35 protein-coding genes (1 of these 35 running past the window's edge) are annotated in these 57,671 nt (G+C 74.9%); 23 read left to right on the top strand and 12 right to left on the bottom strand.

The genetic code is table 11. The annotated features are described in order from the left end of the window. Together ACYVK7_RS08105 and ACYVK7_RS08100 are read right to left on the bottom strand one after the other, a co-directional pair. On the bottom strand, window positions 1-334 hold the 5' portion of the coding sequence (locus tag ACYVK7_RS08105) for a DUF899 family protein (protein ID WP_460887185.1). 467 nt of this gene lie to the left of the window's left edge; the window shows 334 of its 801 coding nt (coding positions 1-334); the start codon lies at window positions 332-334; the stop codon falls past the left edge of the window. Window positions 335-508: 174 nt separating this feature from the next. Further along, window positions 509-859: a GntR family transcriptional regulator gene (locus tag ACYVK7_RS08100; RefSeq protein WP_460887184.1), complete on the bottom strand. Its 351-nt coding sequence runs from the start codon at window positions 857-859 to the stop codon at window positions 509-511. Between the two features lie 131 nt (window positions 860-990). Here ACYVK7_RS08100 and ACYVK7_RS08095 point away from each other — a divergent pair, with 131 nt between their 5' ends. Continuing rightward, a complete protein-coding gene (locus ACYVK7_RS08095; RefSeq protein ID WP_460887183.1) occupies window positions 991-2,004 on the top strand; it encodes a peptidoglycan recognition protein family protein in 1,014 nt (337 codons plus the stop codon). Window positions 2,005-2,078: 74 nt separating this feature from the next. Then, on the top strand, window positions 2,079-3,050 hold the full coding sequence (locus tag ACYVK7_RS08090; RefSeq protein ID WP_460887182.1) for a hypothetical protein: 972 nt from the start codon (window positions 2,079-2,081) through the stop codon (window positions 3,048-3,050). Between the two features lie 177 nt (window positions 3,051-3,227). Here ACYVK7_RS08090 and ACYVK7_RS08085 read toward each other — a convergent pair whose 3' ends face one another. Further along, on the bottom strand, window positions 3,228-4,241 hold the full coding sequence (locus tag ACYVK7_RS08085) for a hypothetical protein (protein ID WP_460887181.1): 1,014 nt from the start codon (window positions 4,239-4,241) through the stop codon (window positions 3,228-3,230). Between the two features lie 210 nt (window positions 4,242-4,451). On the opposite strand from ACYVK7_RS08085, the gene ACYVK7_RS08080 reads away from it, so the two are divergent. Then, window positions 4,452-5,702 (top strand): cytochrome P450 family protein, encoded by a 1,251-nt coding sequence (locus ACYVK7_RS08080; RefSeq protein ID WP_460887180.1) that lies wholly within the window; start codon window positions 4,452-4,454, stop codon window positions 5,700-5,702. On the opposite strand, the gene ACYVK7_RS08075 is transcribed toward ACYVK7_RS08080, so the two are convergent. Both ACYVK7_RS08075 and ACYVK7_RS08070 read right to left on the bottom strand, forming a co-directional pair. Continuing rightward, window positions 5,629-6,552, bottom strand: coding sequence for an alpha/beta fold hydrolase (locus ACYVK7_RS08075; protein ID WP_460887179.1), 924 nt, complete (start codon window positions 6,550-6,552; stop codon window positions 5,629-5,631). The genes ACYVK7_RS08080 and ACYVK7_RS08075 overlap by 74 nt on opposite strands. A gap of 45 nt (window positions 6,553-6,597) precedes the next feature. Next, window positions 6,598-7,278, bottom strand: a complete 681-nt coding sequence (locus tag ACYVK7_RS08070; RefSeq protein WP_460887178.1) for a hypothetical protein — start codon at window positions 7,276-7,278, stop codon at window positions 6,598-6,600. Between the two features lie 87 nt (window positions 7,279-7,365). Here ACYVK7_RS08070 and ACYVK7_RS08065 point away from each other — a divergent pair, with 87 nt between their 5' ends. After that, window positions 7,366-7,893 carry a DUF1990 family protein gene (locus tag ACYVK7_RS08065; protein WP_460887177.1) on the top strand — a complete coding sequence of 176 codons (528 nt, stop codon included), beginning with the start codon at window positions 7,366-7,368 and terminating at the stop codon, window positions 7,891-7,893. Between the two features lie 37 nt (window positions 7,894-7,930). Here the strand turns inward: ACYVK7_RS08065 and ACYVK7_RS08060 are convergent, their stop codons facing one another. Beyond that, window positions 7,931-8,677 carry an alpha/beta fold hydrolase gene (locus ACYVK7_RS08060; RefSeq protein ID WP_460887176.1) on the bottom strand — a complete coding sequence of 249 codons (747 nt, stop codon included), beginning with the start codon at window positions 8,675-8,677 and terminating at the stop codon, window positions 7,931-7,933. Window positions 8,678-8,774: 97 nt separating this feature from the next. Between ACYVK7_RS08060 and ACYVK7_RS08055 the strand changes: the two genes are divergently transcribed. Then, the gene (locus ACYVK7_RS08055; protein WP_460887175.1) at window positions 8,775-9,005 is read left to right on the top strand and encodes a hypothetical protein; all 231 of its coding nucleotides are present in this window, start codon (window positions 8,775-8,777) and stop codon (window positions 9,003-9,005) included. 22 nt (window positions 9,006-9,027) lie between these two features. On the opposite strand, the gene ACYVK7_RS08050 is transcribed toward ACYVK7_RS08055, so the two are convergent. Further along, window positions 9,028-9,885 carry a hypothetical protein gene (locus tag ACYVK7_RS08050; RefSeq protein ID WP_460887174.1) on the bottom strand — a complete coding sequence of 286 codons (858 nt, stop codon included), beginning with the start codon at window positions 9,883-9,885 and terminating at the stop codon, window positions 9,028-9,030. Between the two features lie 139 nt (window positions 9,886-10,024). Between ACYVK7_RS08050 and ACYVK7_RS08045 the strand changes: the two genes are divergently transcribed. From ACYVK7_RS08045 to ACYVK7_RS08025, 5 genes are all read left to right on the top strand, one after another. Beyond that, the gene (locus tag ACYVK7_RS08045) at window positions 10,025-10,657 is read left to right on the top strand and encodes a TetR/AcrR family transcriptional regulator (RefSeq protein ID WP_460887173.1); all 633 of its coding nucleotides are present in this window, start codon (window positions 10,025-10,027) and stop codon (window positions 10,655-10,657) included. Next, window positions 10,654-10,995 carry a DUF6204 family protein gene (locus tag ACYVK7_RS08040; protein WP_460887172.1) on the top strand — a complete coding sequence of 114 codons (342 nt, stop codon included), beginning with the start codon at window positions 10,654-10,656 and terminating at the stop codon, window positions 10,993-10,995. Before ACYVK7_RS08045 ends, ACYVK7_RS08040 begins: the two co-directional genes overlap by 4 nt. Next, window positions 10,992-11,375 carry a hypothetical protein gene (locus ACYVK7_RS08035; RefSeq protein WP_460887171.1) on the top strand — a complete coding sequence of 128 codons (384 nt, stop codon included), beginning with the start codon at window positions 10,992-10,994 and terminating at the stop codon, window positions 11,373-11,375. The genes ACYVK7_RS08040 and ACYVK7_RS08035 overlap by 4 nt, the downstream gene beginning before the upstream one ends. Window positions 11,376-11,382: 7 nt before the next feature. Next, window positions 11,383-12,888: an alkaline phosphatase D family protein gene (locus ACYVK7_RS08030; RefSeq protein ID WP_460887170.1), complete on the top strand. Its 1,506-nt coding sequence runs from the start codon at window positions 11,383-11,385 to the stop codon at window positions 12,886-12,888. 63 nt (window positions 12,889-12,951) lie between these two features. Beyond that, window positions 12,952-13,926: an MsnO8 family LLM class oxidoreductase gene (locus ACYVK7_RS08025; RefSeq protein WP_460887169.1), complete on the top strand. Its 975-nt coding sequence runs from the start codon at window positions 12,952-12,954 to the stop codon at window positions 13,924-13,926. Between the two features lie 44 nt (window positions 13,927-13,970). Here the strand turns inward: ACYVK7_RS08025 and ACYVK7_RS08020 are convergent, their stop codons facing one another. From ACYVK7_RS08020 to ACYVK7_RS08005, 4 genes are all read right to left on the bottom strand, one after another. After that, window positions 13,971-14,426, bottom strand: a complete 456-nt coding sequence (locus tag ACYVK7_RS08020) for a carboxymuconolactone decarboxylase family protein (protein WP_460887168.1) — start codon at window positions 14,424-14,426, stop codon at window positions 13,971-13,973. A gap of 105 nt (window positions 14,427-14,531) precedes the next feature. Next, window positions 14,532-15,407 (bottom strand): RNA polymerase sigma factor SigJ, encoded by an 876-nt coding sequence (gene sigJ / locus ACYVK7_RS08015; RefSeq protein ID WP_460887167.1) that lies wholly within the window; start codon window positions 15,405-15,407, stop codon window positions 14,532-14,534. Window positions 15,408-15,466: 59 nt separating this feature from the next. Then, on the bottom strand, window positions 15,467-16,675 hold the full coding sequence (locus ACYVK7_RS08010; RefSeq protein WP_460887166.1) for an MFS transporter: 1,209 nt from the start codon (window positions 16,673-16,675) through the stop codon (window positions 15,467-15,469). 1 nt (window position 16,676) lies between these two features. Continuing rightward, complete coding sequence (locus ACYVK7_RS08005; RefSeq protein WP_460887165.1) at window positions 16,677-16,850, bottom strand: hypothetical protein; 174 nt, start codon at window positions 16,848-16,850, stop codon at window positions 16,677-16,679. Between the two features lie 450 nt (window positions 16,851-17,300). On the opposite strand from ACYVK7_RS08005, the gene ACYVK7_RS08000 reads away from it, so the two are divergent. From ACYVK7_RS08000 to recD, 12 genes are read left to right on the top strand one after another with little or no spacing between them, the layout of a single operon-like run. Beyond that, the gene (locus tag ACYVK7_RS08000; protein WP_460887164.1) at window positions 17,301-21,503 is read left to right on the top strand and encodes an amino acid adenylation domain-containing protein; all 4,203 of its coding nucleotides are present in this window, start codon (window positions 17,301-17,303) and stop codon (window positions 21,501-21,503) included. Continuing rightward, the gene (locus tag ACYVK7_RS07995) at window positions 21,496-25,923 is read left to right on the top strand and encodes an amino acid adenylation domain-containing protein (protein WP_460887163.1); all 4,428 of its coding nucleotides are present in this window, start codon (window positions 21,496-21,498) and stop codon (window positions 25,921-25,923) included. The genes ACYVK7_RS08000 and ACYVK7_RS07995 overlap by 8 nt, the downstream gene beginning before the upstream one ends. Continuing rightward, window positions 25,920-33,329, top strand: a complete 7,410-nt coding sequence (locus ACYVK7_RS07990) for an amino acid adenylation domain-containing protein (protein WP_460887162.1) — start codon at window positions 25,920-25,922, stop codon at window positions 33,327-33,329. Before ACYVK7_RS07995 ends, ACYVK7_RS07990 begins: the two co-directional genes overlap by 4 nt. After that, a complete protein-coding gene (locus ACYVK7_RS07985; protein WP_460887161.1) occupies window positions 33,326-33,544 on the top strand; it encodes an MbtH family protein in 219 nt (72 codons plus the stop codon). The genes ACYVK7_RS07990 and ACYVK7_RS07985 overlap by 4 nt, the downstream gene beginning before the upstream one ends. Beyond that, on the top strand, window positions 33,541-38,886 hold the full coding sequence (locus tag ACYVK7_RS07980) for a type I polyketide synthase (protein ID WP_460887160.1): 5,346 nt from the start codon (window positions 33,541-33,543) through the stop codon (window positions 38,884-38,886). The genes ACYVK7_RS07985 and ACYVK7_RS07980 overlap by 4 nt, the downstream gene beginning before the upstream one ends. Then, entirely contained in the window at window positions 38,883-44,477 is a 5,595-nt protein-coding gene (locus ACYVK7_RS07975) for an amino acid adenylation domain-containing protein (protein WP_460887159.1), read from the top strand. The genes ACYVK7_RS07980 and ACYVK7_RS07975 overlap by 4 nt, the downstream gene beginning before the upstream one ends. 5 nt (window positions 44,478-44,482) lie before the next feature. Next, window positions 44,483-45,202, top strand: coding sequence for a thioesterase II family protein (locus ACYVK7_RS07970; RefSeq protein ID WP_460887903.1), 720 nt, complete (start codon window positions 44,483-44,485; stop codon window positions 45,200-45,202). Between the two features lie 14 nt (window positions 45,203-45,216). Continuing rightward, window positions 45,217-46,110, top strand: a complete 894-nt coding sequence (locus ACYVK7_RS07965; protein ID WP_460887158.1) for a CPBP family intramembrane glutamic endopeptidase — start codon at window positions 45,217-45,219, stop codon at window positions 46,108-46,110. A gap of 20 nt (window positions 46,111-46,130) precedes the next feature. Further along, window positions 46,131-46,850, top strand: coding sequence for a 4'-phosphopantetheinyl transferase family protein (locus ACYVK7_RS07960; RefSeq protein WP_460887157.1), 720 nt, complete (start codon window positions 46,131-46,133; stop codon window positions 46,848-46,850). 29 nt (window positions 46,851-46,879) lie between these two features. Continuing rightward, window positions 46,880-50,281, top strand: a complete 3,402-nt coding sequence (gene recC / locus ACYVK7_RS07955; protein ID WP_460887156.1) for an exodeoxyribonuclease V subunit gamma — start codon at window positions 46,880-46,882, stop codon at window positions 50,279-50,281. Continuing rightward, on the top strand, window positions 50,281-53,658 hold the full coding sequence (locus ACYVK7_RS07950; RefSeq protein ID WP_460887155.1) for a UvrD-helicase domain-containing protein: 3,378 nt from the start codon (window positions 50,281-50,283) through the stop codon (window positions 53,656-53,658). Before recC ends, ACYVK7_RS07950 begins: the two co-directional genes overlap by 1 nt. Further along, complete coding sequence (recD, locus tag ACYVK7_RS07945) at window positions 53,655-55,478, top strand: exodeoxyribonuclease V subunit alpha (RefSeq protein WP_460887154.1); 1,824 nt, start codon at window positions 53,655-53,657, stop codon at window positions 55,476-55,478. Before ACYVK7_RS07950 ends, recD begins: the two co-directional genes overlap by 4 nt. 60 nt (window positions 55,479-55,538) lie before the next feature. Here recD and ACYVK7_RS07940 read toward each other — a convergent pair whose 3' ends face one another. Continuing rightward, complete coding sequence (locus ACYVK7_RS07940; protein WP_460887153.1) at window positions 55,539-55,949, bottom strand: GNAT family N-acetyltransferase; 411 nt, start codon at window positions 55,947-55,949, stop codon at window positions 55,539-55,541. Between the two features lie 150 nt (window positions 55,950-56,099). On the opposite strand from ACYVK7_RS07940, the gene ACYVK7_RS07935 reads away from it, so the two are divergent. Beyond that, window positions 56,100-57,671: DUF222 domain-containing protein (locus ACYVK7_RS07935; RefSeq protein ID WP_460887152.1), on the top strand; the 1,572-nt coding region annotated here is incomplete at its 3' end.

The raw sequence follows: 57,671 nt of genomic DNA, 5'->3' as shown, positions 1-57,671 counted from the left end.
ACGTCAGGGTGCATCCAGCGCACTGGTTCTCGAACGGCTCACCCGGGTGCCACATGTGCTTGTAGACGACCAGCTCCTCCCGGCCCTCGAACAGGTCCAGCAGCGTGGTCGGCCCGTCCGGTCCGACCACGGTCGCCCCGGCGTCGACCTCCGTCATCGGCAGCCGGCGGCGGGCCGCCGCGATCGCGTCCCCCTCGCGGGTGTGCGCCTTCTCGCGCACCAGCAGCTCGTCGCGGGCGGCCTGCCACACCTCCCGGTCGACGACGGGCGGTACGGCGGCCGCCTCGGCCCGGCCGGTGTGGTCGCCGGTGTGGTTCTCGTGCGTCGCGGTCATGACGTTCTCCTCGTTCGGTCGCTGGCCTCGCAGGAAGGCAGGAGTGCCCTGGAGGGTTGACGACCGACCGGACGAAAGCTCATCGGCCGGGCGCCTGTCACTACGACGAACGAGCGCGGCGCTGATCGACAGCGATCCGCCGCGGACTACCGCATGAGCGCTACCGCACGAGCGCTACCGCAGCGCCGCCGAGACGATCTCCAGCGCCTCGGCCCGGCCGATGCCGAGCCCGCGGACCGTGTCCGCGTACACGGCCGCCGCGTCCTGGGCACGGGAGAGCCGCTGGTCGCCGGCGGCGCTCACGAAGGTGCCCGCCCGCCCGCGGGTCTCGACCAGGCCGGCCGCCTCCAGCTCCCGGTACGCGCGGGCCACGGTGTTGACCGCGATGCCCAGGTCGGCCGCCAGCGCCCGCACCGTCGGCAGCCGGGTGCCGACGGGAAGGGTCCGGTCCGCCATCTGCTGGGCGAGCGACGTACGCACCTGCTCGAACGGCGGGACGGGGGAGTCGGCGTCGATGCTGATCACGGCAGCAACACTACAAGCGAGGGCGGCGTGGGGGAGGAACGGGACGCACCCCGGCCGATGTGCGGCAGGGGTCGCCTTGGCCGCCGCCCAATGGTAGACATGTAGGACATTTCTGGAACATGGGGGGCACCATGGCTGAGCCGTACGAGATCAAGGACGACACGGGGATCGTGCTGGAAGTGCTGGCGGCGGACGACGAGGCGCAGGGCGAGACGGCGGTGGAGACGATGGCGGAGACCACGTCCGCTCCGGAGGTCGTGACCCAGGCGGCGCCCAGCATCGCGTCGCGGAGCTCGTGGGGCGCGCGCTACCCCGACGGCGACCTGACGCTGACCGGGCCGGCGGTCGAGGTGTTCGTGCACCACTCGGTCACCGCGCAGCTCTCGCCGGACGCGAGCATCGGAGCGGAGGCCGAGCAGATGCGGGCCCTGGAGAGCGTCGGCCAGTCGCGGTTCGGCACGGGCATCTCCTACAACGTGGTCATCTTCCCGTCGGGCAGGGCGTACCAGGGCGTGAGCTGGAACCGGCGGGGCACCCACACCGGCGGCCGCAACAGCACCTCGCGGTCCATCTGCTTCGCGGGCAACTACGAGACGAACACCCCGACCGCGGCCCAGATCTCGACGGCCGCCGCCATCTACCGCGAGGGCAAGGACCGCTGGTGGACGGCGAGCGCGCCCCTGCGGGGGCACCGCGACGTCTCGCAGACCGCGTGCCCCGGCCGGCACCTGTACGCGCGCATCGACGACATCCGCACCGGCTCGGGCTCCACCCCGCCGAGCCCGGGGGAGCCCGGTGGCCTGACGGTGGACGGCTTCTGGGGCTCCGCCACGACCACCAGGCTGCAGCAGGAGCTCGGCACGCCGGTGGACGGCGTCGTGTCGTCGCAGAGCGTGCACTGGCGGGACAGCAACCCCGGCCTGACGACCGGCTGGCAGTGGGTCTCCGACGCCCAGGGCTCCCGGATGATCGCCGCCCTGCAGGCTCGGATCGGGATGGACTCCGGGCAGCGGGACGGCAAGATCGGCCCGCAGACGATCCGCGCCCTCCAGGGGTACCTCGGGACGCCGGTCGACGGCGTCATCTCCCGCGAGTCCCAGGCGGTCATGGCGCTGCAGCGGCGCCTGAACGACGGGCGGGTCTGAACGACGGGCGAGTCTGAGCGAGGTACCGGTCTGAGCGGGCGGCGCGGCGTGGCCGGCGGGTTAGTCTCGCGTCCATGACCGACGCCGCCCAGCGCCCCGCACCTGACCGCCCGGCACCTGACCGCCCGGCACCCGGCCGCCCCGCACCCGGCCAACCGTCCGACGAGCCCCGCACACCCGACCCGATCCCGCTCGGGGCCGCGCCCTGGCCCGCCGACGGCGCCGAACTGGCCACCCGGATCCGTGCCGCGCTCTCGGACGAGGCCGGCGGGAGGGTCGAGGGGCTGGACCAGGCGTCGATCACCACGGTGCTCGACGGCGCGGACATCGCTTCGGCGGACGTCGACCTGTCCGGCGTCGTCGTCCGCACGGAGGACGCCGGAGGCTCGGCCGGTCAGGCCGGATCGGCCGGACCGGCCGAGCAATGGCAGCCCGACGTGGTCCGGCGCGAGCCGGGCACGCTGCGGCGGCTGCGCGTGGACGCGCACCGCATCGTGGCCGTCGACCTGCCGGTCGACGTCACCGCGGAGCTCGAGGGCCTGCGCTTCGACTGGGTCGAGGGTGCCGACGGCCGGGTCGGGATCCTGCCGGTGGAGCCCACCGAGGAGCACCCGGTCTCCGGCCACGCCCGCGTCGCCGTCGACAAGGCGGGCCTGGTCGCGACGGCCCGTGGGCTGCTGACCGTCGTGCTGCAGCAGCAGGGCATCACCCTGACCGCGCTCGACGTGGACCTGGTCTCGAAGGGTCCCCGCGCTGCCGCGCTCCGGGTCGATGCCGGCATCAAGAAGGGCATGTTCCTGTCGGCACGGGTGCAGGCGACGGCGTCGGTCAGCGTGGACGCGAGGATGGTGCTCGCCGTGCGCGACGTGCAGCTCGCGAGCGGCAACCCGCTGGTGGCCGCGCTGCTGGGGACCATCCGTGGCCGGGTGGACGCGGCGACGAGCCGGGACATCGACCTCGCCGAGAAGCTGCCGGCGGGCATCCGGCTGGCGGACGTGCGGCTCGACGTGGGCAGGGAGCTCGTGGTGAGCGCGCGCCTGGCCTGAGATGTGCACGCACACGCCCTAACCCTCAACGTGAACGTGAACCTTGGCCAACCCTCGACCTCAGGTTGAGGCTGATTCCAGGGCAGGAGCTCGAGTGGTCGGTAGAACGTCAGGTGATCGGCACCTCGAGGTGCCGATCACCTGACGTTCTACCGACCATCCTGGGCGGGCCCGGGCTCAGTACGGGTTGTTGACGTACGTGCGGTCCAGGGGTTCCGGGATGCTGAAGTAGTTCGCGGCCAGGCCTGCCGGGTCGGTCGCTAGGGCACCGCGGCCCGGGCCGTCGTCGCCGTCGTCCCATCCCCACGGCGCGTTCGCGGAGTTCTGCGAGCACGAGATCCCGCCGTCGCCGCAGCCGCCCGAGCGGTCGCCCGCGAACGTGCCGTGGCTCGCGAAGAGCTGGGGGTTCGCGCGCTGGTCCCACAGCCCGCCGGGCGCGTGGACGTCCACCAGGCGGTAGGAGACGTCGCGGTCGTCCGGGTGCTCGGGCACCTCGGCGCGCCCGGCCGGGTGGTAGACGACGCCGTCGCCCCGGATGTCGTAGCCCGGGCGGGCCTTGAGACCGTGGCCCTTGGCCTCCTGGGCGGTGACGGGACGAGCCAGGCCGTCGTGCGGGCTGGTCGCCATCTCCAGGGTGCCGTCGATGTTCTCGGCGCCGGGACCCCAGGTGCTGCCCGACGGCGTGTAGGAGAAGAAGTCGGTGTGCGCGACCGTGACCGCGCCGCGCAGCGTGCCGAACGCGGAGCCGTCCTTCTGCACGGCGACCATGACGCCCTCGGCGTCGTTCTCGTGCTCCGTGTCGAAGATCGAGTCGGACCAGTCCCGCGGGTGGAAGAACATGTAGGTGACGAACCAGTGGCTGCCCGTCTCCAGCACCGAGTAGTAGGCGGTGGCCGCCAGGGCGTGGCTGCCGGTGTTGTCCCAGTTGTTGCGCGCGTCCAGGTCGCCGTCGAAGTCGTACGCGGCGAGGTAGTCCGACCGTCCGCCGAGTGCGTTGGTGCCGGTCTGGTCCACGTCCTGGTAGTGGATGGGTGCCCAGCGCTGGGCCACCTCCGCGCTGCTCGCCGCCACCTGCTCGGGGGCGGCCGCCGTCGGGCCGGCGACGGCGGAACCCGCCGCCGCGACGCTCAGGGCGGCCGTGACCGCCGTCGTGCCTCCTGCCAGCTTGCAGGCTCGTGCGAGTCCAGGCATGTCTTCCTCGTTCCGTTCGGAGGGGCTGGAGTGATCGTCGGGCCAAGACTTCACCCACCGCGTGGCCGCCCGACGAAGGCCGAGTAGCAGGTGGGTAACCATTTGTCCGATTCTGGCGACCTTGATACATGACGGTGCATGGGACATGCGGTACATTCCGCCTAAACGACGTGGCGCGCGACCTGGTCGCGCCCAGGACCCCGGGGAGCCATGACAGTCACGACGAGCACCCGGTCGGAGCGCCTGGTCGACCTGGCCGACGACCTGACGCCGCTCACCGAGACCACCACCAGCGCCGATCCCGCGCGTGTGTACGAACGGCTGCGCGCCCGGTGGGGCAACGTCGCGCCGGTGCTGCTGGAGCCCGGCGTGCCCGCGTGGCTGGTGCTCGGGCACCGCGAGCTGGTCACCGTGCTGCGCAACGAGAGCCTGTTCGCGCGGGACTCGCGCAACTGGAACCTGCTCATCGACGCAACGGTCAGTCCGGACAGCGGTGTCGGCGGCGTCCTCGCCCCGCGCGACGGCATCTACTACGTGGACGGGCTGCGGCACCGGCACCTGCGCCGCCTCATCGACGACGCGTTCGAGAGCATCGACGAGCACCGGCTCGCCACGATCACCGAGCAGTGGTGCGGGCTCGCGCTGGACCGGATGCTGGCCCAGGGCGAGGCCGACCTCGTGAACGACTACGCGCGCGCCGTGCCGCTCCTGGTCATGTCCACGCTGTTCGGGCTCGAGCCCGAACAGTCACGCGCGATGCTGAGCCACGCGCAGCGCGTGTTCCAGGCCAAGGGTGCCGCGGGCGGCCAGGCGCTCAACGCGCAGCGCAGCCTCATCGCCGACCTGATCGCCAGTCGCCGCGCCGCGCCGTCGGACGACCTGACCTCCGCCATGCTCAACCACCCCAGCCGGCCCACCGACCTGGACGCGCAGAGCGCCGTCTCGGCCACCCTCATCCTGGGCGGCGAGTTCGAGGTCGCCTGGATCACCCAGGCGCTCCGCCTCCGGCTCACCGACCCCCGGTTCGACGGACGCACCGGCGGCAGGCTTTCGGCGTCGGACACCCTGGAGGCCGCCCTCGGCTCGGCGCCCCCCGCGACCAACACCGGGCCGCGCTTCGCGCTCGCGGACACGACGCTCGGCGGCCGCAAGATCTGGGCGGGCGACGCCGTCGTGCCGGGCATCCTCGGGGCGAGCGCCGAGTCGCGCGGGTCCGGTGACGACATCTGGCTCGAGTCCGGCCACCTCTCCTACCTCACGTGGGGCGCAGGCCCGCACTCGTGCCCTGCTCGCCGACCGGCCACCGTGATCGCGCAGATCGCGGTCGGGGCCGCGCTGCGCCGCCTCGGCGGCGTCGCGCTCACCGTCCCGCCGGACTCGCTGCGCGCTACGGGGACGCTGTGGTCGTCGGTGCCGCAGCAGCTCCCGGTGCGGTTCGAGGAGCACCGGCCCGCGCGGTGAGGGTCAGGATCTCCGGTACCACCACACCCCACGCGATACGCGGCGGGTACTGGTGGCCCACCCCGGACAGCAGCACCAGCCGCGCGTCCTGGAGCGCCTCGGCCAGCGCGACACCGTGCTCCGGCGGGAACAGCGGGTCGGCCTCACCGTGGAGCACCAGCGCGGGCGCGGCGACGTCGGCGAGCGTGCCGCGCACCGGACCGCTCTCCACGAGGAAGTGGTTGGCCGCGGCCGCCGGGTCGATCGACCGCTCGACGACGCGGCGAGCCGCCGCGAGCGTGTCCGCCGCGTCGTAGCCGGGGCCCGCGAACGCCCGGTCGCCCTCGACGAGGTGCTGTACGACGGCGTCCGGGTCGTCCCAGTCAGGATCCGGCGGCGGGTCGTCGAACAAGGCCTGCACCTCTGGCGTGGGACCGGGCAGCCCGGCGGTGTCGCCGCCCGTCAGCGGACTCGTCGACATCAGCGTCAGCGACGCCACCCGGTCCGGGTGCTCGATCGCGGCCTGCTGCGCGATCCCACCGCCCATCGACACGCCGACCAGGTGTGCGCGGCGCACGCCCAGTGCGTCCAGCAGCCGCACCGGGTCCTGCGCCAGGTCGTCCCCGGTGTACGACGGCGCCCCGGGCGGGTCGGTCCGGGACCGTCCGGTGTCGCGGTGGTCGTACCGGACCACGAAGCGCCCGGGACCGCCGGGGGCGTCACCACGGGCCAGCGCCTGGCACAGGTCGTCGTGCCACCAGTCCATGGCGCTCGCGATACCTCCGATCAGCAGGATCGCCGGGTCGGCGGGGTCGCCGAAGGTCTCGGCGCACAGCCGCGCGCCCGCTACGTCGAGCAGGGTCTCCGTCATGGCTGTCCGACGACGCGGACGCCGCGAACTCATCGGTAGGGCGCGTCAGAGCCCGAGGACGAGGGCGACCCCAGCGAGCACCGCGGCGGCGCCCGCACCGATCCAGGCGATCAGCACGTGCCGCCGGGTGCGCTCGCGCGCCGCGTCGATCTCGGCGCGCAGGGCCTCGAACTCCTGGTGCGCTGCCGCGATCTCGGCCCGGACGGCCTGGAGGTGGGCGTCGGCCCTGCCTGCCGTTGCCTGGGCGGTCACGGCGTCGGCGCGGGCGGCGTCCGCCTCGGTGCGGGCCGCGTCGGCGTCGGTGCGGGCCGCGGCGGCCTCCGTCCGCGCGGCGTCGGCTGACGCTCCCGCGTGGTCGGCGGCCGCCAGGGCGGCCGAGGCCAGAGCGGCGGCGTGGTCGGCGGCCTGGCCGGCGGCCTGGCCGATGGCGTGGTCGGCGTGGTCGGTGGCGAGCGGGGCCGGTGTCTGCGGGCCCGCCGTGAGCCCCGGTGTCCGCCCGCCAGGTCGGAGCACCTCGGTGGGCTGGTCCTGTGCCTGCTCGTCCTGAGCGGCGCGGGATCGTGCCGGGGCGTCCGCGCGGGAGAGCTGGTTCTGCACCTCGGCCTTGAGGTCGGACAGGAAGGGGCCGAGGCCCTTGCTCCTGCGTCCCTGGGCGGACGCGTGCCGGGGGACGCCGCCCGGTTGGATCGGGGCGTCGAGTGCGCGCGGGTCGTGTTCGGTCGCCATGGGTGAGAAAGGTACAGGTACCCCGGTCGCGCGAGCCGTACCAGGCCGCGCCGACCGCTGCGCGGCCCGGGCCGATAGGGTTCCGGGGTGCAGCTGACCCGGCCCGACCTCGCGCGGATCCTCGAACGCTACGCCGACGAGCGGCCGACCGCGGAGCCGGGGTGGCTGGACGCGCCGCCCGCGCGGGCACGGGTGTTGCGCGAGCGGGTGGTGCTCGGCCCGGACGCCTCGGTCTCCGCCACTGCCGCGGCGCTGTTCGGCTGGCGGATCCACCGTGGCGCGGGGCTCGTCGTCGCGCCGACCGGTCCGGCCGACGTGGGCGTGACGGTGGTGCAGGCGGTGCGCGTGGGGGCGCTCTGGTTCGCCGCCCCGTGCCGGGTGGTCGACACGGTCCGGACGCCCGACGAGTCGGGCTTCACCTACGCGACGCTGCCGCACCACCCGGAGACGGGCGTCGAGTCGTTCCGGGTGCTGCGGGAGGGAGACCGGGTGGTCTTCGAGATCCACGCCGTGGCCCGCCACGACTTCTGGGGCTCCCGGATCCTGCCGCGGATCGCCCATCGCGTACAGGACCGGGTGACCCGCGGCTATCTGAGCGCGGCCCGGGCCGGCTAGCTCGGTACGGCTAGCTCGGTACGGCTGGGCCGGTGGCTCAGTCGGTCAGGAAGTCCGTGAGCAGCGTCGTGATCTCGTCCGGGCGCTCGAGGTTGGGCAGGTGGCCGGCCCAGCCGAGCTGGACGTGCTTGGCCCCGGGGACATGCCCGGCGAGGTGGTTCGCGACGGCGCGGAAGTGGTCGAGGTCCTGGCCACCGGAGACGATCAGGGTGCGGGCGGTGACGGCCTCCAGGTCGACATCCGGACCGTCCTGCTCGTGGTCGTCCTCCGCGGCGGCGAGCTGGACGTCGAACGCGTGGCGCTGCATGGTGCGCACCAGGTCGCGGGCGTCGTCGTCGGCGTCGGGCCCGAGCCACGTGGCGACGTTGAGCTCGGTGGCCCCGTCGATGTCCCCCGCCTCGAGCAGCGCGTCCTCGCGCCGGGCGAACCGCTGCAGGGAACGCGTGGCAGGCAGGTCGAAGGCGGCGTTCAGCAGGACCAGGTGGGACACGAGGTCCGGCCACTCGGACGCGACCTGGAGAGCCACGTGCCCGCCGGCGGACGCCCCGACGATCGCGACCGGCCGCTCGCCCAGCGAGCTGAGCAGTGCGCGCACGTCGCCGGCGTTGTCGAACGGCTCGCTCGTCAGGGGCGTGTCGCCGTAGCCGCGCAGGTCGCACCGGATCACGCGGTGCGTCCGGGCCAGTGCCGCCTGCTGTGCGCCCCACATCCGGGAGTCGGCGACGCCGGCGTGCAGGAACAGGACGGCAGGGCCGGAGCCCGTCGTGTCGTGGCTGAGGATCATCCGCGAACGGTAACCGCGGCGACGGAGCAGTGGCCAGCGCATTCGGGTGGACGTCATGCGGTGGACTCCAGGGCGGGCGAGGGGTAGTGTCGAACACATGTACGAATCAACGGAAGGTCAGGAGGCCGGGGGTGCCGGCGTGCAGGCGCTGGGATCACCGGTCGACGCCGCGTTCGCGGCGCTGCTCGACGAGCTGTTCACCGGCCCCCGTGTCACGTACGCGCCGGTCCGGGAGTCGCCCACCTACTACGGAGGCCACCGCCACGGCAGGCCGGGACACCGGCGCTTCGTGCTGCGCGCCGGTGTCGACCTCGACGATCCACGCTGAACCCGTCCCGCGGCGCGTGGGGCTACACCACCACGGCGACCACGGTGGCCACTAGGGCCAGGGCGATGCCGACCCAGGCGAACATGGTGGCGGTCGCCGCCTTCTTCGCGGCGGCGTCAGCGGCCTCGCGAGCTGCTGACGCCGCCGTCGCCGCCGAGTCCGCGGCGGCCTGGGCGGCCACCGCGACGGAGCGGGCGGCGTCGAGGTCCGTGCGCAGCGCCCCTGCGGTGGAGGTGAGCTCGTCGATCCGCCCCTGCAGGCGCTCCGCCTCCTGGCGTGCGGCGGCGGCAGTCCGCTCGACCGTCGCAGCGGTCTGCTCCACCGAGGTCGCGAGGTCGGAGGCGGTCTGCTCCCGCACTCGCTCGACGGCCTGCGTGAGGGCCTGCTCGTGCGCCTTCTGCTGTGCGGCGCCCTCCTTGGCGACGAGCTCGCGCAGCTCCGTACCCTGCTCCTTGAGCGTGACGGTGAGCTCCGCGCGCACCTCTTCCGGGGTCAGCGGCTTGTCCGGCTTGGCGAGATAGGCGTCGGCCCACGTGCGCCGTGACCGGCTGGGCCGCCCGGGCTGCCCCGTGCTCTCGACGACGGCCTCCTTCTCCTCGTCGCTCAGGCGGTCGAGCGCTTCGGCCGCCGCCTTGACCGCCGGCGGGGTCTCGACCGGGGCCTTGGCGCCCTTGGGCGTCGTTCCCTGAGGTGTCATCGGCGTCTTGGCCCCCTTGGGTGCCGCGGCGGCTGCCACGGGTGCGGCGTAGTCGGCGTCCTCGTTGTCGGTCGAGGCGGAGTCGGGAATCTTGATGGGCTTGGTCAACAGAGCCCGGAGGCGGTCCATCCGCTCGGTCTTCTCGCCGCCCTCGCTCGGAGGCGCGTCGCTGTCACTGCTCATGGGGGAAACGTACTGCTCTGCCCGTTCTAGGTCGACTACCTGGAGTGGAGTGGCGCTCTACTGATGCCGGTGCTTCAACCCTGCCGACGCATTGAGATACAGGTTGACATCTGAATACTGCACGGTATATCAGTGGGTCATGAACTCACGATCCGAGCCCGTGCCAGCGGCCAGGCCGACACGCAAGGAGGCTCAGCAGGAGACCCGCAGACGACTGGTCGCGTCCGCCATCGAGCTCTTCGCGCGAGCGGGCGTCCGCACCACCTCCCTGAACGCTGTCGCGGAGCACGCGGGTTTCAGCAGGGGTGCCGTGCACGGCAACTACTCCGGCAAGGACGAGCTCGCCGCGGCCGTCGCGGAGGCGGTCGCGGCGCAGCTCGCACCGAGCCTCCGGCGAGTTCTCGAGGCGTCCACGTCGAGCGGTGAGCGGCTGGCGGCGTACATCCGCACCTTCCTCGAGTTCTGCTCGGAGAACCCGGACGCGACGGCTGCCCTGATCGCGGTGGTCGAGCACTTCGGGCGTCAGGACCGGCAGTACTACGGCGGCCGCGCCGCCGACTCGCTCGGCGATCTGGTCGAGCTCTTCGAGGACGGGCAGCGATCCGGTGAGATGCGCGCCTTCGACGCCCCGACGATGGCCTTCGCCGTCCGGACCGTGCTGGACAACGCCGCCGCGCGGCTGCGTGCGGACCGGACGGGCGCCACCGGCCTGACGGCGGAGATCGTGGAGCTCTTCGGGGCCGCGACCCGCAGGAGCGAGGCACCGGCATGAACCGCACGTACCGCATCACGGTCCGCGGTCGTTTCGAGAACCTCGGGGCCACGCAGCGTGCGCGACTGCTCGACGAGCAGGAGGCGCACGACAGGTTCGCGTCGCGGTTCACGCGAGAAGGCACGTTCCTCTACACACCGGAGCTGGTCGGATACCAGTTCCGCTTTCTGCTCGGGGTTCACGAGGAGAGCCCGGAGGACGCCGACCTCGTCGCCGCCCTGGAGGCCGAGGAGCTGGCCGAGGCCGGTATGCGTGAGCGAGGGCTGCAGGGCCGGATCCTCGACGTCGGCCTGGTCTGCGTCGAGGACCTGAAGATGAGAGAGGGGACGCGGCGATGACCCTTGAAACAGCGTTGCTGCTGGCCGGTGCGGCCGACGTCACCCGAGCCGGCATCGACCGCGAGCTGTCGCGGATCGGCGTGAGCCTCGGCGACCTGCGGCGCCTGCGCGTGATCCGCGAGAGCGGAGGTGCCTCGCGGGACGTCCTCGCCGCGGCCCTGGTCGAGAGCCGGTCCCAGGCCGTTCGCAGCACTCTCCCGCTGGAGAAGCTTGGCTGGGTCGAGCGCACGGACGACGGCGTGTTCGTGCTCACCGCCAGCGGGAGAGCACTCCTTGCGGTGGCAGAGGAGATCGCGGACGCCGTCGCATCGCGGCGGTTCGCCGAATGTGGTGTCGACACGGCGGACCTCTCCGTCCGGCTCGGTCCGTTGACCCGGTGACGGCAGGTTGCCCGGACAACCTGCCGCAGTCGTCGGTGGCCTGCCGGGTCCCGCCTCGGGCCGCCTGCCGGCGCTGCTCGAGGGCGCGCACGGCCGCGGCCGGTTCCTGGTGTCGAGCCTCACGGTCGACAAGATCTGGAATGCGACGGGGGCGGCGGTCCAGCCGAGCGCCGCGATCGCCGACAGCGAGATGTTCTTCACGTCCTTGGCCGCGTACGTGCGTCAGGTCCTGGCCGGGACGGCGCCGCTGGTGACACCGACGCTCCAGCCGATCGCCGGACCGCTCGTCGGCGACACCGGGACCAACCACTCACGGGTCCTCGTCCGGCCGGGCAGCGACCTGCACGACCGCGAGAGGTGGACGCTGCGCTACCAGGCCGAGGACGGACCGCACCGGAAGGCCACCGCACGGATCTCCGCAGACAACGACGCGACGGTGCTCTTCGACCTCACCGGCCTGACGGCGGCGACCGCGTACTCGTACACCATCACCCCGGACGGCAGCCCCGTCCCCGGGCTCGACCTCTCCGGCTCGTTCACCACGGCCCCTGCCGACGACGCGGCCACGCGGATGGTGGTCGGCTTCGGCTCGTGCGTCTGGACGGAGCAGAACCACATCTGGGACACGATCCGCGCCGAGGGGTGCGAGGCGTTCGTGCTCATGGGCGACACCCCGTACATCGACTCCACGAACCTGCGGACCGCGCGTGACAAGCACCGTGCGTTCCTCCAGCAGCCGCAGGTCAGGGAGGTCACCCGGACGATGCCGGTCTGGGGGACGTGGGACGACCACGACTTCGGCGGCAACGACGTGCACGGCGACCTGCCCGGCAAGCGCAACAACCGCACGACGTTCGTCGACTACCGGGCCAACCGCACCTTCGGCCACACGGCGGCGGGGGAGCCGCTGCGCGCGCGGACGACCGACGGTGAGGGCATCTACACCTCGTTCCGCCGCGGCCCGCTCGAGGTGTTCCTGCTCGATCCGCGCTGGTTCAGCCGCACCGAGACCAGCTGGGCCGACGAGACGCAGCCCACCGCCCTCGGCCGGGTGCAGTGGGAGTGGCTGCAGGAGCGGCTCCTGGCGAGCACAGCGCCGTTCAAGGTCCTCGCCAACGGCATGATCTGGGACGACAAGGAGAACGGCGAGGCCGACGACTGGGGCACCTACTCCTACGAGCGCGAGGCGATCCTGGACCTCGTCCGGGAACACCGGATCCCCGGGGTGTTCCTGCTCGGCGGTGACATCCACGTCTCGCGGGCGCTGAACTACGGGCCGCGCGTCGGGTATGACCTGTGGCAGTTCATCGTCAGCCCCATGCACAGCTCGGTGATCCCGAGCCTCAACGTGCCCAACCCTGCGCTCGTGCACAGCGCCGTCGAACCGCACGTCTTTCTCCGCCTCGAGCTGGACACGACGGTCGAGCCGGCGAGCATGACCGCCACCTGGATCAACCGTGACGGGGAGCGGGTGTTCGAGGTGTCGACCGACGCCGCACGACTCACGCCATAGGGAAGGTGGTCCTGCGTGGGCGCCCCGGGAAGCCTCCGGGCGCCCACGCGGTTGAGGCACCGTGTGAGACTCTCCCTGCTGGACCGTTCCCGCACCCGGACGGGGTTCCCCGAGAGCGCCGCGCTGGCCCACACGATCGAGCGGGCGGTGTCGGCGGAACGTCTCGGCTTCCACCGTTTCTGGGTCGCCGAGCATCACGCCGTGCCGGGGATCGCCTCGGGCTCGCCACCGGTCCTGCTCGGTGCTCTCGGGGCCCGCACCTCCACCATCAGGATCGGGTCGGGCGGGGTGATGCTGCCGCACCACCAGCCGCTGGTCGTGGCCGAGCAGTTCCTCATGCTCGATGCCCTCTACCCGGACCGGGTGGACCTCGGGCTCGGGCGGTCCCTCGGCTTCACGGCCCCCGTACGCCGGGCGCTGAGGCACGGGTCGGACGCCCCGGACACCTTCGCCGAGGACGTCGCGGAGCTGCGCGATCATCTCGACGGCACGGCGGCGGTCACCGCCCGGCCGGTCGCCGCACGCACGATCCCGGTCTTCGTGCTCGCCACCGGGCGCGGCCTCGCCGTCGCCGCCAGGCTGGGCCTGCCCGTGGTCATCGGCGGGCCGGTGCTGGGCAGCGCCTCGCTGCCGGAACTCGTCGCGGCGTACCGCGCCGAGTTCCGGCCCTCACCGCGCGCGCCGGAACCCTCGGTGACGGTCTCGCTCGACGTCCTCGTGGCGGACACGGACGCGGAGGCGCGGGACCTGGCCCTGCCGGAGGCGTGGGCGATGGCCAGGTCCCGCCAGACCGGTGAGTTCGGCCCGCTCGAGCCGGTCGCGTCCATCCGTGCCCAGCACTGGACCAGCCAGCTGCGCGAGCGGGTCGAGGCGCACGTCGCGCACGGCGCCGTCGGCGCTCCCGCCACCGTGCGGCGCCGCCTCGACCGGCTGGTTCAGGCCACGAGGGCCGAGGAGCTCGTGGCGTTCAGCTCCACCTATGACCGAGACGCCCAGGCGGCCTCCGACGCCGCGCTCCGCGAGCTGGTGCGTGGCTAGCGTCTCTCGCGGGCGGGACGGGGACAGGCCGGCGCCCCCGCGCCTCACCCGACCGTGTACCGGCTGGTGATCGCGACGCGGTTGAAGGCGTTGATCACGGTGACGACCCAGGAGACCGCGGCGATCTGGTCGTCGGAGAGCACCTTCGCGGCTGCCGCGTAGTCGTCGTCGCTGACGTGCCCGTCGAAGACCTGGGTGATCGACTCGGCGAGGCCGAGGGCGGCGCGGTCGGTCTCGGAGAAGTAGCCCGTCTCGCGCCAGGCGGGCAGCACGGCGATCCGGTCGGGATTCTCACCCTTCTTCAGGGCGTCGCGGGTGTGCATTCGCAGACAGTACGCGCACCCGTTGATCTGAGACGCCCGGATCCGCAAGAGCTCGACGAGAAGCGGGTCCAGGCCGGCCGCCACGGCGTGGCTCGCCGCGTCCGCGGACAGTGCGATCAGCGCCTGGTAGGTGGTCGGCTGCTGCTGGCCGAGGTCGACACGTTCCGAGGTGGTCATGGGGGCTCCTTCGAGTCGTCGGACGGCCACCGCCGGTGCGCGACGATCGCGACGTACCCGTGGCCGCCAGGGAGACGACGCGGCCCGTCCGGACGTGACAGCGGGTCAGAGGTGCGTGAGCTTCTCGGGGTTGATGACCCTGCGGTAGTCGGTGATCAGCCCGTCCCTGATCTGCACCGTGTCCACGGAGTAGACGTGGCCCTCCCGGTGGAAGACCAGCGAGAGCTCGCCGCCCACCTCGACGAGGTCGATGCGGTCGGGGCGCAGCCGGCGCCCGAGACGCACCATGACCTCGGCCACCCGCTGCCCGCCGAAGATGGGCTTGCGTGCCGCGGAGATCTTGCCGCCACCGTCCGTCGTGTAGACGGCGTCCGGGTCCAGCAGCCTGACCAGCCCCGCCAGGTCCCCGGTCTCGTAGGCCCCGCGAAACGCCGTCAGCACCCGCTCGCGCTCCGCGCGCGAGGCGTGCGGCGACGAGCTCCGCCGGGCGGCGACCCGCCGTCGGGCCCGCGACGCGAGCTGCCGAGCCGTGGGCACCGGGACGTCCAGGATCTCGGCGATCCGGGCGAACTCCAGACCGAAGACGTCGTGCAGCACGAAGGCCACCCGTTCCGGCGGGCTGAGCTGCTCCATGACCAGGAGCATCGCCGTGGTGACGGAGTCGTCGACGAGCACCGGCTCCGCCGCGTCCGGCCCGGTCAGCAGCGGTTCGGGCAGCCACGGCCCGACATAGGTCTCCCTGCGGCGACGGGCACTCTTGAGGATGTCGTACGACCGGCGGGCGGACACCGTGATCAGCCACGCGCGAAGATTCTCCACGGCGTCGAGGTCCGCGGCGCTCGCGCGGAGCCAGACGTCCTGGACCACGTCCTCGGCGTCGGCGACGCTGCCCAGCAACCGGTAGGCCGCGCCGAAGACGGCGGGCCGGTGTGCCGGCCACTCGTCGCGGAGCCGGTCCTGCCCCGACATGTCTGCCGCCATCCGGATCGTTCCCCTCGGTCGGGGGTCAGCATAGATCGGATGCCCGGGACCGGTGCCGGTCACGAGCGTGCCGGGCCGCTCCGGATCAGCAGGCCCGCGATACCGCACACGAGGAGCGCGGCGACGTTGATCAGCACGATCACTCGCCAGTCCAGCACGACGAGCAGCGCCGCCCCGGCCGCCGTGAACAGCACGTGCGGAAAGCTGAGCAGCACCTGGCTCGCGGCGGCGGCGCGCCCCTGCAGCGCGGCGGGCGTCACCATGTGGCGTTCGGTGGTGTACGCGATGATCGCCGCCGTGGTGCCCAGGCCTACCGCGACCTGCGAGACGGCCACCAGGGGGATCAGTGCCAGGGGTACCGGCGCGAGGCCGAGGCCGGCCAGCAGCAGCCCCGCTGCCGCGAGTCGGGGGCGTCCCCAGCGGGCCATCAGGCGGGGTGCCAGCATTCCCGCCGCAAAACCACCCACTCCCTGCAGCACCAACAAGGGCGGGAGCCAGGCGCGCGGAATACCGACCGCGTCGAGGATGGCGAAAACGGCGCCGTCGATCAGGCCGGTAAATGCAAAAGCAACCAATAGTGTGACGGTCAGCGGCCGGAGCGGGTTGAGGGTGAAAAGCTGCCGAAATCCAGAGGAAAGCTCAGCCATTGTCAGTCGCTGCGTCGCGGGAATGACGGACTCGTCGATCCGGAGGGCCAGAAAGACTATCGCCGCCGCGGTAAACGCAATGATCGAGGCCGCGACCAGGAGGTGCGGTCCGAACGCCGCGTACACCCCGGCACCGACGAACGGCATCGCGATCCTGAACCCCTGGTCGATGGTGCTGAGCCGCGAGTTCGCGTGGCCGAGCGCCGCGTCCGGGAGCAGGTCCCTCAGCAGCCCGGACTGCCCGGCGCCGGTCACGTACCCGGTGGCGGCGTAGAGCACCGTGGCGGCGTAGATCAGCCAGACCTGCCCGCCGTGGTGCACCCAGAGGAGCGGTACGAGGCAGGCGGCGCCCACGAGGTACGACGTCGCGAGCAGCTTGCGGCGGGACACCCGGTCGGCCAGCGCTCCGAGGAACGGCGCGCCGAGCGACGGGAGGCCGATCATCGCGAACGTGAGGCCACCGGCCGTGATGCTGCCGGTCAGGTCAGCGACCCAGATCGCGAGGATGAGGGTGAGCGCGGAGTCGGCGAAGTTGCTGAGAACCCAGCCCGTCGTCAGCCAGCGGAAGGTCGGCGTGCGCAGGAGGTCACCCGGTGCGGCGACGGCGGTGGCGTGGCCCACGTCAGCGGTTGAGGCTGTGCGTCGAGTCGGAGAAGAGCTCCGGTTCGCGGATCCTCAGGAGCTGGTCGAGCCGTTCCCTGACGCGTTCCTGCTCGTCGTCGATGGGCTCGAACCGTTCCAGCAGCAGCAGACCTGCCGCGGTCACCTGGGTGACGCCCTCCTGGGTGTCGATCACCGTGGCGTCGCACGCCTTCGCGAGTGATTTGAGATGTCGCCGGACGACGCTTTCTGAATGGTGCTCGTTCCGGGCGATCTCACGGATGCTGTTGTGGCGGGCCAGTGCTCGCAGAAACCGCCAGCTCTGGAACGAAACCTCTGTTTCTGCCAAGGACCTTCCCTTCGCCTGGTGGGCTCGTCGTGACCGACCGGTCAACGTCGTGGCTTGCTTGAACATACCCATGTACAGGTGTCCGGTCAGATGAAGAGCAGGTTAATTTTCGGCATGCCTTCGGAGAGTGTCAAGAGGGCGTGGCGACACGTCGCCTGCGTTTGTTTGTCAACGAAAGTACGACACGTTCACCCACCCTTTTTAGGTGCGCCCGAAAGGTTGTGCGCCGTCCGGGGCCTCTGCAGCATTGCTGCCAGCCGCCACCCCGGATGGCGGCCGCGTGCCGAAGGAGCTGAGATGCAGGACGTGGTGCCGCTGCCGGACCTGGCCGATCGCGCGACACGTTCCCTGGGGGCACCTCTCGCGTCGACGGTGGTGCGGGTGCTCGACGCGTTCCTGCGCCCCGTCGCCCAGGGCGGTATCGGTGAGCTGTACGTGGCCGGTCCGCAGCTCGCCCGTGGCTACCTGGGCGAGCCGGCCGAGACCTCCGCCAGGTTCGTCGCCGACCCCGCCGGAGTGCCAGGGGCACGGATGTACCGCACGGGCGACATCGTGGAGTGGACCCACGACGGCGGCCTGGTCTTCCGGCGTCGCGCCGATCGTCAGCTCAAGGTGCGCGGCTTCCGCGTCGATCTCGCCGAGCTGGAGCATGACGCCCAGGGCGTCGCCGGCGTGACGGGTGCGGCGGGCCTCGTCGTCGACGGGGTGCCGCACGTGGTGCTTACCGTGGCGCCAGGAGGGCCCGACGGCGAGGCGGTCCGGGCGCACCTGCGCTCGACCGTGCCGCCCCACCGCGTACCCGGCTCGGTCACCGTGGTCGAACGCATCCCCCTGACGGTCCGCGGCAAGGTCGACCACCGGGCACTGCGCGGTCTGGTCGGCGAGCCTGCCGTCCCGGAGCCCCTGCTGGACGGCGACGCGACGGACCCGCGCCTGCGCACGCTCGTCGACGTGTTCGCGGAGGTGCTCGGCCGCGCCGACGTGGGCCCGGGCACGGACTTCTTCGCGGTGGGCGGTCATTCCCTCAGCGCGCTGCGCGTGGTCGCCCGCGCGAACGCCGAGCTCGGCGTACGCCTCACCGGACGCGACGTGTTCCGCGCCGGGACACCCAGGGACCTGCTCGCCCGGATCGACGAGACGGCCCGGCCCGCTGCGTCCGGCGGTGACGTCCTCGACGCCGTCGTGGTCCCGGTGCCGCGCGAGCTGACCCGCGCGCAGGCCGGCATGTGGTACCTCGAACGCACGCTCGGCGGCGGCTCGCTCTACACCGCGGCGATCACGCAGCGGCTCACCGGGACGGTCGACACGGACGCGCTGCAGGGTGCCGTGCACGACGTCGTGCTGCGCCACCCGGCGCTGCGGGTGACGTTCTCCGAGGAGTCCGGGCGGCCGGTGCGCCGCGAGCTGGCACCCGAGGATCCTCTGGTCCGGTCGGCGGCAGCGCTGGAGGTCCAGGACTGCGCTCCCGGTGACGTCGAGCGGCTCGCACGCGAGGCGGCACTGCGCGGTGGCGATCTCACCGCCGGACCACCGCTGGGCGTGGTCCTCGTGCGGTCGGGCGGCACCGCCGTGCTCGTGCTGCGCACCCACCACATCGTGTGCGACGGGTGGTCGGCCCGGGTGCTCGCCGGGGACCTCGCCGCCGCGTACACAGCGCGCCGCCGCGGTACGGCCCCGGCTCTGGCGGGACCGGTCCGGCGCCACGAGGGGGAGTCGGAGCGTCCGGACGACGTCGCTCGAGCGGAGCAGTACTGGCGGACGGCGCTGCACCAGGTGCCGGACGAGCTGCCGCTGCCGACGGACCGGCCCCGGCCGGCCGTGGCTACGTTCGCGGGGTTCTCCCGCCGCTTCCGTCTCGACGGCGGACGCGCCCACGCGCTCGCCGAGCTGGCCCGCAGGTACGGCACCACGCCGTTCACGGTGGTGCACGCGGCCTTCGCGACCGCGCTGCACCGGCTCGGCGCGGGTGAGGACATCGTCGTCGGCACCCCGGTCGCCGGGCGCGATACCGCCGACGCCGACGTGGTCGACATGTTCGTCAGCACGCTCGTGCTCCGGACGCCGGTCACCGCCACGTCGACCTTCGAGGAGGTCCTGGAGCGGTCGCGGGAGGTCGTCCGGGGTGCCCTGGCGCACCAGGGCGTGCCCTTCGAGCGTGTGGTCGAGCTGATCCGGCCCCGGCGCAGCGCCACCATCCACCCCATCTTCCAGGTGCTGCTCTCGCTGGACGACACCCCGCACCGCCCGGTGCGGATGGACGGGCTCGACGTGCGACCGGTCACCGGCGACGCGGAGCACGCTCGCTTCGACCTGTCGGTCTACCTCGAGGCCGACGCCGCCGACGGGGGAGCGCACGGTACGGACACGGCCTACGACGTCCGCGTCGAGTGCGCCTCCGACCTGTTCGACCCGCCGACGGCCGACCTGGTCTGGCACACCGTCGCCAGGGTGCTGGACGGGGCCGCCGCGGACCCGGTGTGTGCCGTCGGCGACCTCGACGTGCTCGGGGCCGACGGCGCCGCAGCGGTGGCCCGGACCGAGCGGGGGCCGGTGGTCGCCGGTGAGCCCGACGAGACGATCCACGGACGGGTCCGGGCCACCGCGGCCGGGCGGAGCAGCGCGACGGCGCTCGTCGACGAACGCGGCAAGGTGGCCTTCGGCGCCCTGGTGCGTTGGGCCGATGACATCGCACGCCGGCTGACCGACGCCGGCGTGCGCCCGGGGGACAGGGTCGCGATCGCGGTCCCCCGGTCGGGCGACATGGTCGCCGCGATGCTGGGTGCGATGGCCGCCGGCGCCGCCTACGTGCCGCTCGACCTCTCCTACCCCGCCGAACGGCTGGCGTTCCTGGTCCAGGACAGCGGTCCCGCGGCGGTGCTCGTCGCCCAGGGCGAGCCCACCGTGGACACGCTCGGTGAGCGGCTGCGGGACGCGGGCGTGCCCGCCGTCGTCGTGCCGGACCGTGACGGTGTCGTCGACGGCCCCACGCCTCCGCCCGTGCCGTCGGCCGCCTCCGCCTACGTGCTGTACACCTCCGGTTCGACCGGCCGGCCGAAGGGCGTCGTCGTGTCGCACGCGGCGGCGTTGAACCAGCTCCGGTGGATGCAGGAGGCGTTCCCCGTGGAGCCGGGGGAGGGCGTGCTGCAGAAGACCCCCACCGGCTTCGACGTGTCCGTCACCGAGATCTTCTGGCCGCTCGCCGTCGGAGCGACCCTGGTCCAGGCGGAGCCCGGCGGCCACCGCGACCCCCGCCATGTGCACGAGCTGCTGACCCAGCACGCGGCAGGCACGGCGTTCTTCGTCCCGTCGATGCTCACCGAGCACCTGGGGGCGGTCGCGGAGCGTCCGGCGGGCCTGCGTCAGGTGATCGTCACCGGCGAGCCCGTCCGTCAGGGCCTGGTCACCGACGTGCACGACGTCATGGATGCCGTGTTCCACAACGGGTACGGCCCCACGGAGGTCGCCGTCCACGCCACGGCGTGGAGCGCGGCCCCCGGTGACGTCGTGCCGGCACGCGTACCGATCGGCACGCCCCTGCGCAACGTGACGGCCTACGTGCTGGACGCGCGGTTGCGACGGGTCCCGTTCGGAGTGGCGGGCGAGCTGTACCTCGCCGGTGTCCAGCTCGCCGACGGCTACCACCGCCGCCCCGGCACCACCGCCGAACGGTTCGTCGCCGACCCGTACGGCGCACCCGGCGAGCGCATGTACCGGACGGGCGACCTCGTACGGCGGACGCACGAGGGGCTGCTGGAGTACGTCGGCCGGACGGACAGCCAGGTCAAGGTGCGCGGCGTCCGGGTGGAGCTCGGCGAGATCGAACGGGTCCTGCTGGAGCGGGACGGGGTGCGGGAGGCCGCGGTGGTGCTCCAGCCGGATCCCGGCGGGCCGTCCCGCCTCGTCGCGCACGTCGTGACGGATGGTGCCGACCGGCCCGGTGCCACGGGCGCGACGGGCAGCGATGCCGCGACGTGGCTCCGCGGTGAGGCCGTGCGCGTCCTGCCGCCCGCGATGGTGCCGGACCGCGTCGCGGTCCACCCCCGGCTGCCCCGGCTGCCGAACGGCAAGGTGGACCGGTCGGCACTGCCCGAGGTCGCGTTCGGCGGCGCGGCGGCGCGCCGCGAACCGTTCGGCGAGGCCGAGCGGGCCGTGCACGCGGCCGTCGCGCGCGCGGTCGGGCACGACGACTTCGGTGTCGACGACCGGTTCTTCGACATCGGCGGGGACAGCATCCGCTCCATCGCGGTCGCCGCGGCCGTGCGCGAGGCGGGCTACGAGCTCGATCTGCGGCTCTTCTTCGACCCGGGCACGGTCAGCTCCCTCGCGGCGGGGGCCGTTCCGGTCACGCCGGCGCCCAGCGGCGCCGCCGCGGCGGCACCGGGTACGCCGAGCCCGGCCGACGACGAGTGGGACCTCGGCGACCTCGTCGAGCTCACCGACGAGGAACGCTCAGCCGTGGCGGCCACGGCCGGTCGCCGCAGCGGGGGCAGGCATGGCTGAGCCACGCATCCTCCCGCTCACCGCGGCCCAGGCAGGCCTGCTCGCCGAGACACCGCTGGACGGCGACGACCCCTACATCGCTCAGGTGCACGTCGACGTCGCGGGCCCGGTCGCCCCTGACGCCCTGTCCGCGGCCTGCCGTACCGCGCTCGACAAGGTGCCGAACCTGCGCGCCGCACTGGACGCGACCAGTGCTCGCACGCCCGTGCTGGTGCTCGGTGCGGCCGGACCCGGTGAGTGGGCGGTGGCCGACCTGCGCGACGGCGCAGACCCCGACGAGGAGATGCGGCGGCTGCGCGCCGCCCGGTTCGACGTCGCCGAGGGAGACCTCGTCCGGTTCGCCCTGCTGCGCCTGCCCGGCGACGTGTCCCGCCTCGTGCTCACGTTCCACCACCTCCTGCTGGACGGCTGGTCGGCGGGCCTCCTGCTCCGGCTCGTGCTGCGGTGCCTGGTCGCTGGTCCGGCCACGCCCGCGCCGCCGCCCGTGACCCGGCTGCTCCGCTGGCAGGCGACTCACCGGCCCGACGAGGAGGCCTGGTCGGCCGTGCTGGACGGCGCCCGTCCTACCGCGGTGGCCACGGCGCTCGTCCCGCCACCGGTGGCGCTACCCGGCCGTTCGGCGCAGCTCGTCGACGTGCCGGACCACGTCGCCCGGGCCGTCACGACGGTCGCCCGCGGTGCGGGGACGACCGCCGCCACCGTGCTGCACGCCGCGTGGGGCGTGACGCTGGCCAGGACATTCGGCCGGTCCGACGTGCTGTTCGCCGTGGTCGACTCCGGCCGGTCCGCCCCGGTGGAGGGCGTCGACGAGATCGTCGGCATGCTCGTGGTCACGACGGTCCGCCGTATCAGGGCCGTCAGCAGCGTCGACGACGCCCTCGCGGAGCTCGGCCGCGAGGTGGCGTCGACGGCGGGGGCCGCACCGCTCCCGCTCGCGGCGGTCGGCGCCCGGCTCGGGGCCGACGTCGCGGCGGACACGCTCGTGGTCGTCGACAACCAGGCGGGGCTCTTCGAGGACGTTCGCCTGCCCGGCGGCCTGCGGGTCGTGGGCGGTGGTGGGACACAGCAGTCGGCGTTCCCCGTGGTGCTGCACGTGACGACGACCCCGGACCTCCGCCTGGAGATCCAGTACGACCGGGCCACCGTGGGGACCGAGGCGGCCGGGACGCTCGCGCGGGTCATGGCGGACGCGCTGGCCGACGTCGTGCGCGGGGGTGCTCCCTGCCGTGCGGCGCAGCTGACGCACCGGGCCACCGCCCCGGCCGCGGCGGTGCCCGACAGCGCCCCGTCGCCACTGGGGCGCGTGCTGGAGGTGGCGCGCCGTGATCCGTCGCGTCCCGCCGTCGTCGACGCGTACGGGCCGACGACCTACGGCGAGCTGGTCCGTCGCGCGTCCCGGATCGCGGGCGCCCTGGTGGACGACGGCATACGCACGGGGGACGTCGTGGCGCTGTGCATGGACCGGTCCGCCGAGCTGGCGGCGGCGGTGCTGGCGGTCCGGTGGGCGGGCGCCGCGTACCTCGCCCTCGACCCGCAGCAGCCCGACGAGCGCCGGGAGGACCTCGTGCGCCGCACCGGCTGCCGCGTCGTACTGCGCACGGGCGAGGTTTCCGCCACGGGGCCGACGCTGCCCGAGCCGTCGGCCGGCGGCGGCGACCTCGCCTACGTGGTGCACACGTCCGGGTCGAGCGGCGCGACGAAGGGCGTCGCCGTCCCTGACGACGCGCTGGCCGCCCAGCTCGCCTGGCTAGGTGACCACGTGGCGGTGACGCCTGAGGACCGAGTGCTGTGGCGCACGTCGGTCGCCTTCGACGCCTCGGTCTGGGAGCTGTGGCTGCCGTTGGTGACCGGGGCGACGGTGGTGGCGGCAGGCCCCGGCGAGGGCGCCGACCCGCTGGCCCTGCGCCGGCTGCTCGGTGAGGTCACCGTGGCACAGGTGGTCCCGACCCTGCTCGGGCCGGTCGTCGACGGCGGGAGCTGGCGACCGCCCCCTGGCCTGCGCTTGCTCGCCGTCGGAGGAGAGCCGTTCCCCGGGTCCCTCGCCCGGCACGTGCTGCGTCCCGGCGGACCGCGTGTGCTGAACCTCTACGGCCCCGCGGAGACCACGGTCCAGGTCGCCGCACACGACGTCGGCCCGGAAGACCTCCTCGGTACCACCGTCCCGGTCGGCGTGCCGGTGGCGGGCACCGGGCTGCGCGTGCTCTCCGACGAGCTCGCTGAGCTCCCCGAGCACGTGCTCGGCGAGCTGTGGGTCACGGGGGCACAGCTCGCCGTCGGCTACCTCGGCGAGCCGGGCCGCACCGCGGCGTCTTTCGTCGCCGCGCCCGGCGGCGCGCCGGGCGAGCGCGCCTACCGGACCGGAGACCTCGCATGGCGCGGGCCGCGCGGGCTCGTCGTGGTGGGCCGGCGCGACCGGCAGGTCAAGATCCGGGGCTACCGCGTCGACCTGGCCGAGGTGGAGGCCGCCACCGAGGCACTCCCCGGGGTCCGGCGGTGCCACGCGCTCGTCCGGACCACACCCGCAGGGACCCGTCAGCTCGTGGCGGCGCTCGCCACCGGTCCGGTACCGGGCGCCGAGCCCGACGAGGCCGGGGTGCGAGCCGCCCTCGCCCGCACCCTGCCCGGGCCGCTGGTCCCCGATCTCGTGGTCGTCACGGACGGCCTGCCCACGCTCCCGAGCGGCAAGCCCGACGGCGTGGCCGTCGCACGCCTGGTGGAGGGCGCCGCGGCGGCCCGCCGCGCAGGACCGGGCGCGTCCGGCGCATCGGGCGAGTTCGGCACGGCCGCCGGCGACGCCGCCGACCAGGACACCGTCGCTGCGGTACGCCGCGCCGTCGCCCACGTGCTCGGCGTGCCGGAGGTCGGGCCTGACGACGACGTGCTCGCCCTGGGGGTCGACAGCGTGTCCTCCCTCGGCGTGGTCGCCCGGCTACGGCACGACGGCCTGCTCCTCGCCCCCCGTGACGTCCACGGCGCTCGCACGCCGCGCGCCATCGCCGCGGTGGCCCGGGCGGTAGGCGCCGGCGGCGACGACGACGGCACCGGCAAGGTCCCACTGACCCCGTTCGTCGCCGAGCAGCTCGGGCGCGGAGCCGACCGATCGTTCCAGGTCGCCGTCGTCCGCGTGCCCGACGGCGACGGCGCCACCCTGCGTCGCGTCGGCGGCGCCCTCACCGCCACGCACGCGATGCTCCGCGCACGCCTCGTCCGGCAGGTCGGCGCCCCCTATCTCCTGGTCGAGCCCGGTCCAGGTCCCGAGGTGCCCGTCACCGTGCACGACGCGGAACCCGCCGCCGTCGGCGCCGCCGTGGCCGCCCAGGTCGCACGGGCGGCCGGGGAGCTGGACCCCGACTCGGGGCGCATGCTCGCGCTCTGCGCCGTGCGGGCAGGCGCCGACACCCTGCTCGCCGTCGTCGTGCACCACCTCGCCGTCGACGCCGTCTCGATGCGGGTGCTCCTGGACGACCTGCGCGAGGCCTGGCACGAGACAGGCTCCACCGGGCTGCCGCACGCCGTCACCTCCTACCGCACCTGGGCTCTCGCAGTCACCGAGGCCACGGCCGGCCCGGCCACCGGAGCACCCGCGGACGCGACGGCCCTGCCCGACCCGCTGCCGCACCAGGACGGGCCCGCGGGACGGCGGACCGAGCACGTCCCGGACGACCTCGCCGCACGGATGCTCGCCAAGGACGTCCCGCCGGAACGGCTCGTCCTCGCCGCGACGGCGCTCGCCCTGCACCGGGTGGCGCTCGCGGACGGCCGGGGGACGCTGCGCACCGTCGTGCTGGAGGTCGAGGGGCACGGCCGGGACCTCCTGGCCGATGCCCTGGACGGGTCCGGACGACCACTTGACGTGAGCAGGACCGTCGGCTGGTTCACGCGGAGCCGGCTGCTGCAGGTCGACCTCGCGCGGCTCCGTCTCGGGGCGGGCTGGTCCCACCCGGGAGACCTCGTGGAGCTGGTCGCCCGCGTGGCAAGGGCCGACGCAGAGAGCGCCGGAGCGCTCACCCACGAGGCGCTCCGGGCCGCTCGCGGCCGGCACGGCGCGCACGTGCTGGTGAACTACCTCGGCACCTACACGGCGCCGGGCGCCGACGAGTACTGGCGGCCGCTCGTCGCCGCCCCCGGTCCGGCCGGGACCGAGCCGGGCACCGACCTGTTGCCGGTGACGCACCCGCTCACCCTCGACGTCCTGCACGTGCGCGGGGCGGACGGGACGCGCGCCGCGGTGACCTGGGGCAGTCAGGCGGGCGTCGCCGCCGCTCCGGTGGCCGAGGCCTGGGCCCGAGCGCTCGACGACCTGTGCGGTGCGCTCGAGGACACAGGCGCGGCCCCGGCAGCGGACGGGGACGGGGACCTGGACGACTGGTGGACCGAGGAGCCGGACCGTCCGGCCCTGGCTGGGGAAGGCAGGCAATGACACAAGCGGCAGCGGGAGACGTGGTCGTCCCTCTGGCACCCTCGCAGGAGGGCCTCGCCTTCGACGTCGTCGCCGCCTCCGGCGAGGCCGACGTCTACCGCAACCAGACCGTCCTGCACCTGAGCGGTGAGTGCGACACCGACGCGCTGGAGCGGGCCTGGACGCGGGTCGTGGCCCGGCACGAGGCCCTGCGGCTGGCTCTCGTCCGCACACCTGACGGGTTCGCGCAGCGGATCGTCACGACGGTCCCGACCCGGGTGGCGGTCCTGGACCTGCGGTCGTCGGGGGAGTCCGCCGAGGCGACGGCCGCTGCCTGGTGCGACCGGGCGAGGCGGGGGCTCGGCCGTGCGGACGAGCCCCCGCTCGTCGCGCTCGGGGTGGTGCTGCTGCCCGGCGAACGCTGGTGGCTGGCCGTCAGCCACCACCATCTCGCGCTCGACGGCTGGTCGACGGCGATCGTCCTGGACGAGCTGCTGCGCGCAGCCTCGGACCCCACGTTCGGCGCGGGACCCGCCACCGGGTGGGCGGACACCGTCCGTGGCCTGCGCGCGCTGGACCCCGCACCGGCACGGACGGCCTGGGCGACCGAGCTGGCCGGCGTGCCCGCCGCGACCTACCTTGTGCCGGACCCGGGCGAGGGGTTCGACCACGACACGGTCGAGCTCGACCTCGGAGGGGAGCGCATGGCTGCCCTCCGTGTCGGCGCCCGGGCGGCGGGGGTGACCCCGGCGACCGTCGTGCAGTGCGCGTGGGGTCTCACGCTCGGCGCGCTGCTCGGCCGGTCCGACGTCGTCTTCGGCGCCACCGTCTCCGGCCGGTCGGTGCCGGTCCCGGGGGTCACCGACGTGGTGGGGCCCCTCGCGACGACCGCTCCGCGCCGCCTGGCCTGGGGCCCGCGGACCACCGGGGCCGACCTGCTGACCGAGGCCGGCCACCGGTACGCGGCGCTCGACGCCCAGGCGCACCTCCCGCTGCACGAGGTCCTCGCGGCGGGTGGTGAGACCGCCCGGTTCGACACGGCCGTCGTCTACGAGAACTACCCGGTCAGCGGAGGGACAGCGGCGCGGGTCGCGGGCGTGCGCGCGACGAACCGCTCCAGCCTGCCGCTCACGCTCGTCGTCACGCCCGGTGACACGCTCCGCGTCGACCTCGAGTTCAGCCGGACCGACCTCGGCGCCGACACCGCGACGGCGCTCGGAGAGCGGTTCGCCGTGGTGCTGGACGCCCTGGTCACACGGACCGACGCCCCGGTCGGGAGCGTCGACCTGCTGACCCCCGACGAGCGCCGCCGTGCGGGCCGGCAGCTCGTCGGGCCCCCGGCGGGCGAGGCGGCCACCGCGTGGCAGCTCGTCGAGTCGGCGGTGCGGGCGGGGCCTGCGCTCCCTGCGGTCGAGGACGACCACGGCCGGTGGACGTACGAGGAGCTGGCCGGCGCGGCAGGCCGGGCCGCCGCCTCCCTCGCCGCAGGGGGGTACGGGCCGGGCAGCACCGTCGGGGTGCTGTACCGGCCGGACCGTTCGGCTCTCGCCGCCCTGCTCGGCGCCTGGCGCGCCGGGGCGTCGGTCGTCCCGCTCGACCCCGCACTGCCCCCGGCCCGGCTGCGGGCCGTGCTCTCCGCCGCGACGCCGGCGTGCGTGGTCGCGCACCCCGACGACGCGGACCTGCTCGACGGGCTCGGCGTGCCTCCGGAGCGGGTCGCCCGGGTGCCGGACCTCCTGTGCGACGGTCTGCCCGGGGCGCCGGCCGGAGCACCTTCGAACGACGGAGCACCTTCGAACGACGGGGCGCAGCGCGCCGACGCCGTCGCCTACACGCTGTTCACCTCGGGCTCGACCGGCACACCGAAGGGCGTCCTGGTGCCGCACCGGGGGCTCGCCGACCTCGCCCGGGCGCAGCGGCGGGCGTTCGACCTGGGCCCCGGCGCGCGCGTGCTGCAGTTCGCGGCGCCCTCGTTCGACGGGATGATCGCCGAGATCGTCGTCACGCTGTGTGCGGGGGCGACCCTCGTGCTCCGTGGCGACCGGTACGCCCGGATGCCCGGCGACGACCTCGCCCGCACGCTGACCGACTCGGCGGTCTCGCACGTGACGCTCCCGCCCAGCGCGCTACCGCTGATGCCCGCGGGGTCGCTCGACCAGCTTCGCTGCCTGGTGCTCGCAGGCGAGGCCGCCGAAGCGGCCCACCTGGCGCACGTCCCCGGTCACGTGCGGCTGGTCGACGCGTACGGGCCCACCGAGGCGACCGTGTGCGCCACCGTCAGCGCGCCGCTGGCAGGCCGCGACGGACCGGCGCCCATCGGCCCCGTGATCGACGGTGTCCACGCGTACGTCCTCGACGAGCACCTGCGCCCCGTCCTGCCTGGGACCCCGGGAGAGCTCTACCTGGCGGGCGGCCACCTGGCCGTCGGGTACCTCGGCCGGCCCGGTGAGACCGCCGCCCGGTTCGTCGCCGACCCGTTCTCGGGCGACGGGCGGCGGTGCTACCGCACGGGAGACCTCGTCACCTGGGGCGGCCCGGACGGTCTCCGGTACGTGGGCCGCGCCGACGACCAGGTCCAGATCCGCGGTCAGCGCGTCGAGCCCGCTGAGATCGAGAGCGTGCTCGGCGCGGCGCCCGGCGTGCGTCAGGCGGCCGTCGTGGTGCACCAGGACGCCGGCATCGTCGCGTTCGTCGTGGCGGACCACGGCGCGGACCTCGTGCTGGACACCGTGCGTGACCACGTGGCGGACAGGCTGCCCGCCGCGATGGTCCCCGCGCGTCTCGTCGCGACCGGTGAGCTGCCCCGCACGTCGTCGGGCAAGGTGGACCGCGTCGCACTGCGACGGCAGGCGGCGCGACTCTCGGTGCAGCGGACCGCCGGTCCCGCCTCGGCGGGGTCCGCCGGCGACCGGCTGCTGTGCGAGCTGTTCACCGACGTGCTGGGCGTCCCGGTGGGTCCGGACGACGACTTCTTCGCCCACGGCGGGCACTCGCTCGCCGCCGTGCGGCTCGTGGCCCGCGTGAACGCGGCGCTCGACACGGCCGCGCACGTGCGCGATGTCTTCGAGGCGCCGACCCCCGCCCTGCTCGCCCGGCGGGTCGGCCTCCTCGGGCAGCCGCGCACCACCGCGGGCGCCGTGCCGCCGCCCCGCCCGGACCGGGTCCCGCTGTCACCTGCCCAGGAGCGGCTCTGGTTCCTGCAGCAGCTCGAGGGCGGCACGTCGTACAACCTGCCCTTCCTGGTGCGCCTACCGGAAGAGGTGGACCCGGAGGCGCTGCGGGAGGCGGTCCGCGACGTGGTAGCTCGGCACGCCGCCGCGCGGAGCACCGTGCGCCAGGACGCCGACGGCACCGCGCACCTCGTGGTGCACGAACCCGCTGCCGCACCGCACGCCCGTACGGTGCCGTGCCCGCCGTCCGAGCTGGGCGAGTGCGCGCGGGCCCTCGCGGACGAGCCGTTCGACCTCGCGGCCGACCCGCCGTTCCGGGCGGCCGTGGCGGTGGGCGAGGACACGGCCGGCCGCGCGCACGCGATCGTGCTCGTGCTGCACCACATCGGCTTCGACGCGGAGTCCATCGCGGTGCTCGCCCAGGACCTGGAGCAGGCGTGCGCCGCCCGGCTGCGCGGCACCGCCCCCGCGTGGGAGCCGCTTGCGTGGCAGTGGCCCGACGTGGTCGCGCACCAGCAGCGGGAGCGCGCCGCCCGGCCGGCCGACCTGGACTGGTGGCGGGGCACCCTGGCGGGCGCCCCCGCGACCCTCGGGCTGCCGACCCGCGGCGGGCACCGGCCGGACGCCCCCGCCGGTCCGGTCCGGACGATCGGCGTGCCGATCGGCGCCGACGTCTCCGCCGGCATCGCGCGGCTCGCCAGGCGGTGCGGCGCGACGCCGTTCATGGTCCTGCACGCGGGCGTCGTCGCGACGCTGTCCCGATACGGCGCGGGCCAGGACATCGTGGTCGGCACGAACGCGTCCACCCGGACCCGGACCGAGTGGGCCGGTGTGACCGGCCTGTTCCTCGACACCGTGCTGCTGCGGCTGCGCCTCGACCCGGACCTGCGGTTCGGCGACCTCGTCGTCCGCGCGCGGCGCGCCGACGCCGCGGCGCTGGCGCACCACACCGCCCCCTACGAGGACGTCGTCCGCCTGCTCGACGGCGAGAGCTCCGGCCGGTCGGGCGGAGTGGACGTCACGATCGACCTGGCACCGGCTCCTTCGGCCGGCCTGTGGTCGGCCACCACCGCCGAGGCGGTCACCGCCGGGACGGCGCGCGCCCGGTTCCCGCTGTCGTTCGGGTTCTGGACCGACGACGACGGCGTGCTGCACGGCGCAGTGCACCACGACGCCGACCTGTTCGACGGCGCCGTCGTGGACCAGCTCGCCGGCGCCCTCGCGCACCTCCTGGCCGCGGCCGTCGCCGACCCGCGCACCCCCGTCGGCGCGCTGCCGCTGCTGGACGGACCCGGACGGGACCGCCTCGTCGCCACGGGCGCCGGACCGGACCTGGGCCGGCGGGCGCCCGTCGCGGAACTGTTCCGGCGCGCGGCCGCCGAGCACGCCCACCGTGTGGCGGTCGTGGCGGACGGTCAGGAGATCACCTATGCCCGGCTCGCCGCGCGGATCGACGTGATGACGGCCTACCTGCGGCACCGGGGCCTGGGCCCCGGCGGAACCGTCGCGTTCGTGCTCCCCGTGTCGTACGAGGCGATCGTGGTGATGCTCGCGGCACTGCGGCTCGGGGTTTGCTACGTCCCCGTCGACCCCGATTGGCCGGCGGCCCGGCGCGACGCCGTGCTGCGCGCGGCGCGGCCACAGGCCGTGCTCGGCCCGCAGGACGTCGAGGCGAGCACGGCCGTGCCGGGCACTCCCGGGACGGCCGAGCCGCCCCGCCTCGACAACCGCCTCGCGGCCTACGTGCTGTTCACCTCCGGATCGACGGGGGAGCCCAAGGCGGTCACGGTCGAGCACCGCGCCCTCGACGCGTACGTCGCGTGGGCGATCGGTGCCTACCCGGAGGCCGCAGGGGTCACGCTGCTGCACACGCGGCCCACGTTCGACCTCTCGGTCACCACCCAGCTGGTGCCGTTCCTCATGGGCGGGACCGTGCACGTGGTCGACCTCGCCACCGCCGCGTGGGCCGACGCCCCGGCACCCGACTTCACCAAGGTGACGCCGAGCCATCTCGCCCTGATGGAGGCGCTGCCGCGGGCCGCGTCGCCGTCGGGCCGCCTCGTCGTGGGTGGCGAGCAGCTCACCGGCGCCATGCTGCGACGCTTCCGCGAGCGGTTCCCGCGCGCGACCGTGACGAACGACTACGGCCCCACCGAGACGACAGTCAACTGCGTCGAGCACGTGGTCGGCCCTGGTGAGGTGCTCACCGACGGGGTGGTGCCCATCGGCCGCCCGCTGCCAGGGAACCGGGTGGCCGTGCTGGACGCGCGGCTCGGGCTCGTGCCCGTCGGTGTCGAGGGCGAGCTGTACGTCTGGGGTGACGGGCTGGCCCGCGGGTACGGGCACGCCGGGCTGACCGCGGCGCGGTTCGTCGCCAACCCCTTCGGGCCGCCGGGTGCCCGGATGTACCGTACGGGCGACCTCGCGCGCTGGGAGCCGGACGGAACCCTGCGCATGACGGGCCGCTCCGACCGCCAGTTCAAGGTCCGCGGGCACCGCATCGAGCTGGACGAGGTCGAGGCCGTCGCCCGGGCGCTCCGGGGCGTGCACGGCGCCGTGGCGCTGGTCGACGGCGCGGGAGCGACCGCCCGGCTCGGGGCGGTGGTCGCGGTCGACGGCACCGTGACGGCCGAGGCCCTCCGGGACCGGTTCCGGGAGCACCTCCCGTCCGCCGTGTGCCCCGACGTCGTCGTGCTCGCCGAGGCTCTGCCCCTCACCTCGCACGGGAAGACCGACCACGCCGCCGTTCGCGGGCTCCTGGCCGCGGCGCCGGACCGGGACCAGGAGCGGCCCGACGGCGCCGCCACGCCGGCGACCGAGCAGGAGCTGCGGGTCGGTGCGGTGTTCCGCGAGGTGCTCGCCGAGGCGGGGCACCCAGGTGGCGCCGGCCCGGACGACGACTTCTTCGCGCACGGCGGCCACTCGCTGCTCGCGATGGTGCTCGCGCGGCGTCTCGCCGACACGCTCGGCGCGCCGGTGCCGCTCGCCACCCTCCTCGCCGCGCCGACGCCGCGCGGCCTGCTCGCCGCCCTCGGCACGTCCGACGAGCGCCGCGACCGGGACGCGGCCCGAGCCGACGGGGACTGGGATCCGCCTGCCGCGGCCCCGCCCCGGGCCGGCCGGCCGGCACGCGTGCTCCTCACCGGTGCCACCGGGTTCCTCGGCGGGTACCTGCTCGACGCGCTCGTCGAGGTGGGACTCGACGTGGTGTGCCTCGTGCGGGCGGCCGACGACGCGGCGGCGACCGAACGCCTGCGTGCCACCGCGGCGGCCCGTGGCGGCGCCGTGCTCGCGAGTCCTGACGCGGGACGGCCTCGCGTGACGGCGGTCGCCGCACGGCTCGACCAGCCCGGCCTCGGTCTCACGCCGCAGGCGCTCGGCGGTCTGGCGGACGGGCTCGACGCGATCGTGCACTGTGCCGCCGACACCACGCACGTCAAGGGTTACCAGGCGCTGCGGGGCAGCAACGTCGTCGCGACCCGGCAGCTCCTCGAGCTCGCAGCGTCGTGCGGCGCGGCATTCCACCACGTCTCCACGTCCTCGGTGGTGCCCGGCGGCGCGGACCGGGCGTTCGACGACGGGGTGCCGGAGGACCACGTCGCGGACGTGGAGGACCTGGAGGCCAACGGCTACGTGCTGACCAAGTGGGCCTCCGAGGCAGACGTGCGGCGTGCGGGGGTCGCAGGCCTCAGCACGCGCGTCTACCGGCCGAGCCGGATCACCGCGCACTCCGTGACGGGGCACCTGCCCACCGGCGACGCGTTCGCCCGGGCGCTCGAGGCGGTCGTGCGGGTGGGCGCGGTACCGGCAGGCGGGCTCGACCGGGCGGACGAGCTGTTCAGCGACCTCGTCGCCGTCGACGCCGTCGCCGAGGTGATCGCCGCGGAGGTCGTGCGCGCCGGAGAGCCGGGCTCGGGCCCGAGCGCGACGTTCCACCTCACGGCCGCCCGGCCGGTGCCCGTCGCTGTCGTGCTCGACGCTGTGCGCCAGGCGGGCGTGGACCTGGCCGCCCTGCCCGACGACGACTGGACCGCCGAGCTCGGGAAGCTCGCGGCCACCGACCCACGCATGGCTCCTGAGCTGGTGGTCCCCGGCGGCTGGCCCGTGACGGAGCACCCGGTGCGCCTGGCGCGCACCAACCTCAGGACCCTGCACCCGGAGTCCGGCCTGGCCTGCCGGGACGTGGACGCCGGCGTGCTGCGGCGCGCCGTACAGACCCTGCGGCCCTCGACCCCTGACAAGGAGACGCACCGATGAGCACCAACCCCTTCGACGACGAGAACGGCACCTTCCTGGTGCTGCAGAACGACGAGGGCCAGATGAGCCTCTGGCCCGACTTCGTCGACGTCCCGGCAGGCTGGCGGGTCGTCCAGGGGTCCGCGTCCCGCGCCGACGCGCTCGCCGTGATCGAGCGCACCTGGACCGACATGCGCCCGAAGAGCCTCGTCCGGGCGCTCGAGGAGCAGGCGTGAACGACGTGGACCCCGTCGGCATCGTCGGCATCGGCTGCCGGTTCCCCGGCGCGGGGTCACCGGAGGAGATGTGGGGCATGCTCTCCCGGGGCGAGCACGCCGTGCGGCCGCTGCCGCCGGAGCGGCTCGCCGCCCGCTTCTACGACCCGGTGCCCGGCACGCCCGGCCGCTCGGCGGTCCGGGCGGGCGCGCTGCTCCAGGACGTCGAACGGTTCGACCAGCGGCTCTTCGGCATCTCTCCGCGCGAGGCCCAGTTCATGGACCCCATGCAGCGGATCCTGCTCGAGGTGACCTGGCACGCGCTCGAGGACGCCGGGATCGACCCCATGTCACTGGCCGGGTCACGGACCGGCGTCTTCGTCGGCTCCTACGCCCCCGACTTCACGGTGCTCCAGGCGGTCGGGCCCCGCTTTCCCGAGGACCTCGCGCCCCAGGCCGGCCCCAACGCGCTGCACAGCATGGCGTCGGGCCGGGTCGCGCACGCGTTCGACCTCGCCGGTCCGGCCCTCACCCTCGACACGGCCTGCTCGTCGTCCCTCGTCGCGCTGCACCTCGCCCTACGGAGCCTGCGCGCCGGGGAGTGCGACCTCGCGCTCGTCGGCGGGGTGAACCTCGCCCTCACGCCGGACTCCTGGGTCAACCTCTCGCACGCGCGCATGGCCTCGGCGGACGGGCGGTCGAAGGGTTTCAGCGCGGACGCCGACGGCTACGGCCGCGGCGAGGGGTGCGGCGTGCTCGTGCTGGAACGGACCGCTGTCAGCGCCCGACGGGGTGCCCGGGTGCGCGCCGTCGTACGCGGCACCGCGATGAACCACGACGGGCGCAGCTCCACGATGTTGTCCCCGAGCCGCGGGGCGCAGGTCGCCGTCGCCCGGGCGGCGCTGGCCGACGCCGGCGTCGACCCCGCCGACGTCGCGCTCGTCGAGGCGCACGGGACCGGCACGCCGACGGGCGACCCGATCGAGCTCGGTGCGCTCGGCGACGTGTACGGCAGCGCCCGGACGACCGGCCGGCTCCTGGTCGGGTCCGTGAAGTCGAACATCAACCACACCGAGGCCGCCTCGGGCGTCGCCGGCGTGATCAAGTCGGTGCTCGCCCTCGAGCACGACGTCATCCCGCCGCACCTCCTCGTGGGCAGCCCGACGACCGCCGTCGACCTCGAGCAGGCCAACCTGCGCATCGTCACGGAGCCGGAACGCTGGCCGGACGGCGCACGGATCGTCGGGGTGAACAGCTTCGGGCTGTCGGGCACCAACGCCCACGCGCTGCTGGAGGCCGCGCCGCCAGCTCGCGAGCCGGGACCCGCCGCGCCGGCCCGGCACGTGCTGACCCTCAGCGCGGGGACGGAGGACGGCCTGCGGTCGCTCGCCGCGCGCTGGGCGGACACCGCGGAGGCGGGCGCCGAGCTGCGGGACCTCGCGCACACGGCCCGCGCGGGCCGCGCCGACCTGGAGCACCGTGCCGCGGTCGTCGCCGCCGACGCCCGGGGTGCCGCCGGCCACCTGCGGGGACTCGCCACCGGCTCCTCCGGCCCCGCAGTGCACACCGGACGGGTGCGCGGGTCGGCGCCGGTCGTGCTGTGCTTCTCGGGGCAGGGCAGCCAGCGCGCCGGCGCGGGAGCCGCGCTCTACGCGGAGGGTGGCACGTTCACCGCGGAGCTCGACGCGGCGGCCGCCGCATTCGACGGGCTCCTGGCCGACGCCCTCGGGACCGGCGGGCCCACGCTGCTCGACGTGGTGCTCGGCCGGGCCGCCGAGGCGGACGAGCTGATCGCCCGGACCGACCTGACCCAGCCGGCACTGTTCGCGCTGGAGGTGGCACTCGCCAGGACGCTCGAGTCCCTCGGCGTCGTCCCCGCCGCCGTGACCGGCCACAGCATCGGGGCGCTCGCCGCGGCGGTCGTCGCCGGGCACCTCGACCTGGCGGCCGGGGCGCGGCTCGTCGCCGCGCGCGGACGCCTCATGGCGGCCACGGAGGCGGGCGCCATGGTGGCGGTGGTGGGCACGCCCGCGGCGGTCGACCAGGTGCTGGCCGGCGTGCCGGACGGCGTGGAGGTGGCGGCACGGAACGCGCCGGGTGCCGTCACGCTCTCCGGCCCGGTCGAGGCCGTGGACGCCCTGGTCGCGCTCCTGGACGAGGACGGAGCGACCACGGCGCACCGCCTCGCCGTGGGGCACGCGTTCCACTCGGCCGCCATGGACCCGGTGGCCCAGGAGCTGGGTCGGCTTGCCGTCGCCGAGCCGCGGGGCAGGGGACGCGTCCCGTTCGTCTCCGACGTCGACGGCACGGTCGTCGGGGTAGGGGAGGTCCTGCCGGCGGACCACTGGTCGCGGCACGTGCGCGGCACCGTCCGGTTCGAGGATGCCGTGCGCGCGGCCTCGGGCGGAGGCCGCAGCGTGTTCGTCGAGGTGGGTCCCGGGGGAACGCTGGTGGGGCTCGCCCGGCGGGCCCTCGGTGCCGGCCGCGCGCCGTCGGTCGTCACCCTGGGGCACCGGGGGCCGGAGAGCTCCGACGACCTGCGCGCCGCGCTGTTCGTCGCGGGCGCGCTGCCCGGTGTCGCGACGGCCCGGCACGACACGACGCGGGAGCACGACGCGTCGCCGGAGGGTGCGCGGCTGGTACGGGCACCGCGATACCCGTTCGGCGGTGTCCCGCTGCTCTCGCCGGCCGTCCGCGACAACCTCGCCCGGCTCGCCGAGCGCTCCGGGGGTGGCTCCCGCACCGCGGGGGGACGGGTCGCGCTGCCCGAGGGCGGCTGGGCCTTCGGCTCCGTCGTCGGCCCCGACGACACGCTGCTGGCCGACCACGCGCTGTTCGGTGAGGTGGTCGTGCCCGGTGCGTTCTGGCTGAGCCAGGTGACCGACGCTGCCCGGCAGCTCGCCCGTGAGGCCGGCGCCCACGCACCCGGCGTCGGCGAGGCCGCCGCGGGCCGTGCCGTGCTCACGGACGTCCTGTTCGAGCACCCGCTGGTCCCGGCCGGTGCCACCTACGACGTGACGGTGCGCCTCCGGCCCGTGGGGCAGGGGCCGGGCTGGACGTTCGACGTGCTGTCCAGGCCGCGCAGGGGGCACACCGAGGTCCGGCACGCGCGCGGCACCGTGCGGGTGGACGCGCAGAGCCCGGCGCCGGCGCGGACGGAGACTGCCGTGCCGGAGGCTTCGCTGTCCCGTGCGGAGTTCTACGCCCGGATGCGTGAGCGAGGCATCGAGCTGGGCACGGGCTTCCAGGCCGTGACCACGGTGGGCCGCACCGAGCCGGGACACGCAGCGGGTGTGCTCGACCGGCCGGCGTCCGGACGGTCGCCGTTCCACCCGGGGCTGATGGACGCCTGGTTCCAGCTCGTGGCCGCCGCCCTGCCCGACGCCGTCACGGACGCCCTGCGCGACCGGGGCAGCGTCGTCGTGCCGGTCGGCGCGGAGGAGATCACCGTGACGCTCGACGGGCTGCGAGGTGGCCCTGTCGCGGTCGACGTCACCGAGGTCCACGACGGCGGCCGTCGCGTGCGCGCCGACATCGGCGTGGGCGACGAGGCGAGCCTGCGGGGTGTGGTGCTGGGCGAGATCAGCCCGGCGCTGCTCGGTCTCGCGCCCACCGGTGACGGGCCGGAGCGCGAGGTGGTCTGGGTGCCGCTCGAGGGGGACGAGCCGGCCCGGCCGGCGGCCGGCCGTCGTGTCGGCCTGCTCGACGGCGGCGCCTGGTCGCCGGACGTCGTCACCGTGCTGACCGACGCCGGAGCCGCAGCGGTGGTCGACTCCGCCGGCACGTCAGCCGCGCTGCCGACCGACACGACCGACCTGGTCCTGGCCGTCGTGCCCTGGGCAGGGGCGCACACCGACGCCGACGGGCTCCTGTCCGCGGCCGTCGACGCGTGCGCCCGGCTGACCGACGTGGTCCGGCACGCGGCCGAGCACGGGACCCGCGCGTGGCTCCTCGTGAGCGACGCGGACGGCGACCCCGTGGCGTCCGCCGCCGTCGGCCTGGCGCGCACGGTCGCGTCGGAGCACCCGGGTGTCTTCGGCGCGGTCCTCGACGTCGGGCCCGGCGACGCGGTCTCCGTCGCGCGCGCCCTGCGCCGGACCGTGCTGGCCGAGCGGCCCGAGCCACAGGTCCGGGTGCGTGACGGAGTGGTGCTGCGGCCCGTCCTGCGTGCCGCCGGCGCCCACCGCTCGTCGCTCGCCGCCGAGGGGACCTGGGTCATCACCGGTGGGTCCGGTGCCCTGGCCCGGCACACGGCCGGACATCTCCTGGAGCGCGGGGCGGCGCACGTGGCGCTGCTGTCCCGCGGCGCGCCCGACCCGGCGGCTCTCGCCGCGCTGGCCGAGGCCGCCGGCCCCGGCCGGGTCAGCCATCATGTCGCCGACGTGAGCGACGAGGCCACCCTCGCCGCCGCGCTCGACGCGGTCCGTGCCGACCACGGCCCCCTGCGCGGAGCCGTGCACGCGGCCGGCGTGCTCGCCGACGGTCCGTTGCTCGACGTTCGCCGCGCGGACCTCGCCACGGTGCTGCGCCCCAAGGTCGCCGGTGCCGCGAACCTGCTCGCGACGCTCGAACGCGACGCAGAGCTGCTGCTGTACTCGTCGGTCGCCGGCACGCTCGGTACCCCGTTGCAGGGGGTCTACGCCGCGGCGAACGCAAGCCTCGACGCGTTCGCCGTCGCGGCCCGCGCGGCGGGACGGCCGGTCTCGTCGGTGGCGTGGGGGCCGTGGGCCGGCGACGGCATGGTCGCGACGGGCAGCTCGGCCGAGGTGGTCGAGCGCCTCGGGCTGCGCCCGCTCGCCCCGGCCGCCGCGCTGGCCGGGCTCGACTCGGTACGGAGCGCCGGCACGGCCCACCAGGTCGTGGCGGACGCCGGCTGGGCGGCTGTCGCGAGGGCCCTCGGCGGGCCCGTCGTCACCGGTCTGGTCGACGCCACCGCCGACGCGCCTGCGGCCTTGGCCTCCGGGCCGGTGGACGAAGCCACGGTGCTCGTCCTCCTGACCGACGCCGTGGCGTCGGCGACCCGGGCGCCGGCCGACACCGTCGACATCGACGGCCCCCTGGCGAGCCTCGGTGTCGACTCCATCGCGGCCATCGACCTGCGTTCGCAGTTGGCTACGGCGACCGGTGTCCAGGTGCCCGTCCCGATGCTGCTCGGCGGGGCCACGCTGCGTGCGATCGCCGAGCACGTGGTGTCCGCGGTGGGCGGCTCGACGGCCTCGCGCGGGGAGGCGCCTGGCGAGCACCCGCTCCCGGCGGCCACCGACGACCCGGAGGCGGTGCTCGCGCGCCTGGACGACATGTCCGACGCGGAGGTCGAGGCGGCGCTCGCGGCGTTGGCGAGCGGCCAGGAGGGAGCACGATGAACGACGAACGCCGAGCCCGGCTGGCCCGACTGCTGCGGGAGCGGGCCGCCGGCGACGAGCCCCGACGCTGGCGGCTGTCGATCGGCCAGGAGGCGATGTACCTCCTGGAGAGCGTCAGCCCGACGGCGGACCTGCGCATGGGTGAGGCCCTGACCATCGAGGGGACGGTGAACCTCGACGCGCTGGACCGGGCCGCCGTGCGGCTGCACGAGCGCCACCCGATCCTCGCGTCGGTCGTCGTGCCGGACGACGAGGGCGACCTCGTGCAGGAGGTGCGGCCGGCGGTCTCGCCGCTGATCGTTCGTGCCGGGGCCGCCGCAGTGCCCGACGCCGAGCTCGACGCACGCCTCGCCGACGAGATCGACCGCCCCTTCGACCTCGGGGATGACCGCCCGCTGCGGCTGACCGTGTACCCGGCGGGTCCCGACAAGTGCGTGCTGCTGTTCGTGCTGCACCATCTCGCCGGGGACTTCTGGACGCTCGTGGTCCTGGTCCGCGACCTGATCGAGCTCTACCGCGCCGAGTGCGAGGGGCGAGCGCCCGACCTGCCGCCGGTGGTCGCCGACTTCGCCGACTTCGCGCGGCTCGAAAGGCTGGAGGCCGCGGGCGACCGGGGTGCGGAGCACGCCGCCTACTGGCGGCAGATCCTGCGTGACCCGCCCGGGCCGCTGCAGCTGCCGCCGGACCCGGCCGCCGCGCACGACCCGGCCCCCTCGTCCCTCTATCGGATCCCGGTCCCCGCTGAGACGGCGGACGCGCTGCGGACCGTGGCCGGTCGCCTCGGCGCGACGCGCTATCACGTGCTGCTCGCGGCGTACGCGGTCTTCCTCGCCCGGCACACCGGCAATCCGGACGTCGTGATCGGCGTGCCGATGACCCAGCGGGGGGAGCAGCGGTGGCGTGACGTCGCCGGCTACCTCATCAACACGGTGCCCGTCCGTCTGCGGGTCGACGAGGACGTGCCGTTCGCCGACCTGGTGACCCGCGCGAGGGACGCGTTCCTCGGGGCGTTCGAGCACGGCACGCTGCCGTACCCCCGCCTGGTCGAGCTGCTGCGCGACGAGGCGGGCAGCACGGACACCGGCCCGGTCTTCGACACCCTGCTGGTGCTGCGCGGGAACCCGGTCGAGGAGCTCAGCGCGGTGGCGGGGATGAGCCTCGGCGACGGCGGTGGCGTGATCGCCCTCGACGACCACGCCACCGCCAGGTCGCGTGGTCTGCCCCGGCGCGATGTCGGGCACCCGCTCGCGCTGTCCCTCGGCGACGTCGACGGGCGCCTCGAGGCCGGCTGGGACTTCCAGCCGCACCGGTTCCGGGAGGGGACCGTCGCGCGCCTGGCGGAGCGGTTCGTCGCCGTGCTCACCCGCGCGACCGCGGACGCCGAGGTACCGGTCGCGGCGCTGACCGCGCTCGCCGCGCCGGACGAGGCGGACCTGGCGGCGTGGAACCCCGAGCCGCTGGAGCGCCCGGACGACCGCACCGTGCACGCAGGCTTTCTCGACCACGCGGCGCGCACGCCCGCCGCGGAGGCCCTCGTCTGTGGCGGGGTGCGGTTCACCTACGGCGAGCTGGAGGCGCTCGCCCGACGGCAGGCGGCGGCGCTGCGCGAGCACGGCGTGCGTCCGGGCGACCGGGTCGCCGTGCACGTGCCGCGGGGCTGGGAGCAGGTCGTCGGTGTGCTCGGTGTCGTGCTGTGCGGCGCCGCGTACGTGCCCGTGGACCCCGACCTGCCGAGCGCCCGGCGCACGACGGTGCTCGAGCAGGCCGACGTGCGCCACGTACTGGTCCGCGACGGCGCGCCCGACCTGTGGCCGCCGCCCTGTGTCACCGGGTGGAGCCAGGTGGTCCGGCCGGTCCCCGGCGACGCAGCCGTGCCTGGTGACGGTGCGACTGGTGACGGTACGGACCTGCCGCGGGTGCCGTCCGACGCGCTGGCGTACATCATCTTCACCTCCGGGTCCACGGGGGTGCCCAAGGGTGTGATGATCGAGCACGGCGCGGCCTGCACGACACTCGACGACCTCGCGAGACGACTCGGGCTCGGCCCCTGGAGCCGGGTGCTCGCCCTGTCGTCGCTCAGCTTCGACCTGTCGGTCTTCGACGTCTTCGGGGTCCTGGGCGCCGGTGGCACCGTCGTCGTCCCCGAGGAGGGCGACGTCCGCGACCCCGAACGGTGGTGCCAGCTCGTGCGCGCGGAGCGCGTGACCGTCTGGAACACCGTGCCGGCGCTCGCGCAGCTCGCCGCCGAGCAGGCGGCCGGGACGGATGCGCTGGCGACCGTGCGGTGGTACCTCCTGAGCGGCGACTGGATCCCGCTGTCCTTGCCCGACATGGCCCGTGCGTGCTCGCCAGGCGCTCGCGTCCTCGGCATGGGCGGGGCCACGGAGGCGTCGATCTGGTCGATCGCGTACGAGGTCGGCGAGGTGGGTCCCGCGTGGGCCTCGATCCCGTACGGGCGTCCGCTGACGAACCAGTCGTTCCACGTCCTGGACGATCGAGGTCGCGACGTCCCGCCGGGCGTGGTGGGCGAGCTGTGCATCGGCGGTCACGGCGTGGCGCGTGGATACGTCGGGGACCCGGAGCGCACCGCGCAGAGCTTCGTGGAGTCCGCCGCGCACGGGCGGCTCTACCGCACCGGCGACCTGGGCCGGCACCTGCCCGACGGGGTGATCGAGTTCCTCGGGCGGAGCGACCGGCAGGTCAAGGTCAACGGCTTCCGCGTCGAGATCGGTGAGGTCGAGGCAGCGCTGCGGGAGCAGCCGGGGGTCGACGACGTGCACGTCGTCGCCACCGACGCCCTGGGCGGACGGCGGCTCGTCGCGTTCGTCGTGGGGCCAGCGGCCGATCCGGGCCGCGTCCGCGACGGGGCGGCCGCGCGGCTGCCCGGCTACATGCTGCCCGCGACGATCCACGTGCTCGCGGCCTGGCCGCTCACGGCCAACGGCAAGGTGGACCACGCGGCGCTGCTCACGGCGGCGGGCGAGGGCGGAGGGCCGCGGACGGAGCCCGTGCGGACGGACGCGGCGGGGACCGCGCCGCCCGCGGCACCTCACGCGGAGGCCCGGGCCGGGCACGAGGTGGTCCAGGCGGTCCGCGACGTGCTCGGGATCGACGCCGCACCCGGGGACTCGTTCCTCGGGCTGGGCGGCGACTCCGTCGCGGCGATCCGGGTGGCGATGGCCCTGCGCAAGCAGGGCCTGACGGTCGGCGCGAGCCGGCTCCTCCTGGCCGACACCCTCGCGGCGGTGGCGCCCCGGCCGGTCACCACCGACGTGGCCGCACCGGGCGGCACCGACGCGCCCGGCGAGGACCTGCCCCTGACGCCGATGCAGACCACGATGTACCTCCATGCGATGACGTCACGGATCCCGGGCCTGTACTGCGAGCACGTGCTGCTCGACCTGCACGGGGGTGTCGACGTCCCACGGCTCGAGCGAGCCTGGCAGCACGTGGTCGACCGCGAGCCCGGCCTGCGCATGCGGGTACATCAGGCCGACGACGGCCGCCTGGTCCAGCGGGCCGGTCCGGTCCAGGTCCGGGTCCAGGAGGTCCACGCCGGCACGGCGAGCACCTCGGAAGGGGCCGACAGCGTCGGTGCGGTGGTCGACCGTCTCGTCGACGAGGACCGCGCACGGGGCTTCGACCTCGCGGCGGGGCCGCTGACGTGGTGGCGGCTCGTCCGCCGCGCCGACGAGGACCGCGCCGTCCTCGTGTGGACGCACCACCACCTGCTCCTCGACGGATGGAGCCTTCCCCTCGTGCTGCGCGCGGTCCTGCGTGCCTACGCGGAAGACGTCATGCCCGGTGCGGCGACCGCCGCCCGCGGGTCGGCGCTGGGCTCCCTGCTGCGGCAGCGGGACCGGTCCGCCAAGGAACGCCACGAGAGCGTCACGGCGTACTGGGAGGACGCGCTCGCTGACGGCGTGCCGGACGCCCCGGTGCCGCGCGCCGCCACGGGTGCGTTCCGGCACGCCGAGACCGAGGTCACCCTCGACGAGGACGAGTACGGGGCGCTGCTCGGCCTCGCCGCCGACGCGCGGGTCACGGCGTCGACCCTGGTGCAGGGTGCGTGGGCGGCGGTGCTCGCCGCGCGGACCGGCGAGCGGCGGGCCATGTTCGGGCTGACCCTGTCCGGCCGCGACAGCGACTCCGACGGGCTCGACGACGCCGTGGCGATGCTGGTCAACACGGTCCCGGTGGGGGTGGACGTCGACCCGTACGTGCCGGTGCACGACTGGTTGCGCCGGCTCCAGGAGACCGCGTTCGCGGCGTCGGACCACGCCGACGTCCAGCTCGCCGAGCTGGAGCGGTCGGTGGCGCACGACGGCCGCAGCGGCGACCTCTTCGACTCCCTCGTCGTGTTCGAGAACCTTCCGCTCGACGAGCTCGGTACGGGAGGCGGCGGGATCGTCCCGGGGTCGCTGCGGTTCACCGAGGTCATCGGGATGCCGCTGGCCCTCTACGCCTTTCCCGGCCGTACGCTCACGCTGCGGCTCGCGTACGACGGGTCCGGCTGGGACCGGCAGTGGGCGGCGGAGCTGCTCGGCGAGCTGCGCCGGACGCTGCGGGCGCTCGCGGGTGCCCGCCCAGGCTCGTCGCTCGGGCAGGTCCTGCGTTCCGGGCCGCGCCCGGCGGGTGTCCCGGAGGGTCTCGTCGGCCCCGACGCCGCCTCCCCGCCGGACGACGTGGTGCGGCGCGTGTTCGCCGCCGCCGAGGAGCACCCTGACCGTGTCGCGCTGGAGGGCACCGACGGCATGCTGACCTACGCGGAGCTCGTGGACGCCGCGCTCGTCGTGGCGGCACGGCTCCGGGACGTCGGGGTCGGCCCCGAGTGTGTCGTCTCCGTGGTCGCTCCCCGCTCGGTGCGTGGCGTCGTGCTGCAGCTGGGCGTCCTCGCGGCGGGCGCCGCGTACGCGCCGAGCACGCCGCGCCGGCCTCGAGTCGTGGAGGAGCACGTCCTGGTGCCGGACACCGCGACGCTCGCTCGCCTCGACCTGCCGCACGGCACGGTGGGGATCGTGGCCACGGCGTCGGCGGACGAGCCCGGTGCGCCACGGCCCCTCGACGGCCCGGTGCCACGGGCGGCGGGATCTGCGGCGTATGTGGTGCACACCTCCGGGTCGACGGGGGCGCCGCGCGGCGTCGTCGTCCCGGACGACGCGTTCGGGGCGTTCGTAGGTGCCGCGGTGCGACGCTACGGCCTGCGACCGGAGGACCGGCTGCTGCACTTCGCCACGCCGGAGTTCGACACGGCGGTCGAGGAGGTGTGGTGCGGACTGGCCGCCGGGGCGAGCGTCGTCGTGCGCGACGAGTCCTGGACCGACTCCGTCGACGCCTTCCTCGACAGGGTCGTCGCGACCGGTTGCACGGTGCTCGACCTGCCCACGGCGTTCTGGGCCGAGGTCGTCGGCCACCTCGCCGGGACCGGCCGCGGGCTGCCCGCCGCGGTCCGGCTGGTCGTCGTCGGCGGCGAGGCGGTCCCCGCCGGCGCCCTCGACCGCTGGCGTGACGTGGGCGGCGGGGCGCGGCTGATGAACTCCTACGGACCGACCGAGACCACGGTGGTCGTGACCGCGGGGGAGCTCGCGTGACCGCCATGACCTGCCTCCGTCCGGTCGACGACGGCACGGCCTGGGTCTTCCTGCCGTTCGCCGGCGGCAACGGGGACTGGTACTACCCGTGGCTGCGGCTCCTGCCGCCCGGCGACGGGATCTGGACGGTCAACCTGCCCGGCCGCGCCCGGCGGCCGCTGGACCACGCCGAGACCGACCCGGTGCGGGTGGTCGCCGAGCTCGTCGGCGCGCTGGACGACGTTCCCGGGCGGCCGGTGCTGTTCGGTCACAGCCTGGGCGGCTCGCTCGCCCACGCGGTCGCGTACGCGGCAGAACGGGCCGGGCGTGAGATCGGCCTCGTCGCGGTGTCGGCCGCCACGCCGCCGGACGGCCGCGGCGGGACCGGCGACCTGGACGACCGCACGCTGATCGCCCAGCTCACGGACCTCGGTGGCACACCACCGGAGGTCCTGGCCTACCCCGAGCTGCTCGAGATCATCCTGCCCGCCCTGCGTGCCGACCTGCTCCTGGCCGCCGCGCTCCGCCCGGCCGGGAGGGTCCGAGCGCCGCTGCTGGCCCTGGCCGGGACCGACGACGTCGCCGCGCCCGCGTCCCAGGTAGCGGCCTGGGCAGAGCATGCGGAGGACTGGCAGGGCCTGACCGAGCTGCCTGGTGGACACTTCTTCCTGGAGCAGCACGCCGCACAGGTCGTCGAGGTGGTCCGGCGTACCGCCCGACGAACGAGCGCCGACCTTCGACACTAGCCGATGGGATATCGATGAGCGATGCCGAGCCGAGCCCGGCGACCGGGGGCGCCGACCGCCGGGCCGTTCCCTCGACGACCACGTGGTGGACGTGGCTGCCGGGGCTGGTCGCCGCCGGGTGCCTGGTCGCGGCGGTCGTGGCCGGCGGGCACCCGGTCGTCGGCCCGGTCGTCATGGTGGTCGCGGCCGCTCTGATCGCCGTGCGGGCCGCGAAGACCGGGCCGCGGGGCAGCGCGCCGTCCGGCGCTCCGAGCGTCGCTGCGCTCGCGGTGTGCCTCGTGGCCGCGATCTGGCTGCTGCGCGGTGCCGGGACCGTGCTGGGGGCCGCCGGCGTGCCGGGGGCTGCCTCGGTGGCCCTGTGGCCGCTCCCGCTCGTCGCCGCCGTCGCGCTGTACGTGCCGGCGAGCCGCGTGCGCAGGCTCGGGCTGGTGGACGACTGGTTCCGCCGGGGTACGACGAACCGGGCGGGCCTGTGGCTGACCGCCGCGATCGTGCCGGTCTCCGCGCTGGCGCTGGTGGTGTGGTCCCAGGCGGTGGGCGAGGACGGCAGCGGGCACGACGCCTACCGTCAGCTCCTCGCCGACCAGGGCCCCGTCATGGTCGTGCTGGGGGCGCTCGGGTTCTCGTTCGTGAACGCCGCCGCCGAGGAGTGCGCGTACAACGGGGTGGCGCAGCGGGCGTTCGGGCGCGACATGCGTGGCGCGGCCGCGGTGGTGCTCGCCGCCGTGATGTTCGGCGCGTCCCACTGGTACGGGTTTCCGAGCGGCTGGTGGGGTGTGTTCCTCGCGGCGGGGTACGGGCTGGTCCTGAGCGCGCTGCGCCACGTATCGCACGGGCTGCTGCTGCCGTGGGTGGCCCACGTCCTGGCGGACCTCACCATCGTGGCCGTGCTCCTGATGATCTGGTGAGCCAGGATCCGGTGAGGCCCGTGGCCCCGGCACCGCCACGCGGCCTGGACGAGCTGTCCCTGCCCCGGACCGGCATGCTGCACGTGTGGTGGATCCCCGCCGCGACGGCGTCGGCGGTGGACCGTGGTCTGCTCTCCACGGCGGAACGAACGCGGGAGGCGGCCCTGGTACGCCAGGAGGACCGGGACCGTTTCGTGGTCGGCGCGGCAGCGGTACGCATCCTCGCCGGTGCGGCCTCGGGCACCTCACCAGAGGCGGCAGTGGTGCACAGGCGGTGCGGCGGGTGCGGTGGCGACCACGGGCCGCCCGGGATCCCCGGGTACGAGATCTCCGTGACGCACTCCGGCTCGTGGGTGGGGCTGGCGTGCGGCACCGGTGGCCTGGTGGGTCTCGACATCGAAGAGGTCGGGCGCGGCGACCTGGCCGACCTGGCGGGCGAGATCCTCGCGCCGGGCGAGGTGTGCGCGCCGTCCGGCCTGCTCACCCGCTGGACCCGCAAGGAGGCAGTGCTGAAGGCGACGGGCCACGGGCTGCGGGTGGCCCCGACGGAGGTCGTCGTCGAGGAAGGGCCCGGCGGGCCACGGGTGGTGTCGTTCGAGCGTTGGCCCGAGGTGGGCAGATGGCGGCTGACCGCGCTCGCGGGTCCGCCGGGCACCACGTCGACCCTCGCGACGTGGTCGGCCGGCGCCCCGCGCGTCGTGGAGCTCCAGGTCGAGGCCCTCGGACCGACCACCGCGTAGATCGCCACCGTGCGCGATACGTTGGCGCCATGCCAGTCGTCCTCCACCGTGCGTCGCGCACGGACCTCCTTGTGCGAGGGCTGGGGGACCTGCTCGCGGAGCCCCTGGAGGACCCGTTCGCCACGGAGGTCGTGGTCGTGCCGGCGCGCGGCGTCGAGCGCTGGCTCGCGCAGCGCCTCAGCCACCGGCTCGGCGCCGCCCCCGGGCAGGACGACGGGGTGTGCGCCGGCGTTGACCTGCGCTCGCCGGCGTCGCTGTTCGCCGACGTCACGGGCACCCGGGACGAGGACCCGTGGGCACCCCAGGCCTTGACGTGGCCGCTGCTGACGGCGGTCGACGAGAGTCTCGACGAGCCGTGGGCGGCACTGCTCGCCCAGCACCTGGGCCATGGCGTGCCGGGGGAGGAGGGCGACCTGCGCCGCGGTCGGCGGCTCGCCGTCGCGGGCCGCCTGGCCCGCCTCTTCGCCGGGTACGCGACCCAGCGTCCGGCGCTCGTCGCCGACTGGGCCGCGGGCCGGGACACCGACGGGTGCGGGCGCCCGGTCCCCGCCGACCTCGCCTGGCAGCCGCCGCTGTGGCGTGCGCTGGCCGAGCGGGTCGGCGCCGAGCCGCCGCATGCTCGGCAGGCCGCCGTGGTGGAGCGGCTGCGCACCGACCCGGGTGCCTTCGACCTGCCGGGGCGGCTGTCCCTGTTCGGCCACACGCGCCTGGCCTCGAGCGAGGTCGAGCTGCTGGGCGCACTCGGCGGGCACCGCGACGTGCACCTGTGGCTGCCGCACCCCTCGGCGCGGCTCTGGGCGGCGCTCAAGGACCTCGGCGGGCCCGTCGACCGGGCCGCGGACCGCTCCCACGAACGCGTCGGGCACCGGCTCCTGGCCACGCTCAGCCGGGACACGCGCGAGCTCCAGCGCACCCTCTCGGTGGTCGAGGCGCACGACGAGCCGGTCCCCGACGAGCCGGCCCACGACGAGCCGGCCCACGACGAGGCGCGCCCGTCCACCCTCCTGGGGATGCTGCAGCACGACCTGCGGGCCGACGCCGTCGGCGACGCGGCAGCCCGCCCGCTGGACCCCGCCGACCGGTCGGTCCAGGTGCACGCCTGCCACGGCCCGGTCCGGCAGGTCGAGGTGCTGCGCGACGTGCTGGTCGGCCTGCTGGCCGACGACCCGTCGCTGGAGCCGCGCGACGTGCTCGTCATGTGCCCCGACATCGAGACCTACGCGCCCCTGGTCACCGCGGCCTTCGGGCTCGCCGACGTCGTCGGGCCGCAGGGCCACCCCGCGCACGGCCTGCGCGTGCGCCTCGCGGACCGGGCGCTGGACCGGACCAACCCCCTGCTCGCCGTCGTCTCCCGGCTCCTCGATCTCGCGGGCGGGCGGGCCGGCGTCGGCGACGTCGTGGACCTCGCCCACGCCGAGCCCGTGCGCCGCCGCTTCGGGTTCCGCGACGACGACCTGGACCAGCTCGCCCGCTGGGCACGGGAGACCGGGGTGCGGTGGGGCTTCGACGCCGAGCACCGCGCCGACTTCGGCCTGGCCGACTACGGGGCCGGCACCTGGCGGGCGGGCCTGGACCGGCTGCTGGCCGGCGTCGCGATGTCCGACGACACCGGCACCTGGCTGGACCGCACCCTGCCGCTCGACGACGTCGGCAGCGGGCAGGCCGAGCTGGCCGGCCGGACGGCTGAGCTCGTGGAGCGGCTGCGCGACGTCACCGACGCGCTCACGGGCGGGCACCCGCTCGCGCACTGGCTCACCGTGCTCGAGGACGGCGTCGGGGCACTCACCGCGGTCCCGGACGCCGACGCCTGGCAGCTCGCGCAGGTGCGGCGCGAGCTCGCCCGCGTGCGCGCCGACGCGCCCGACCCGGCAGTGACCCTGCGGCTGCCGGACGTGCGCGCGCTGCTCACCGACCGGATGGCGGGCCGTCCCACCCGCGCGAACTTCCGCACCGGCACGCTCACGGTCGCCACCCTCGTGCCGATGCGCTCGGTGCCGCACCGCGTCGTCGCCCTGCTGGGGCTCGACGACGGCGTGTTCCCACGCGTCGGCGTCACCGACGGCGACGACGTGCTCGCGCGCGAGCCGCGCACCGGGGAGCGCGACCCCCGCAGCGAGGACCGCCAGCTCTTCCTCGACGCGATCCTCGCTGCCACCGAGACCCTCGTGGTGACCTGCACCGGCGCCGACGAGTACTCGGGTCAGGCCCGCCCGCCCGCCGTGCCGCTCGGCGAGCTGCTCGACGCGCTCGACGAGACGGCGCACACGCCCGACGGCCGCCCCGTGTCCCAGGCGGTGACCGTGCGGCACCCGCTGCAGCCCTTCGACCGGCGCACCGTCGAGCCCGGAGCCCTCGTGCCCGGGTCGGCCTTCACGTTCGACCGCGCCGCCCTGACCGGCGCCCGCGCCGCGGCCGGCCCTCGCACACCGCCGGTGCCGTTCCTGGCCTCGCCGCTCCCGGAGCCCGCGCCCTCGGACGACGGCGTGGTCGCGCTCGACGACCTGCTCGCCCTCTACCGATCCCCGGCACGCGGGTTCCTCACGCAGCGCCTCGACGTCGGCAGGGCCTGGGACGAGGAACCGCTCGACGACGGCCTGCCGGTCGAGCTCGACGGGCTGGGCCGCTGGGCCGTGGGCGAGCGGGTGCTGCACGACGTGCTGTCCGGCACCCCGCTCGCCGACGCCGTCCAGAAGGAGTGGCGGCGCGGGCAGCTCCCGCCCGGACGCCTGGGCTGGCGCCTCCTGCGCGGTATCGCGGACGAGGTGGGCCCGCTCGCCGAGGCCGCCGGAGGGCTGCGCGCGAGCCCAGCACGAGCCGTGGACGTCGACGTGGACCTGGCCGACGGACGCATCCTGCGCGGCACCGTGCCAGGGCTGCACGGCGACCGCCTGGTCTCCGTGTCGTACAGCAGGCTCGCCGGCAGGAACCGCCTGCAGTCGTGGATCCGGCTGCTGGCGCTCGCGGCGTCGGACGACGACCGCCCCTGGGTCGCCTACACGCTCGGTCGACCCGCGAACCCCCGCTCGCGTGGGACCTGGCAGGGCTCGCGCCTGGGACCGCTCGACCACACGGCCGTGGACCTGCTCCGCGACCTGGTCGCACTGCGGGACCGCGGCCTGACCGAGCCGCTGCCGCTGCCGGTGGGGGCGTCGCTCGCCTACGCGGAGGCGCGCCGGACCGGCGCCGACCCCGCTGACGCGCGGTTCCGCGCGGGCCAGCGGTGGGCGGGGCAGAAGTGGGTCGACGGACGCCCGGAGGGCGAGGGCGCCCGACCCGAGCACGTGCGCGTCCACGGCCCCGGCGCCCCGCTGCCCGCGACCGGCGAGGAACCGCGGCCCGGCGAGGAGTACCCGGGGGAGACGACCCGGTTCGGCGCGCTGGCGATGCGCGTGTGGAACCCGCTCCTTCAGAACGAGAGGTTCAGCGACTGATGGACGTCCTCGACGGGGGCTTCGACCGTGTCTTCGACCTGGCCGGGCCGCTGCCCCGGGGCACGGCGCTGCTGGAGGCGAGCGCGGGCACCGGCAAGACCTTCGCGATCGGCGCGCTCGTGACCCGGTACGTCGCCGAGGGCGTGGTACCCCTCGACCAGATGCTCGTGGTGACCTTCGGCCGCGCCGCGACCCAGGAGCTGCGCGACCGTGTGCGCGGCGCCCTGCTGCGGGCCGAGCGCACGTTCGCCGCCGCGCTGGCGGGTCGCGACACCGGCCCGGTCGACGCCGTCCTGACCGCGCTGCTCGACGTCGACGCCGCAGAACGGGCCGCCCGGCACCGGCGGCTGGCCGACGCCCTCGCGGCGTTCGACCACGCCACCATCGCGACCATCCACCAGTTCTGCCAGCTCGTGCTGCGCTCCCTGGGCGTCGCCGGGGACACCGAGCCCGGCGCGGAGCTCGTCGAGTCCCTGGCGGAGCTCACCGTCGAGGTGGTCGACGACGTGTACCTGCGCCGGTACGGCAACGCCGAGCAGCCGCCACTGTTCGACCGGGCCTGCGCGCTCCGGGTCGCCACCGCCGCCGTCGAGGACCCGCGTGCCGCGCTCGCCGACGCCGACCCGGCCGACGCCGTGGGCTCCGCCCGTGTCGCCTTCGCCGAGGAGGTGCGCGCCGAGATGGAGCGCCGCAAGCGGCGCCTCGGCATCCTGTCCTACGACGACCTGCTGGGCCGGCTCGCCGACGCCCTCGACCCGTCCGCCGACGGCGGGAGCGCTGTCGGCGCGCGCATGCGCGACCGCTGGAAGGTCGTGCTCGTGGACGAGTTCCAGGACACCGACCCCGTGCAGTGGCAGGTGCTGGAGCGGGCCTTCGGCGGCGGACGCTCGCGGGCCGACGCGCAGGCCGAGGCGATGGTGCTGGTCGGCGACCCCAAGCAGGCGATCTACGCGTTCCGCGGCGGCGACGTGGTCGCCTACCTCGACGCCGCCCGCGGTGCCGGCACGCGTGCGACGCTGGGGAGCAACTGGCGCTCGGACGCACCGCTGGTCGACACCCTCGGCGTGCTGCTGGGCAACGCGGCGCTCGGCCACGACGAGATCGTGGTGCACCCGGTGACGGCCGAGAGCGCCGGGAGCCGGCTGGCCGGCGCTCCCCACCCTGCGCCGTTCCGGCTGCGGCAGGTGCCGCGTGACGGCCTGCCCCAGTACAAAGGGCTCGTCAAGGCGGTCCCTGCACGGGAGCACGTGGCGAGCGACCTCGCCGCCGACGTCGCCGGGCTGCTCGCCTCCGGCGCGACGTGGGACGGCCGCCCCCTGGTGGCGGGCGACGTCGCCGTCCTCGTCTCCGCGCGGGCGCACGGCCGCCTGGTGCAGGACGCGCTCGCCGCGCGCGGAGTCCCCGCCGTGATGTCCGGCGGGGACGTGTTCGCGACACCCGCCGCGGACGAGTGGCTGACCCTCCTGGAGGCGCTGGAGGCGCCCCACCGCTCGGGACTCGTGCGCGCGGCGGCCCTGACCTGCTTTCTCGGCCGGACCGCCGCCGACCTCGACGCCCGCGGCGAGGACGCCACAGCCCGCGACGCCGACACACTGCACGGCTGGGCACTCCTGGTGCGCCACCGGGGCGTCGCGGCGCTCCTGGAGGCCGCGGAGGAGCGCGGCCTGAGCGGCCGCCTGCTCGCCCGGTCGGAGGGCGAGCGCCTGCTGACCGACGTGCGCCACCTCGGCCAGCTCCTGCACGAGCTGGCCGTCACCGAGTCGCTCGGTCTGACCGCCCTGCTGGCCTGGTTCCGCGACGAGCGCCGGCGCACGGGCGCCACCGAGCGGCCCAGGCGCCTGGACTCCGACGCCGCTGCCGTGCAGATCGTCACCGTGCACGGCAGCAAGGGGCTCCAGTATCCAGTGGTCTACCTGCCGTTCGCCTACGACAACTACGCGCGCCCCGTCGACACGGCGCTCTACCACGACGACCACGGCGCACGCACGATCGACGTCTCCGGGGCCGGTGCGCAGTGGGCCGCGCGCTGCGCTCTGCACCGCGCCGAGGAGGACGGCGAGGAGCTGCGCAAGCTCTACGTGGCCCTGACTCGCGCGCAGTCACAGGTGGTGGCCTGGTGGGCGCCGACGTCGAGCACACCCACGAGCGGGCTGCACCGCCTCGTGTTCGGCCGCGTGCCCGGCACGCGAGCGGTGCCGGGCACGCAGCCGGTCAAGGACGACGAGTACGTGACCCGGGTGCTGCGGCTGCTCGAGGAGCTGGGTGGCCCCGCGGCCGAGCTCGCGGTGCCCGCGGTCGCGTCAGCACCCGCCCCGGTGGCCCGGCACGCGCCGTTCGAGGTGCGCACGTTCGGCCGTGAGGTCGACACGGCGTGGCGCCGCACGTCCTACAGCGGCCTCATCAGCTCCGCCGCCGACGAGCCGGCCGTGGGCAGCGAGCCGGAGGCCTCTGGTACGGACGACGAGCCGGCCGCGCCGGAGGCCGACACCGACGAGGCCCTCGTGCTCGACGCCCTCGTGCCCGACGCCCTCGTGCCCGATGTCGGCGCGTCGCCCCTGGCCGACCTGCCCAGGGGCGCCACCTTCGGCTCGCTGGTGCACGCCGTGCTGGAGCACGCCGACCCGTTCGCTCCCGACCTGGGCGCCGAGCTGCTGGACCACGTCACCGAGCAGCTGCGCTGGTGGCCGGTCCCTGTCGACCCGGCGCAGCTCGCCGACGCGCTCGTGCCCCTGCACCGCACGCCGCTCGGACCGCTGGCCGACGGCCTGACGCTCGGCCAGATCGGCCTGCCGGACCGACTGCGCGAGCTGACGTTCGAGCTGCCGCTCGGTGGCGGCGACCTGCGCGGCCGCGGCGCTGAGGCGGCGAGGCTCGGCGACCTGGCCCCGCTGCTGCGCGCCCACCTGCCCGCCGGGGACCCGCTCGCCGCCTACGCCGACCGGCTCGAGCAGCCCGAGCTGGGCGACCAGCCGCTGCGCGGCTACCTCACCGGATCGATCGACGCCGTCCTGCGGCTGCCCGCCGGTCGCTTCGTGGTGGTCGACTACAAGACGAACTTCCTCGGCCCCGCCGTGGCCGACTACGCGCGGCCCCGGATGGCGGAGGCCATGCTGCACTCGCACTATCCCCTGCAGGCCCTTCTCTACGGCGCGGTGCTGCACCGCTATCTGCGCTGGCGGCTGCGCGGCTACGACCCCGACACCCACCTGGGCGGGGCGCTCTACCTGTTCGTGCGCGGCATGGCCGGGCCGGACACGCCCTCAGTCGACGGCAGCCCTGCCGGCGTGTTCTCGTGGCGGACGCCGACGGCGCTCGTGCTCGCGCTGTCCGACCTGCTCGACGGGTCGGCGGGGGAGTCGGGGAAGGAGGTCGCATGATGCCCGTGATCGAGCGCTGGACCGGCGACGACCTGCACGACGCGCGGCTGGCGCTGGGCGCCACCGGGCTGCTGCGTACCTTCAACGCCGCCGGGGTGCTCACGGCCGCCGACGTCCATGTCGCTCGCCGCACCGCCGACATCGTGGGCGAGGACGACGACAGCGTGCGGCTCGCCGTCGCGCTCGCGGTGCGGGCGGTGCGGCAGGGGTCCGTCTGCGTGGACCTGGGCTCGTTCGGCGACGCCGCTGGGCCCGACGGACCTGGCGAACCCGAGAGCGATCCCTTGCCCTGGCCCGCGGTCGAGGGCTGGCTGGACCGCGTCGCGGCCAGTCCGCTCGCTCGGCGCTCGGTGGTGCGGGCCGACCTGGGCCTGCTCTACCTCGACCGGTACTGGCGCGAGGAACGGCGGGTGCGCGACGACGTCGTCGCGCGGCTGGCGGTCCCGGCCCCCGTGGTCGACGAACCGCTGCTGGAACGGAGCGCCGCGCGGCTGTTCCCCGGTGCCGCGTACGCCGAGCAGCGCGCCGCCGCGCTGTCCATCGCGCGCCGGCGCACCACCGTGCTCACCGGTGGTCCCGGGCGCGGCAAGACCACGACGGTGACCGGCCTGCTCGCGCTGCTGGCCGAGCAGGCGGAGCACGCGGGCGGGCGGCGGCCACGCATCGCGCTCGCCGCGCCCACCGGCAAGGCCGCCGCGCGGCTGCAGGAGGCGGTGGCCGAGGCACTCGATGCCCCCCCGGAGGCCGGACGGCCCGGGTTCACCCCCGACGACCGGCGCCGGCTCGCCGGTCTCCAGGCGGGCACGTTGCACCGGCTGCTGGGCAGGCGGCCCGGTTCGGACACCCGGTTCCGGCACGACCGCGCCAACCGGCTGCCCCACGACGTGGTCGTGGTGGACGAGACGTCCATGGTCTCGCTCACGCTCATGGCGCGGCTGCTGGAGGCCGTGCGGCCCGACGCGCGGCTCGTGCTCGTGGGCGACCCCGACCAGCTCGCCTCCGTCGAGGCCGGTGCGGTCCTCGCCGACCTGGTCACCGGGCTCGGCGAGCGGGACGCCGACGCCGTGGCCGCCCTGGTCACGGACCACCGTTCGGAGACCGCGGCGATCACCCGGCTGGCCGCCGCGATCCAGGCAGGCGACCCGGACACGGTGCTCGCCGAGCTGGCGGCGGGCTACGGCGCCGTGCGGCTCGTGCACCCCGACGACGCGGCCGGGCTCGCCGGGCTCGAGGACGACCTGACCCGGCACGCCGTCGACGTGCGCGGCCTGGCGCTGGCCGGCGACGCGGCAGGCGCGCTGGCCGCGGCCGAGCGGCACCGGCTGCTGTGCGCGCACCGGGAAGGCGCGTGGGGCGTGGCGCACTGGAACCGGCAGGTCGAGCGCTGGCTCGGCGAGGCCTCCGGCACCTACCTCGGGGCCGCGGTCGGCACCCGGTGGTACCCGGGGCGGCCGGTGCTGATCACGGCCAACGACTACGGCCTCGGCCTGTTCAACGGGGACACCGGCGTGGTGGTCGCCGAGGGTGAGGACCTGCGCGCCCACATCAGCGGCGGCTCCTCGTTCGCGGTCTCGCGGCTCGGCGACGTCGAGACGCTGCACGCCATGACGGTGCACAAGAGCCAGGGCAGCCAGGCGGAGACGGTGACCGTGCTGCTGCCGGACGAGACCTCGCCGCTGCTGACGCGCGAGCTCTTCTACACGGCGGTCACGCGCGCGCGACGGCAGGTGCGGGTGGTCGGCACACCGAAGGCGGTGCGCGCCGCCGTCGACCGCCGTGCGCGGCGGGCGACCGGGCTGGCGGAGCGGTTGCGGGGCTGAGTTGCGGGGCTGAGCAGGGACTGAGCTGGGTTGGAGCAGGGGTGGGGCAGCAGGGCCTGGTCAGGCGTCGGTGAGGTGGATGAGCCCGGCGAGCGTCGGGCGGAAACCACAGGACTCGAGATAGAACTTCTCGAGGTGCGGCTCGAAGTCGACGAACATCCACTCACAGCCTGCTGCCCTGGCTTCCTCGGCCGCACGACGCACGACCGCTGAGCCGATTCCGTGCCGCTGGTGAGTGGGACGCGTCTTGGTGTCGATCAGGAAGGCGTGGTCTCCGCCGTCCCACGCCACGTTCACGAACCCCACCAGCAGACCGCTGTCGCTCCGGGCAGTGACCCACCCCAGCGAATGACCTCGGATCCGGTCCCACCATCCAGGATCAGCAACGCCGCCGTGGGACTCGGTGAGGTCGACGATCTCCTCGTCCGATACCGGCCGGCGCCAGTCCAGGACGACTTCAGCTGTAGGCATGGTGCTCCAGCGTGACGATGATCGGGGCTGTCGGCAACGTCTTTCGAGGGGGCGGCGGCGTCGGCGAAGGCCGGCGGACCAGGTCGGTCCCAGGGCGGTGGCAGCGCCATCGGTGGATATGGGGGCAGGCCAGCTTGTAGGCCGCCTGGCATGCGGCGGTGGGATGGCCGCTGGTCCGCAGGATCTCCAGACGTCCGAGGTCCTGAATTGCCTCATGAAGAGTTATCCACAGATTTCAGTTTGGCCCTGCAGGCCGTACGAGTGTTCGAGATAATGGGATCGGCGAACAGGCGACGACGGGCTAGGGGGTGGGTGCTGGTGGTGCAGTCGACGAACGGGACGGCGCCTGGTGGTCTGCCTCCTGGTGGTCTGCCTTCTGCTCGGTCGGTCGAGGACGCGTTGGCGCGGATCGAGGACGCGGTAGCTGACCTCGCGGTCCTGACGGACCCGGGGGTGTTGGAGGGGTGGGACGCACCCAGTGTGGGCCGGTTGGTCGAGGCGCATGCCCGGATTCGTCGGGTGACCGGCCGGTTGGACGGTGTCCGATACACGGTGCTGCCTCGGATCGAGGCGGAAGGTTCGTGGCGGTCGGGTGGTGTGGCGCGTACGTTCGCGTCCTGGCTGCGGGTGCGTGAGGGTGTCTCGGCTGGGACGGCGCGTAAGGACATGCTGATGGCCCGTCGTTTGGTCACCGCACTGCCGGTGACGCGGGAACGGTTGGTCGCGGGAACCGTGGGTGTGGATCATGTGCGGGTGTTGACGGAGGTCGCGCCGACCAGTGAGACGCGTACGGATGCGTTGGCGTGGTTGATCGATACCCGTACGGGTGAGACGACGACACCGGAACAGTTCGTGCAGAGCGTCGCGGTGGACGTCCCGGACCCGGTGGATGACCCGGACGGGTCCCGCACCCGTGAGGTGGTCACCCGGGTGCTGCAGGACGCGGTCACCGACGGGACGCTGGTCACGGGTGAGGGCCTGGTCCTGCGGGAGGCGAACGTGCTCAACGCGGATCAGTTCCGGGTGGTGGCGCGCCGGTTCGCGTCGGTGACCGACCCGGATACCGACGACATCGACGACGACAAGGCGGCCCGGGGTGAGTTCCTGGACCTGTCCAAGACGTTGGGTGGGTATCACGTGGCCGGGTTCCTCACTGACGAGCACGGCCTGCTGGTCCAGAGCGCGCTGACCGCGGTGATGGGTGCCCCGGCCGCGGAGGACACCCGCACACCGGGGCAGCGGCGGGCGCAAGGGTTGGCTGATGTGGCGCGGGTCGTGCTGGACACGAACCAGGCCTCTCCGGGCGCGGCGATCGCGCCGCACCTGCATGTCACGGTGTCCTGGACCGAGCTGGAGACCCAGGTCACCCGCACCCGAGACGGACTCTGCCTGACCTGCGGAAACCCGACCACGCGCGGAAACCAAGCCGGTACCACCAGCACCACCAGCACAGCCGGCACGACTGGCACGACCAGCACGACTGGCACCACCAGCACGGGCGCGGTCGGCGCCACGGGCACGGCCGGTACAACGTCGCTGTCCGGGTTGCTCTCGGGTGGTGGTGCGGTGTTCACGGAGACCGGTGGTCGTGCGCCACGTGCGTTGTTGCGGCGGTTGGCGTGTGACAGTGCGGTCACGCGGATCGTGTTCGGTCCCGATGGTGCGGTACTGGACGTCGGCCGCGCGCAACGGACCGTGACCGGGCAGATGCGGCGTGCGGTC

This window comes from Promicromonospora xylanilytica, assembly GCF_054782895.1.
The sequence above is the reverse complement of the archived record's forward strand: the minus strand, read 5'-3'. Positions and strand labels throughout refer to the sequence as shown.

Bases quoted from the DNA above. Each gene is read 5' to 3' on its own strand.
- ACYVK7_RS08095 (WP_460887183.1), top strand. From the start codon at position 991: ATGGCTGAGCCGTACGAGATCAAGGACGACACGGGGATCGTGCTGGAA.
- ACYVK7_RS08090 (WP_460887182.1), top strand. From the start codon at position 2,079: ATGACCGACGCCGCCCAGCGCCCCGCACCTGACCGCCCGGCACCTGAC.
- ACYVK7_RS08085 (WP_460887181.1), bottom strand. From the start codon at position 4,241: ATGCCTGGACTCGCACGAGCCTGCAAGCTGGCAGGAGGCACGACGGCG.
- ACYVK7_RS08080 (WP_460887180.1), top strand. From the start codon at position 4,452: ATGACAGTCACGACGAGCACCCGGTCGGAGCGCCTGGTCGACCTGGCC.
- ACYVK7_RS08075 (WP_460887179.1), bottom strand. From the start codon at position 6,552: ATGACGGAGACCCTGCTCGACGTAGCGGGCGCGCGGCTGTGCGCCGAG.
- ACYVK7_RS08070 (WP_460887178.1), bottom strand. From the start codon at position 7,278: ATGGCGACCGAACACGACCCGCGCGCACTCGACGCCCCGATCCAACCG.
- ACYVK7_RS08060 (WP_460887176.1), bottom strand. From the start codon at position 8,677: ATGATCCTCAGCCACGACACGACGGGCTCCGGCCCTGCCGTCCTGTTC.
- ACYVK7_RS08055 (WP_460887175.1), top strand. From the start codon at position 8,775: ATGTACGAATCAACGGAAGGTCAGGAGGCCGGGGGTGCCGGCGTGCAG.
- ACYVK7_RS08050 (WP_460887174.1), bottom strand. From the start codon at position 9,885: ATGAGCAGTGACAGCGACGCGCCTCCGAGCGAGGGCGGCGAGAAGACC.
- ACYVK7_RS08045 (WP_460887173.1), top strand. From the start codon at position 10,025: ATGAACTCACGATCCGAGCCCGTGCCAGCGGCCAGGCCGACACGCAAG.
- ACYVK7_RS08040 (WP_460887172.1), top strand. From the start codon at position 10,654: ATGAACCGCACGTACCGCATCACGGTCCGCGGTCGTTTCGAGAACCTC.
- ACYVK7_RS08035 (WP_460887171.1), top strand. From the start codon at position 10,992: ATGACCCTTGAAACAGCGTTGCTGCTGGCCGGTGCGGCCGACGTCACC.
- ACYVK7_RS08020 (WP_460887168.1), bottom strand. From the start codon at position 14,426: ATGACCACCTCGGAACGTGTCGACCTCGGCCAGCAGCAGCCGACCACC.
- sigJ (WP_460887167.1), bottom strand. From the start codon at position 15,407: ATGGCGGCAGACATGTCGGGGCAGGACCGGCTCCGCGACGAGTGGCCG.
- ACYVK7_RS08000 (WP_460887164.1), top strand. From the start codon at position 17,301: ATGCAGGACGTGGTGCCGCTGCCGGACCTGGCCGATCGCGCGACACGT.
- ACYVK7_RS07995 (WP_460887163.1), top strand. From the start codon at position 21,496: ATGGCTGAGCCACGCATCCTCCCGCTCACCGCGGCCCAGGCAGGCCTG.
- ACYVK7_RS07990 (WP_460887162.1), top strand. From the start codon at position 25,920: ATGACACAAGCGGCAGCGGGAGACGTGGTCGTCCCTCTGGCACCCTCG.
- ACYVK7_RS07985 (WP_460887161.1), top strand. From the start codon at position 33,326: ATGAGCACCAACCCCTTCGACGACGAGAACGGCACCTTCCTGGTGCTG.
- ACYVK7_RS07975 (WP_460887159.1), top strand. From the start codon at position 38,883: ATGAACGACGAACGCCGAGCCCGGCTGGCCCGACTGCTGCGGGAGCGG.
- ACYVK7_RS07970 (WP_460887903.1), top strand. From the start codon at position 44,483: ATGACCTGCCTCCGTCCGGTCGACGACGGCACGGCCTGGGTCTTCCTG.
- ACYVK7_RS07965 (WP_460887158.1), top strand. From the start codon at position 45,217: ATGAGCGATGCCGAGCCGAGCCCGGCGACCGGGGGCGCCGACCGCCGG.
- recC (WP_460887156.1), top strand. From the start codon at position 46,880: ATGCCAGTCGTCCTCCACCGTGCGTCGCGCACGGACCTCCTTGTGCGA.
- ACYVK7_RS07950 (WP_460887155.1), top strand. From the start codon at position 50,281: ATGGACGTCCTCGACGGGGGCTTCGACCGTGTCTTCGACCTGGCCGGG.
- recD (WP_460887154.1), top strand. From the start codon at position 53,655: ATGATGCCCGTGATCGAGCGCTGGACCGGCGACGACCTGCACGACGCG.
- ACYVK7_RS07940 (WP_460887153.1), bottom strand. From the start codon at position 55,949: ATGCCTACAGCTGAAGTCGTCCTGGACTGGCGCCGGCCGGTATCGGAC.